At 70.7% G+C, this 47,541-nt stretch carries 39 protein-coding genes and 1 pseudogene (1 of these 40 running past the window's edge); 24 read left to right on the forward strand and 16 right to left on the reverse strand.

Translation table 11 applies throughout. From position 1 onward, the window contains the following. The 3 genes and pseudogenes from AB0N66_RS00865 to AB0N66_RS00875 all read left to right on the forward strand — a co-directional run. A protein-coding gene (locus AB0N66_RS00865) for an ALF repeat-containing protein (protein ID WP_365426499.1) crosses the window boundary here: on the forward strand, positions 1-517 show its end. The gene continues 2,753 nt to the left of window position 1, outside the view; the window shows 517 of its 3,270 coding nt (coding positions 2,754-3,270); its start codon lies beyond the left edge, outside the window; its stop codon occupies positions 515-517. A gap of 133 nt (positions 518-650) precedes the next feature. Continuing rightward, positions 651-1,247 carry a hypothetical protein gene (locus AB0N66_RS00870; RefSeq protein WP_365426502.1) on the forward strand — a complete coding sequence of 199 codons (597 nt, stop codon included), beginning with the start codon at positions 651-653 and terminating at the stop codon, positions 1,245-1,247. A gap of 30 nt (positions 1,248-1,277) precedes the next feature. Then, positions 1,278-1,661, forward strand: a pseudogene (locus AB0N66_RS00875) (hypothetical protein); the annotation flags it as partial. A gap of 291 nt (positions 1,662-1,952) precedes the next feature. Here AB0N66_RS00875 and AB0N66_RS00880 read toward each other — a convergent pair. The 9 genes from AB0N66_RS00880 to zapE form a co-directional block, all read right to left on the reverse strand. Then, positions 1,953-2,708 (reverse strand): peptidyl-tRNA hydrolase, encoded by a 756-nt coding sequence (locus tag AB0N66_RS00880; protein WP_365426504.1) that lies wholly within the window; start codon positions 2,706-2,708, stop codon positions 1,953-1,955. Positions 2,709-2,799: 91 nt separating this feature from the next. After that, positions 2,800-2,976, reverse strand: coding sequence for a hypothetical protein (locus tag AB0N66_RS00885; RefSeq protein ID WP_365426507.1), 177 nt, complete (start codon positions 2,974-2,976; stop codon positions 2,800-2,802). Positions 2,977-3,027: 51 nt separating this feature from the next. After that, on the reverse strand, positions 3,028-3,873 hold the full coding sequence (locus AB0N66_RS00890; protein WP_365426510.1) for a polysaccharide deacetylase family protein: 846 nt from the start codon (positions 3,871-3,873) through the stop codon (positions 3,028-3,030). Positions 3,874-3,954: 81 nt separating this feature from the next. After that, positions 3,955-4,797: a PPK2 family polyphosphate kinase gene (locus AB0N66_RS00895; protein ID WP_365427274.1), complete on the reverse strand. Its 843-nt coding sequence runs from the start codon at positions 4,795-4,797 to the stop codon at positions 3,955-3,957. Positions 4,798-5,111: 314 nt separating this feature from the next. Continuing rightward, positions 5,112-6,476 carry a PhoX family protein gene (locus tag AB0N66_RS00900; RefSeq protein ID WP_365426513.1) on the reverse strand — a complete coding sequence of 455 codons (1,365 nt, stop codon included), beginning with the start codon at positions 6,474-6,476 and terminating at the stop codon, positions 5,112-5,114. 88 nt (positions 6,477-6,564) lie between these two features. Beyond that, positions 6,565-7,524, reverse strand: coding sequence for a slipin family protein (locus AB0N66_RS00905; RefSeq protein ID WP_365426516.1), 960 nt, complete (start codon positions 7,522-7,524; stop codon positions 6,565-6,567). Between the two features lie 115 nt (positions 7,525-7,639). Then, complete coding sequence (locus AB0N66_RS00910) at positions 7,640-9,094, reverse strand: SulP family inorganic anion transporter (RefSeq protein ID WP_365426518.1); 1,455 nt, start codon at positions 9,092-9,094, stop codon at positions 7,640-7,642. Between the two features lie 8 nt (positions 9,095-9,102). Then, positions 9,103-9,681, reverse strand: coding sequence for a carbonic anhydrase (locus AB0N66_RS00915; RefSeq protein WP_365426521.1), 579 nt, complete (start codon positions 9,679-9,681; stop codon positions 9,103-9,105). 557 nt (positions 9,682-10,238) lie between these two features. Further along, a complete protein-coding gene (gene zapE, locus AB0N66_RS00920) occupies positions 10,239-11,378 on the reverse strand; it encodes a cell division protein ZapE (protein ID WP_365426524.1) in 1,140 nt (379 codons plus the stop codon). Between zapE and AB0N66_RS00925 the strand changes: the two genes are divergently transcribed. The 4 genes from AB0N66_RS00925 (at position 11,377) to msrB (ending at position 14,798) form a co-directional block, all read left to right on the forward strand. Further along, positions 11,377-12,171: a pyrimidine reductase family protein gene (locus AB0N66_RS00925; protein WP_365426526.1), complete on the forward strand. Its 795-nt coding sequence runs from the start codon at positions 11,377-11,379 to the stop codon at positions 12,169-12,171. The two genes, zapE and AB0N66_RS00925, sit on opposite strands and share 2 nt — an antisense overlap. A gap of 133 nt (positions 12,172-12,304) precedes the next feature. Beyond that, entirely contained in the window at positions 12,305-12,778 is a 474-nt protein-coding gene (locus AB0N66_RS00930) for an indole-3-glycerol phosphate synthase (protein WP_365426529.1), read from the forward strand. Positions 12,779-12,973: 195 nt separating this feature from the next. Further along, a complete protein-coding gene (gene murC / locus AB0N66_RS00935; protein WP_365426532.1) occupies positions 12,974-14,362 on the forward strand; it encodes a UDP-N-acetylmuramate--L-alanine ligase in 1,389 nt (462 codons plus the stop codon). A 31-nt stretch (positions 14,363-14,393) separates the two neighbouring features. Continuing rightward, positions 14,394-14,798 (forward strand): peptide-methionine (R)-S-oxide reductase MsrB, encoded by a 405-nt coding sequence (msrB, locus tag AB0N66_RS00940; RefSeq protein ID WP_365426535.1) that lies wholly within the window; start codon positions 14,394-14,396, stop codon positions 14,796-14,798. A 62-nt stretch (positions 14,799-14,860) separates the two neighbouring features. On the opposite strand, the gene AB0N66_RS00945 is transcribed toward msrB, so the two are convergent. Beyond that, entirely contained in the window at positions 14,861-15,907 is a 1,047-nt protein-coding gene (locus AB0N66_RS00945; protein WP_365426538.1) for a lysylphosphatidylglycerol synthase transmembrane domain-containing protein, read from the reverse strand. A gap of 389 nt (positions 15,908-16,296) precedes the next feature. Here AB0N66_RS00945 and AB0N66_RS00950 point away from each other — a divergent pair, with 389 nt between their 5' ends. The 3 genes from AB0N66_RS00950 (at position 16,297) to AB0N66_RS00960 (ending at position 20,271) form a co-directional block, all read left to right on the forward strand. Then, positions 16,297-17,598, forward strand: coding sequence for a DUF3533 domain-containing protein (locus AB0N66_RS00950; protein ID WP_365426541.1), 1,302 nt, complete (start codon positions 16,297-16,299; stop codon positions 17,596-17,598). A gap of 167 nt (positions 17,599-17,765) precedes the next feature. After that, entirely contained in the window at positions 17,766-18,779 is a 1,014-nt protein-coding gene (locus tag AB0N66_RS00955; protein WP_365426544.1) for an alpha/beta hydrolase, read from the forward strand. 76 nt (positions 18,780-18,855) lie between these two features. After that, the gene (locus AB0N66_RS00960) at positions 18,856-20,271 is read left to right on the forward strand and encodes a helix-turn-helix domain-containing protein (RefSeq protein ID WP_365426547.1); all 1,416 of its coding nucleotides are present in this window, start codon (positions 18,856-18,858) and stop codon (positions 20,269-20,271) included. Here AB0N66_RS00960 and AB0N66_RS00965 read toward each other — a convergent pair. Further along, the gene (locus AB0N66_RS00965) at positions 20,249-21,181 is read right to left on the reverse strand and encodes a lytic polysaccharide monooxygenase (protein WP_365426550.1); all 933 of its coding nucleotides are present in this window, start codon (positions 21,179-21,181) and stop codon (positions 20,249-20,251) included. The two genes, AB0N66_RS00960 and AB0N66_RS00965, sit on opposite strands and share 23 nt — an antisense overlap. Positions 21,182-21,520: 339 nt before the next feature. Here AB0N66_RS00965 and AB0N66_RS00970 point away from each other — a divergent pair, with 339 nt between their 5' ends. From AB0N66_RS00970 to AB0N66_RS00995, 6 genes are all read left to right on the forward strand, one after another. After that, the gene (locus tag AB0N66_RS00970) at positions 21,521-23,461 is read left to right on the forward strand and encodes a S8 family serine peptidase (protein WP_365426553.1); all 1,941 of its coding nucleotides are present in this window, start codon (positions 21,521-21,523) and stop codon (positions 23,459-23,461) included. Between the two features lie 124 nt (positions 23,462-23,585). Then, positions 23,586-24,749, forward strand: coding sequence for a damage-control phosphatase ARMT1 family protein (locus tag AB0N66_RS00975; RefSeq protein WP_365426556.1), 1,164 nt, complete (start codon positions 23,586-23,588; stop codon positions 24,747-24,749). Between the two features lie 151 nt (positions 24,750-24,900). Then, on the forward strand, positions 24,901-27,084 hold the full coding sequence (gene cyc2, locus AB0N66_RS00980; RefSeq protein ID WP_365426559.1) for a germacradienol/geosmin synthase Cyc2: 2,184 nt from the start codon (positions 24,901-24,903) through the stop codon (positions 27,082-27,084). 192 nt (positions 27,085-27,276) lie between these two features. Then, positions 27,277-27,879, forward strand: coding sequence for a PDZ domain-containing protein (locus AB0N66_RS00985; RefSeq protein ID WP_365426562.1), 603 nt, complete (start codon positions 27,277-27,279; stop codon positions 27,877-27,879). Between the two features lie 96 nt (positions 27,880-27,975). Continuing rightward, complete coding sequence (locus AB0N66_RS00990; protein ID WP_365426565.1) at positions 27,976-29,091, forward strand: aminopeptidase P family protein; 1,116 nt, start codon at positions 27,976-27,978, stop codon at positions 29,089-29,091. A 68-nt stretch (positions 29,092-29,159) separates the two neighbouring features. Continuing rightward, positions 29,160-30,089 (forward strand): aminoglycoside phosphotransferase family protein, encoded by a 930-nt coding sequence (locus AB0N66_RS00995; RefSeq protein WP_365426568.1) that lies wholly within the window; start codon positions 29,160-29,162, stop codon positions 30,087-30,089. A gap of 13 nt (positions 30,090-30,102) precedes the next feature. Here the strand turns inward: AB0N66_RS00995 and treZ are convergent, their stop codons facing one another. Further along, positions 30,103-31,848 carry a malto-oligosyltrehalose trehalohydrolase gene (gene treZ, locus AB0N66_RS01000; protein WP_365426571.1) on the reverse strand — a complete coding sequence of 582 codons (1,746 nt, stop codon included), beginning with the start codon at positions 31,846-31,848 and terminating at the stop codon, positions 30,103-30,105. Between the two features lie 212 nt (positions 31,849-32,060). On the opposite strand from treZ, the gene AB0N66_RS01005 reads away from it, so the two are divergent. From AB0N66_RS01005 to AB0N66_RS01015, 3 genes are all read left to right on the forward strand, one after another. Further along, a complete protein-coding gene (locus tag AB0N66_RS01005; protein ID WP_365426574.1) occupies positions 32,061-32,612 on the forward strand; it encodes a DUF1707 and FHA domain-containing protein in 552 nt (183 codons plus the stop codon). A gap of 231 nt (positions 32,613-32,843) precedes the next feature. Next, positions 32,844-34,211 carry a M14 family zinc carboxypeptidase gene (locus tag AB0N66_RS01010; RefSeq protein WP_365426577.1) on the forward strand — a complete coding sequence of 456 codons (1,368 nt, stop codon included), beginning with the start codon at positions 32,844-32,846 and terminating at the stop codon, positions 34,209-34,211. Next, a complete protein-coding gene (locus AB0N66_RS01015; RefSeq protein ID WP_365426580.1) occupies positions 34,208-34,678 on the forward strand; it encodes an SSI family serine proteinase inhibitor in 471 nt (156 codons plus the stop codon). The genes AB0N66_RS01010 and AB0N66_RS01015 overlap by 4 nt, the downstream gene beginning before the upstream one ends. Positions 34,679-34,682: 4 nt before the next feature. On the opposite strand, the gene AB0N66_RS01020 is transcribed toward AB0N66_RS01015, so the two are convergent. Both AB0N66_RS01020 and AB0N66_RS01025 read right to left on the reverse strand, forming a co-directional pair. Beyond that, complete coding sequence (locus tag AB0N66_RS01020) at positions 34,683-35,933, reverse strand: M14 family zinc carboxypeptidase (RefSeq protein WP_365426583.1); 1,251 nt, start codon at positions 35,931-35,933, stop codon at positions 34,683-34,685. Between the two features lie 662 nt (positions 35,934-36,595). Beyond that, positions 36,596-37,078 (reverse strand): hypothetical protein, encoded by a 483-nt coding sequence (locus tag AB0N66_RS01025; protein WP_365426586.1) that lies wholly within the window; start codon positions 37,076-37,078, stop codon positions 36,596-36,598. Positions 37,079-37,130: 52 nt separating this feature from the next. Here AB0N66_RS01025 and AB0N66_RS01030 point away from each other — a divergent pair, with 52 nt between their 5' ends. After that, a complete protein-coding gene (locus AB0N66_RS01030; protein WP_365426589.1) occupies positions 37,131-38,135 on the forward strand; it encodes a cytochrome P450 in 1,005 nt (334 codons plus the stop codon). Here AB0N66_RS01030 and treY read toward each other — a convergent pair. Together treY and glgX are read right to left on the reverse strand one after the other, a co-directional pair. Then, on the reverse strand, positions 38,095-40,512 hold the full coding sequence (gene treY, locus AB0N66_RS01035) for a malto-oligosyltrehalose synthase (RefSeq protein WP_365426592.1): 2,418 nt from the start codon (positions 40,510-40,512) through the stop codon (positions 38,095-38,097). The genes AB0N66_RS01030 and treY overlap by 41 nt on opposite strands. A gap of 122 nt (positions 40,513-40,634) precedes the next feature. After that, positions 40,635-42,743 (reverse strand): glycogen debranching protein GlgX, encoded by a 2,109-nt coding sequence (glgX, locus tag AB0N66_RS01040; RefSeq protein ID WP_365426594.1) that lies wholly within the window; start codon positions 42,741-42,743, stop codon positions 40,635-40,637. Positions 42,744-42,921: 178 nt separating this feature from the next. On the opposite strand from glgX, the gene AB0N66_RS01045 reads away from it, so the two are divergent. From AB0N66_RS01045 to AB0N66_RS01060, 4 genes are all read left to right on the forward strand, one after another. Next, positions 42,922-43,728: a Tat pathway signal sequence domain protein gene (locus AB0N66_RS01045; RefSeq protein WP_365426597.1), complete on the forward strand. Its 807-nt coding sequence runs from the start codon at positions 42,922-42,924 to the stop codon at positions 43,726-43,728. A 71-nt stretch (positions 43,729-43,799) separates the two neighbouring features. After that, positions 43,800-45,155: a copper amine oxidase gene (locus tag AB0N66_RS01050; protein WP_365426599.1), complete on the forward strand. Its 1,356-nt coding sequence runs from the start codon at positions 43,800-43,802 to the stop codon at positions 45,153-45,155. Between the two features lie 127 nt (positions 45,156-45,282). Continuing rightward, positions 45,283-46,521 (forward strand): SAV2148 family HEPN domain-containing protein, encoded by a 1,239-nt coding sequence (locus AB0N66_RS01055; protein WP_365426602.1) that lies wholly within the window; start codon positions 45,283-45,285, stop codon positions 46,519-46,521. A 121-nt stretch (positions 46,522-46,642) separates the two neighbouring features. Beyond that, positions 46,643-47,365: a 3'-5' exonuclease gene (locus AB0N66_RS01060; protein ID WP_365426605.1), complete on the forward strand. Its 723-nt coding sequence runs from the start codon at positions 46,643-46,645 to the stop codon at positions 47,363-47,365. The last annotated feature ends 176 nt before the right edge of the window (positions 47,366-47,541 follow it).

The raw sequence follows: 47,541 nt of genomic DNA on the forward strand, positions 1-47,541 counted from the left end.
CACCCAGAAGCGCGAGGCCGAGATCGCGGAGGCCGCCCGCGAGGCCGCCGAGAAGGCGAAGCAGGAGCGGGAGAGCGGGAACGATCCGGCCGACAACGAGACCAACGACGACGTCAACCAGAACGGCACCGGCCCCGAGAATGAAGACTGGTGGTCGGACGCCAACTGGTGGGCCGGTGCCTTCAACACCGTCAGCGTCGCCACGGGATTCATCAGCATCGGCCTCGGCGTCGCCAGCCTCGTCTTTCCCCCGCTGGCCCCGGTCGCCGTGTACTTCGGCGCCGTGTCGATGGGGGCCGAAGCACTGAGCAGCCTGTTCACCGGCCTCGAGTACGGGTTCACCAGCGGCCAGTTCATCGAGTCCGCCGCCTGGTCCGCCCTGAACCTGGCCACCTTGGGCAAGTCCAAGTGGGTTACCCCGGCCGCCAAGAAGGTGGCGCCGGTGGTCAACAAGGTCGCGGAGGAGGGCAAGGAACTCGTGTCCTCGATCACCGGCGGCCTGTCGTCGATGTTCTGACCGCCGTCTCAAGAGCGATCTCGGCGTCCTGGGCGGATATTCGCGGATATTCGCGGACCACTCGCCCGGAGCGCCGAGAGAGGCGCTCCGGGCGCCCATTCGCGACCGTGCACAAGAGATCAACGACGCCGCAATGACCGTACGAGTGCCTAGAAAAGTCGCTTTGTCGCGGCTTGATGCAAAAGCCCGGACGCGTCGCAGATCCGAACCGGTCGCCCACGTCAACAAGACCACCAACCCGCTGGGCCCGGCCGGTACCCGGGCGACCACGGCGCAGGCCTGCCTGGGTAAGACGCCCGGACCGGGCAGTCCTGCTGGGGGAGACATCACAGGCTGGCAGGACGCAGCGCTTTTCGCCCAAGCGAACTCGCTCGACGCCGGCCTCTCCCGGTGCCACCTGATTGCCAATGTTCTCGGCGGGAGGATCTCGAACAACCTCGTCCCCTGCCGGCAGGAGGGGATGAACACCAGTACGGACGATCTGTGGGACAGCATGTGGGACTACGAGTCCGAGGTTCGGGACGAGGTGGCAAAGCTGGGATTCGGGGAGGAAGACGCGATCCTCTATCAGGCGACGCCCGAGTACCTGGACGCCACCAGCACGATTTCCGTGCGGGTTACGACGAGCGCCGTTATCGAGCGGGAGGACGGATCGGTGGAGGAGCTGTTCACCGACGTCGACATCCCCAACACCCTGGCCGACACCGGGCGCTTCGATCTGGGTAACTGATCTGAGCCTGTTCGTGCCATCGGAGCCAGAATGAGTCGTACCACCCCACCTCGGCGGCTCGACGTCACCGCGGTCTTCCCTCAACTGGCCCCGCTGGCGCGCACGGCGACTCGGCTGCATCCTCGCCCCGGGTCTCCGTCACGGCAGGACAGTTCTGTCGGCGGGCCGCTGCTGGGGCCCGTCGATGAGCCGTGGCCGTACTGCGAAGGGCCGCACGTGAGGAGCCGCCGGGCGAAGGTGGCCCTCTCGCCGGAGGACGTACGGCTGTTGCGGCGCAACCGGGCGGCAGCCGCAAGCCGGCGGAGCCGCGATCCCCAGTCCCGGCCCACGCCCGAGGACCTGGCGACCGAGAAGCGGATCTATGCCGGCCGCCCGTGGCCCGAGGGCCCGATAGCCATGCTTCCCGTTGCCCAGGGGAACACGATGGCGATTCGGACCGGTACCGGTGGTGCCGAGGTGCTCTGTAATCGGGTAGGCGGGTAGTTGGAGTCCCGATTGAGTACAGGGGGGCGCCCCTACCTGTTGGTCAAGCCGGGTGAGGATGGTTGGCATGACAGATCGGGATCGGTTGGGACGGAAGGTGGTGGACCATGCGGCCGCGCCGGTGATGCGGATGGCCTGAGGATGGATGCTGTTGGCTGACGGCGCCGACCTGGAGGCGTTCGACGGCGCGGGGTGGACGCCGCTGTATTTTGCCGGTCACGGTCACTGCGGGCGCGGCAGGCCGATGCGCGGATCGTCGACTGCAACAGTTAGCCCGGGCGCGATCTCCGTGAAGCCGGCATCGCGCACCAACGGGATCCCGGAGGTGGTGAGTTCGCGCCAGCGGGCCGGGTCGGCGGTACGGACGGCGAGGGGGAAGCCGGCGTCGCGCCAGGCCGCGCGCTCCTCGTCGGACAGCTCCCACCAGGCGAGTTGGGCGCCGTGGCCCGCCTGGGCCATGGACTTGCCGGCCGACATCTCGAGGTCGGGGTTGAGCCACAGCACGGGCGCTGTCAGGTCGGCGTCCGCCGGCGGCTCGGGGTCGTCGAGGTCGGTGCCGGAGACCTGGAGCTTGGCGAGTTCCTTGGGCCAGCCGTCCAGTGGGATCGGCGGGAAGACCCGCACCTCGGCGGACTTCCCGGTCACCGTGATCCCCGGCAGCTCCTCGGTCCGCCGCCACTCGGCGCCACGAGCCCGCCGTACGACCTTGCGGATCCGGGCGTCCTGCCAGTCCCGGATCGCCTGAGCCCACTCGCCCGCGCTCTCGCCCTCCCCGAGCGAACGTTCGTCGCTGAGGATGGTCAGCACGGCGCGGGCCGCGGTCTCCAGCGCGTCGGTACGGGCCGGGGGTGCGGCCTTCTCGATGTGTACGACCAGGGGCAGCACGTACTGCGGTGCCTCGTCGCGCGCGGTGCGCTCGGAACGGAAGGGGCTGTCGCCCGCGGGGGCCGGATCAACTGCGGTCGGGTCGCTGCTCACGCCCTCCAGTCTGCCAGGCGGAAGATCCGTTCATCCGAGGGTGCCGGTACGCCCGAGAAGGAGCCCGAGTGCGACCTGGGGCTGCGATCGGTCAGCCCGAACAGGCCGTGCGCTGTGCCTCCTGCCACTCGCAGACGGGGCACAGGGTGATCCCCTTGTACGACTCCGGGTACTCCGTCGGTTTCCGGCACAGCACGCACTCGGCGAACGGCGGCCCCTCCTCGGCAGGGGCCGGGTCCGCACGGGTGCCGCAGTAGTCGTCACTCATGGTTCCAGCGTAGGACGTACAACCGAGCCGCCCATCGGTGGTGGGTCCCGCCTACCGGAGCGGAGCCGCCGTCCCGATCAGCTCGGACACCTTGACGAAGCGGAAACCCCGCTTCCGTAGCTCGGGCACGATCGTCCGCAGTGCCTGCTCGGTCGCCGGAGCCGCGCTCCGCGTGCAGTGCATGACGACGACGGAACCGGGCCGTACGCCGTCCAGTACCTGCTGGGCCACCGCGTCCGCGTCCGTGGCGAACGCGTCCCCGCTGACCACGTCCCACTGCACCGCGGTCACCCCGGCCGCGCTCAGCGTCCGCAGTGCCCGCTGGTCGTAGCACCCGCCCGGAAAGCGGAAGTAGGGCATCGCGCGGGGCACGCCCGCCTTCCTGAAGGAGGCGTACGCACGCTCCACATCCGCCCGCATCCTGTTCTCGGGCACGGTCGGTAGGCCGTAGCAGTCCTCCGTGAAGGCGTAGTGGCTGTACGAGTGGTTGGCCACCTCGAAGAGGGGGTCCCGTCCGATGGACCGGGCCTCCTTGGGGTATTCGTCGGCCCACCGTCCCGTCATGAACACGGTCGACGGAACCTTGAAGCGCCGCAGGGTGGCGATGAGCCGCGGGTTGTCGAAGTGCTCCCCGGCCGCCGCCCTTGGCCCTTGATCCGCGGTCATGTCCGCGTCGAAGGTCAGCGCGACGGTCTTGTCGCGCGTTCGCGGGCCGTTCTTGAAGACGGGGGTCAGGCCGGTGGGGCCCGGGGCGAGCGTCGGGGGCCGCGACGGCGCGGCGCCGGCGGGTGCGGGGCGCTCCTTACGGGGTGCGGGCGGGCTGTCGGGGGCCCCGCAGGCGGCGAGCACGGCGCCCAGGGCGCAGACCGCTGCGAATCGCGTTACTTGAATGATCACCCGATGAAGATATCGGGGCGAATATGGCTATTTACGTATCATCTGTCTGTGCCGCACGGACGCGCCCCCGAAGTCACCCGCCTAGAGCCGCGCAGGTGAGGTCAGTGTCTGTGCGAGCAGTCGTTTCCGGCTCTCCTCCACGTCGAAGTCCGCCTTCGGGTACTGCGGGTCCAGGGCTTCGAGGTGCTCCAGGAGGAGCTTGCTGATGGCCCAGTTCCGGTACCACTTGCGGTCGGCGGGGATCAGGTACCAGGGGGCCTCCGGTGTGGAACAGCGGTCGAGGGCGATCTCGTACGCCCGCTGGTACGCGGGCCACAGCGCGCGCTCCTCGATGTCGCCGACGTTGAACTTCCAGTACTTGTCGGGGTTGTCCAGGCGTTCGAGGAGACGACGGCGCTGCTGTTCGTACGAGATGTGCAGGAAGACCTTCACGACGGTGACGCCGTCATCCGCGAGTGACTTCTCGAAGCGGTTGATCTCGCTGTAGCGGTGGTTGATCTCCTTGTGCGGGGCCAGTTCGCGGACCCGGGCGATCAGGACGTCCTCGTAGTGCGAGCGGTCGAAGATGCCGATCTCGCCGACCTCGGGAAGCGCCCTCCTGATCCGCCAGAGGAAGGAGTGCTTCCGCTCCTCGGCGGTCGGTGTCTTGAACGCCCGGATGCGGCAGCCGGAGGGGTTGAAGTGCCCGATGACGTGCTTGACCGTGCCGCCCTTGCCGCTGGTGTCCATGCCCTGGAGGACCAGGAGGACGCGCCGCCGGTCGCCCGCCGTGCTCGCGGCCCAGAGGCGCTCTTGCAGGTCGGCCAGGTGTTCGCCCATTCGGGCGGTGGCGGCGAGACCGGCGGCCTTGTCCTGGGGGCCGGTGGGAGTGGCCCCGGCCTCGTAGGAGGAGAGGTCGATCTTCGCACCGCCGGGGACGCGCAGGAGTTCGCGGAGCGGGGCGGCAGCCTTGCCGTTGTCCTGCCGCCCGCTGTCCTTGCCGCCCCCCTTGCTGTCGTCCTTCTTGCGCTCCTTCTTGCCGTGCTTCTTGCCGTGCTTCTTTGCCACCGTGCGCCCCTTCCGTCCGTGTCCCTTGATGGTGCGGGGAGCGGCCGGGAGCCGCTACTCGCGGTCAGGCCTCACCTCGCGGTTCAGGCCTCACTAGGCGGGAGAGTGGCCGCACGGCGAAGCCCCGAGGCGCTCGCCCCGAGGCTTCGGACCCGGTCAGCGGTCAGCAGTCGCCAGCCAGTAGCCGGCAATCAGCGCCAGGGCCCCGTCACCGCGAACGTCGTCCCCGGCGTATAGCAGTTCACATACATCGTCTCGCCGTCGGGGGAGAAGGTGACGCCGGCGAACTCGCCCCACTCCGGGGCCTCGGGGGTGCCGATGTTCTGGGCGCCGCGGGCCAGGGCGTACACCTCGCCGCGCCGGGTCACGCCGTAGACGTGCTGTGCGCCGCTGCCGTCCTCGCAGACCATGAGGCCGCCGCTGGGGGCGAGGCAGATGTTGTCGGGAGACTCGCCGGGGAGCTGTACGTCGGTGTTCGGGCCGAACACGATCACCAGTGACAGGCGGCGCGCCGTCGGGTCGTACCGCCAGATCTGGCCGAAGTGGTCGGCGGCCGAACCCTCCGCGCTGTGTGCGAAGGAGGAGACGAAGTACACGCTGCTGCCGCCCCAGTAGCAGCCCTCCAGCTTCTGGGCGTGCGTGATGCCCTTCGGGCCGAAGTCCTGGAGGCGGATGGGGGTTTGGGCGGCGAGCGGGTCCGGGACATCCACCCACTCGATGCCGTCGAAGGTCGCGCCGGTCTCCTGGACGGAGGAGAGGTCCGGTACGCCGGGGACGCGCATCGCCTGGAGCTTTCCTCCCGCGCGCAGTGAACCGACGCCGCCCTCCGGCTTGTTGGGAAGGAAGCGGTAGAAGAGGCCGAAGGGGTCGAGGAACGCGTCCTCGGTCTCGTAGACGATGCCCCGCCTCGGGTCCACGGCGATCGCCTCGTGCTGGAAGCGGCCCATCGCGGTGAGCGGGACGGCTCCCGTGCGACGAGGGTCCACCGGGTCGACCTCGAAGATGAAGCCGTGGTCCTTGGTGTAGCCGTTGGTGCCCGCCGTGTCCTCGGTCTCCTCGCAGGTCAGCCAGGTACCCCAAGGAGTGGGCCCGCCCGCGCAGTTGACCGCGGTTCCGGCGATCGCGACGCGCTCGGAGAGTACGTGGTTGCGGCCGTCCAGGGTGAGCGCCGTACAGCCGCCCTTTCCCATCGGGTCGTACGTCAGGCCCTCGATCGTCGGGACCGGGATCCTGCCGGTGTTGCGGTTCTCGTGGTTGCGGACCAGGTGGACGCGGCCGTGTCTGCCGGCGAAGGCCGCCATGCCGTCGTGGTTGCTCGGCACCAGGCCCTCCCCGGAGCGGAGCGGGTCACCCTCGCGGGACAGCACCCGGTAGCGGAAACCTTTCGGCAGGTCGAGCAGGCCGTTCGGGTCGGGGATCAGCGGGCCGTACCCGCTGTGGCCGAGACTCTGCGCGGCCGCGGTGCCCGCGAAGAGTTCGGTGAGGTTTCCGGCGAAGGCGATCGAGGCGCCCAGCGCACCTGTGCGGGCGAGTACCTGGCGTCGTGTTGCGGGCATGGGGCAACCTTCCTGTTGGCGGACAGGCTGTGACCCAGCTGTGTGTATCACGGGGGAGCGGCTCCCGGAACCACGCGGGTAGCACGCGTCAGGCGTGGGCCTTGGGGCTGGCCTCGGGCACGGTTTCAGGCACGGTTTCGGGCACCGCTTCGGCCTCGGGCCCGGCGTCACCAGGCGGAAGGACCTCCGCCTCGGTGTCACGGGCCAGGGGTGCCGGCTCGACGTCGGCCGGGCGGGCCGCGACGCGCGGCGGCTGGGGAGACTCCGGCCGCGCCGGCCCCTGCTGTTGTGGCTGCGCCCGTTCCAGGAACCGCAGCAGTTCCACCGGGAAGGGCAGTACGAGCGTGGAGTTCTTCTCAGCCGCGACCGCCACCACCGTCTGCAGCAGGCGCAGTTGGAGCGCGGCGGGCTGCTCGGACATCACCCCGGCGGCTTCCGCCAGCTTCTTGGACGCCTGAAGTTCCGCGTCCGCGTTGATGATCCGGGCACGGCGCTCACGGTCGGCCTCCGCCTGCCTGGCCATCGACCGCTTCATAGTCTCGGGCAGGGACACGTCCTTGATCTCGACGCGGTCGATCTGCACACCCCAGCCCATCGCCGGGCTGTCGATCATCAACTCCAGGCCCTGGTTGAGCTTTTCGCGGTTGGAGAGCAGATCGTCGAGATCGCTCTTGCCGATGATCGAGCGGAGCGAAGTCTGCGCCATCTGCGAGACCGCGAAGCGGTAGTCCTCGACCTGGATGACGGCGTCGGCGGCGTCGATCACCTTGAAGTAGATGACGGCGTCCACCCTGACCGTGACGTTGTCCCGGGTGATGCCGTCCTGCGCGGGCACCGGCATCGTCACGATCTGCATATTGACCTTGCGCAGCTTGTCCACGCCCGGGACGACCATGGTGAACCCCGGGGGACGCACCTGGCCGCGGAGCCGCCCGAGCCGGAGGACCACGCCTCGCTCGTACTGCTTGATGACCCGGGCCGCCGCCCCGGCGTACACCAGCCCCGCGGAACCGACTGCCACGCCGGCGATCAGCAGCTCCTCGAGCATGACGACCCCCTTTCGAGCCGCCCGGTATAACCAATATGTCCACTGTACGTCGTAGGGCTGGGTCCGCGGGGAAGCGAGCCCAGCCCTACGACGTATCGGTACGACTCGGGACGTCTCAGGACCCCGAGGTGACCTTCACCGGCTCGGTCCCCGCTGAGCTGTGTCGGGCCGACCAGTTCTCCAGCGCGGTCCGGCAGGCATGGTCCAGGTGGTGCAGGCCGGAGAGGTTCAGCTCGATGGGCCGGTCCTGTGGCAGTGCCTCCAGGCTGTCGAGGATCTTCGGGAGCCGCAGGAAGGTGGCGTTGCCCGACAGGTGCGCCTGGATGGGTCCGGCTCCCTTGTCTATGACGTCGAGGCGTACGTGCGAGGCCTCCCATGCCGTCTTCGCGACGGCCAGCGCGAGCCCGATCAGGACGCCCTCGAACATGCTGACCGCGACGATCGACACCGCGGTGACGACGAGGATCAGTGCCTCGCCCCGGTGCTCACGCCACAGCGACGCGATCTCGCGCAGCGGGATCAGCCGCCAGCCCGCGTGCACCAGGATGCCCGCGAGGGCGGGCAGCGGAATGACGCCGAGCGCGGCGGGCAGCAGCGCCGCGAACAGCAGCAGCCACACGCCGTGCAGCACCCGGGACGCCTTCGTCCGCGCGCCCGCCTGGACGTTCGCCGCACTGCGTACGATCACCGCGGTCATCGGCAGCGCGCCGAGCAGCCCGCAGACGGTGTTGCCCGCGCCCTGCGCCATCAGCTCCTTGTCGTACTGGGTCCGCGGGCCGTCGTGCAGCCGGTCCACGGCCGCCGCGCTGAACAGCGACTCGGCGGAGGCGATCAGGGTGAACGCGAGGATCGTGCTGAGCACCCCGACGCTTCCGAGTTCGCCCAAGGCGTCGAGGGACGGCAGCTGGATGGAGCCCAGCAGTCCCTGCACCTCGACCTTCGCCACGGGGAGTCCGAAGCCCCACGAGACGAGGGTGGCCAGCGCGACCGCGCCGAGCGCCCCCGGCACCGTACGCACTCGCCGCGGCAGCAGTTTCCACAGTACGAGGACGACTATGGTCCCCACTCCGAGCGCGACCGACGCCAGTGCCTCCGGGCTGCGCACGGCGTCCACGAGCGCCGCCGGCAGTCCGCCGAGCTTGTCGAGACCGGAGGCCGGCGCCTTCAGGCCCGCCATCGAGTAGAGCTGGCCCGCGATCAGCACGAGGCCGATCCCGGCCAGCATGCCTTCGACGACGGCCACCGAGATGGCCCGGAAGTAGCGCCCCAACTTCAGTGCGCCCATGAGGAGTTGGAGTACGCCGGTGGCGAGCACGATGACACCGAGGACCGCGAGGCCGTACTCCCGCACGGCCTCGAAGACCAGCACGGTGAGCCCCGCGGCCGGCCCCGACACCTGGAGGCTGCTGCCGCGCATCAGCCCGGTGACGAGACCGCCCACGATGCCGGTGATCAGGCCGAGTTCGGCCGGGACTCCGGAGGCGACGGCGACGCCCACACACAGCGGCAGGGCGACGAGGAACACGACGACGGACGCGGCGAAGTCCTGCCGCAGGTGGGGGAGTTTCATCGCGCCGTTCACAGCGCCTCGAAGGTGCCGGTGTCCGCACGGTGCGCCTGTACGGCGCCGGTGTGGACCTCGTAGTACCAGCCGTGCAGGCGTAGTTGATCTGCCGTCAGGGCCCGTTCCACGCACGGGTACGCGCGGAGCCTGAGCAGTTGGGCCCGGACGTGGTTCTGCACCGCGTTGGCCACGGCGGGGTCGTCGTCCGGTGCGCCCGACGGGGGTTCGGCCTGCGCCAGCCAGTCGCGTACGGCGGGTACGGCGGTCAGGTCGTCGCCACGCACCAGTGCGCCGACGGCGCCGCAGTGCGAGTGGCCGCAGACCACGATTTCAGTGACACCGAGCACGTCCACCGCGTACTCGACGGTGGCGGCTTCGGCGGACGGCCGTCCGGGGACGTAGGGCGGGACGATGTTGCCCGCTGTGCGCAGCTCGAAGAGCTCGCCGGGGCGGGCGCCGGTGATCAGTGCCGGGACGACACGGGAGTCGGAGCAGGTGATGAACAGGACTTGGGGGGACTGGCCATGGGCCAGCTGGGCGAACCGCTCGGGGCGCTTTCCGTGCGCGCGGGCGTGTTCGATGAGGGGCTGCATCTGTCAGTTCCTCCTGGCGCGCCTCAAATGACGCGTCGGCTTAAAAGAACGGAGCGTGGGGGGAGATGCGCTCAGCTCAGCAGCGGAAGACCTGGAGTGTGGCTGGAGAATGGGCGGTTGAGGATCTCGACGATGTGCGAATGGAGGCCGGACGCGGCGCGGCAAGGGGATGAACGGCCGCCGGATCGCTTTCCAGCAGGGCGCGAGAGGGTCCTTCGGGAACGAGGTCCTCGTCACGGTTCCGGTCGCGGGACCGGAGTGGAGGCGCCACCTTCTGCTTCTGCTGATGCTCGGATTCGCCGCAGGAGACGACCTCGTTCTTCTGCGCGGAAGCGAACGTATGTATGGGAGCGAAGAACTGAAGGCTCATCAGGACCGTGGCGAGTGCCACAAACAGGATTCGGGCCGTCCTACCTCGCAACACAAGCCCCCTCCCGGCTGCTCACACATGTCAACAGTCAGCGTCAAGATCTACGGTAACGCGGCCAGTTGTTTGCAGGGTTAATTCTACGTTTCACCCTGAAGAGAGCCTGAAAAAGGTGGGGCGGTGGCGTAATTCAGCCCTTTACGAGCCCCTTGGCGTCCCGTGCCAGCGCGGTGAGCCGGGAAATCGCGCGGAAGTACTTCTTGCGATAGCCGCCGTTCAGCATCTCCTCGCTGAACAACTGGCCGAAAGGCATCCCGGAGGCGAGGACCGGCACCTCGCGGTCGTACAGCCGGTCCGCGAGCACCACGAGCCGCAGTGCCGTCGACTGGTCCGGTATCGGCTGGACGTCGGTGAGGCAGACGGCTTTCAGATCGTCGGTGAGAGCGCCGTAACGGCTCGGGTGGACGCGTGCGAGATGGTCGAGCAGGTGCGGGAAGTCATCGAGGGACGCGCCATCGGTGGCGTACGCCGCCTTGGTGACCTGCTCGTCGGAGAACGGCGCCGGGGCCTCGGGCAGCCCGCGGTGGCGGTAGTCCTCGCCGTCGATGCGCAGCGGGCGGAAGTGTGCGGACAGGCCCTGGATCTCGCGCAGGAAGTCGGTGGAGGCGAACCGGCCCTCACCGAGCTTGCCCGGCAGTGTGTTCGAGGTGGCCGCGAGCGCCACGCCCGCGTCGACCAGCTTGCCGAGCAGGGTGGAGACGAGGACGGTGTCACCGGGGTCGTCGAGCTCGAACTCGTCGATGCACAGCAGCCGGTGGCCGCTCAGTGTCTGCACGGTCTTCTGGAAGCCGAGCGCGCCGACCAGGTTCGTCAGCTCCACGAACGTGCCGAAGGCCTTGAGCTCGGGCTCCGCGGGGGTCGCGTGCCACAGGGAGGCCAACAGGTGGGTCTTGCCGACGCCGTAGCCGCCGTCCAGGTAGACGCCGCGGGGGCCGGCTTGGGCCTTCTTGGGCGCCTTCCCGAAGCCGAACAGCCCGCGCCTGCCCGAGCCCGTGGAGTACGGCGCGCCGAGACCGGCCGCGAAGCCGCTGAGGACGCGTACCGCCTCGGGCTGGCTCGGCTCGTTCGGGTCCGGGACGTACGTGGCGAAGCGGACCGAGTCGAAGCGCGGCGGCGGCACCATCTCGGCGACGAGCCGGTCCGCGGGGACGTGCGGCTCGCGGGCGCACAGGGACAGCGGGGTCGCTTCGGCTATCGGGCCGAACCCGGCGGAGGAGGTGGAGGTCGACACGGTTGCCCAGTCTAGGGGCCGTGCCACACTGCACGTCATGCGACGCCTGTTCCCTGTGACGTACGAAACAGCAGCCCAAGCCTCCGGTGGGGCGACGGACGCGGACGCGAGGGACCGGGAGTGGGGGCTCCAGGAGCTGGCGGAGGCGTACGCCTACCCGGACGTCCGGGAGCCCTGGCTGCGCGCCAACATGGTGTCGACGCTGGACGGGGCCGCCCAGCACGACGGGCGCTCCCAGCCCATCTCCAGCGCCACCGACATGCGGATCTTCGGTGTGCTGCGCGCCCTGGCGGACGTCGTCCTGGTGGGTGCGGAAACGGTACGCCAGGAGGGTTATCGTCCGGCACGCGCGCGCGGAGACTTCGCGGAGCAGCGGGAGGCGGCCGGACAGGGTCCGGCGCCCGCGATCGCGATCGTGACCGCCAGTCTCGACTTGGACTTCTCACTTCCGCTTTTCACCTCGCCCCTGGTGCCCACGCTGGTCCTGACCGGCGCCGGGGCTGCCCCGGACCGGGTGGCGGCCGCAGAGAAGGCGGGCGCGCAGGTCGTGATCGCGGGGGACGGCATGGGGGTGGAGCCGGCCCGGGCCGTACGCGCGCTGGGTGACCTCGGCATGACCCGGCTGCTGACCGAGGGCGGCCCGCGTCTGCTGGGCCAGCTGGTCGCGGCCGGGGTTCTCGACGAGCTCTGCCTGGCCGTCTCCCCGATGCTCACGGTCGGGGACGCGCAGCGGATCGCCGGAGGGCCTACGATCGCTGTTCCGAAACGGTTCGAACTGATGTCCTTGCTGGAGGAGGCCGGGTTCCTCTATGCCCGATACCGTCGGCCCTGACAAGTCAGCGGAATACCCCGTTCCGTTTTTCTTCGGCTGGGCACACTAAATCTCGCAGACCCCGTGCGGTTACGGGGCAGGATGGTTTCCGCAGGGGCCTGGGAACGGCCCACGGAGGAGAAGGGCGCCTGTCGTGTTCACAAGCGTATTGATGATCGAGAAGGCCCTGACGTCCGCTGACGTGGAGTTCGTCACCACCTTGCACGGTGACGAGGCGGTCGGCTTCCACGTGCTGCTCCAGCCCCGGGGCGATCAGGCGGACCGGCTGCTGAGGGCCATCGACGACGTCGCGCTCGGCGAGCTGGACGAGGCGGCTCACGAGGACGAGACCCCCGAGGGCGACGAGGCGGCCGGGCAGGGGCAGCAGGCCCTGGACGTGTCGCTGGTGGCGCTGCGCTCGACCGGCAACCAGGCCGAGGGGCGGCTCATCGAGGCCCATCCGCTGGACGCCCTGAAGGCCCTGGTCGAGGAGATCGACGCCGACGAAGTCATCGTGCTGACGGACCCCCACTACGTGGAGGAGTTCTTCCACCGTGACTGGGCCTCTCGGGCCCGCCACAAGGTGGGCGTACCGGTGCTGAAGCTGTTCTCGCACAGCAAGGTGTGACGGCCCGCTGCCGCTGGGTTTGGCCGTGGGCGCCGTGGGGGTGAGGTGCTTTTCGGGGTGCGGGTGCTTCGTGGCTGGTCGCGCAGTTCCCCGCGCCCCTTGCCGGGTGCAGTCCCCGGCACGGCATAGGCTGGGGGCGCGTTCCGTCGCGTGGACGCCGCTCATCGTCGTACCGCATCTTGGGGAGACACACGCATGGCACCCGGCCTTCCTACCGCCATGGACCGACCGCACTTCATCGGCATCGGCGGCGCCGGGATGTCAGGGATCGCGAAGATCCTCGCGCAGCGCGGGGCGACGGTGGCGGGCAGTGACGCGAAGGAGTCCGCGACCGCCGAGGCCCTGCGCGCGCTGGGCGCGACGGTGCACATCGGACACGCGGCCGATCACCTGGCCGCCGATGCCACCTGTGTCGTCGTCTCCTCCGCGATCCGCGCGGACAACCCGGAGCTGGCCCGCGCCGCGGAACTCGGCATCCCGGTGGTCCACCGCTCGGACGCTCTCGCCCGCCTGATGGACGGCCTGCGTCCGATCGCGGTCGCGGGCACCCACGGCAAGACGACGACGACCTCGATGCTGGCAGTGTCGCTCTCGACGCTGGGTCTGAGGCCCTCGTACGCGATCGGCGGCGACCTCGACGCCCCCGGCTCGAACGCCCTGCACGGCGAGGGCGACATCTTCGTCGCCGAGGCCGACGAGTCGGACCGCAGCTTCCACAAGTACGCGCCCGAGGTGGCGATCATCCTCAACGCGGAACTGGACCACCACGCCAACTACGCGTCCCTGGAGGAGATCTACGAGTCCTTCGTGACGTTCGTGGACCGTGTCACCGAGGGCGGCACGCTGGTGATCTCGGCGGACAACGAGGGCACGCGTGAGCTGACCCGGCGCGTGACGGCCTGCGACGTCCAGGTGGTGACGTACGGGGAGTCGGCAGACGCGGACGTCCGGGTGCTCTCCGTCGTCCCGCAGGGGCTGAAGAGCGAGGTGACGGTGCTCCTTGACGGCGCCGAACTGACCTTCGCGGTCTCGGTCCCCGGCCGCCACTACGCGCACAACGCGGTCGCCGCGCTGGCCGCGGGCGTCGCGCTCGGCATCCCGGCCGCCGAGCTGGCCCCCGCGCTCGCCTCCTACACGGGCGTGAAGCGCCGCCTCCAGCTGAAGGGCGAGGAGGCCGGCGTCCAGGTCGTCGACTCGTACGCGCACCACCCGACCGAGATGACGGCGGACCTGGAGGCGATGCGCGCGGGTGCCTCCGGGCGCATCCTGGTGGTGTTCCAGCCGCACCTGTTCTCCCGCACCCAGGAGCTGGGCAAGGAGATGGGCCAGGCCCTGTCCCTGGCGGACGCCTCGCTCGTCCTGGACATCTACCCGGCCCGCGAGGACCCGATTCCCGGCGTCACGAGCGAGCTGATCATCGAGGCGGCGCGTGCGGCGGGCGCGGATGTGACGCCGGTCCACGACAAGGCGGACGTGCCCTCGGTGATTGCGGGAATGACGAAGCCCGGTGATCTCGTTCTCACCATGGGCGCGGGCGACGTCACGGACCTCGGTCCCGAGATCCTGGCGCGTCTGCCGAAGTAGTCATCACCGTTTGTGCGAGGGGTTGAGCATCATGTCGTACGACATCGAGAAGCCGGACGAGCAGTGGCGCGCGGAGCTGACCCCGGCCGAGTACAAGGTGCTGCGCAAGGCGGGCACCGAGCCGGCGTTCACCGGTGAGTACACCGACACCAAGACGACGGGCGTCTACTCCTGTCGTGCCTGCGGTGCCGAACTCTTCACCTCCGGCGAGAAATTCGAGTCGCACTGCGGATGGCCGTCCTTCTTCGATCCGAAGGACACCGACGCGGTCGAGCTGATCTCGGACCGCTCGCTCGGGATGGTGCGGACCGAGGTGCGGTGTGCGCGGTGCGGGTCGCACCTCGGGCATGTGTTCGAGGGTGAGGGGTATGCGACTCCGACCGATCAGCGGTACTGCATCAACTCCATCTCGCTGCGGCTGACGTCTGAGGACTGACGTCTGAGGACTGGAGTCTGAGGACTGGCGTACGGAGATTGGTGTACGAGGGCCGGTGGCTCTTACAGCACCTTTCGCCGTATCAGCGCCGAGAGCACGATCGCGCCCGGGAGCAGGGGCAGCCAGACGGTCAGGACGCGGTAGCCGATGACACTCGCGGTGGCGATTGTCATCGGTGCGCCGAACACGACGAGGGCGATCACCAGCGCCGCGTCCACCGGACCTATGCCGCCCGGGGCGGGTACGGCCCCGGCCACCGCGCTGGCCGCGAGGTACGCGAAGACCACATGCGGCCAGGGCAGCGGCAGGCCGAGCGAGGCACCGACCGAGACGAGCACGCCCGCCTGGAACAGGGGGAAGACGGTCGCCCCGCCCCACAGAGCGAGTACCCGGCTGGGCCGGGTGTGCAGGAGTCGCGCGTCCGTGAGAGCGGTGCGGACGAACCCGAACAGCGGGCGACGCAACCGGCGTACGACCGTCAGAACCAGGGCCGTCGCGGCGAGGCCGACGAACGCGCTCGCGGCGACCAGCAGCAACGTCTCTTCGTCCGGGACGAGTTGGCCGATACGCAGTGTGCCTGGGAAGGCGACGAGGAACGCGAGGATCAGTGCCATCTTCGCGATCGGTTTGACCAGCGAGTACAGGGCGAGCGAGGCGGTGGCCCGGGCGAGGGAGATGCCCCGGCCCTGGAGGAAGCGCAGGGTGACGGCGTGAGCGCCGATCCCGGCCGGCAGCACCTGGTTGGCGGCGCCGGCGGCGAACTGCGAGGCGAATAGCTGCCCCAGCGGAAGCCTCTCTGGGATGGCCCCCTGCCGGGTCACGGAGGCGCCCACCCAGCACAGGCAGGTGAACGCCACCCCGGCCAGTAGCCACCAGGGGTCGGCGGCGGCCAGCCGTGTGGCGCCGTCGTGCACCACACGCCAGTCGACCGCGGCCCACCCGCCGATCAGCAGCAGCGGGACCAGGCTGAGCGCCAGGCGGAGATGGCGGGTGGAGGAGGAAGGGGAAGGGCTAGGGCACGGGGAGGAAGGGGAGGGGCTGGGGCACGGGGAGGGTGAGAGCGTCAGGGTGAGCGGCCCTGGCAACTCGTCGATCCGGATCTGGGACACGGCGCACGTCGTCCTTCCGCGTCGCGTCCCGCGCGATCGCGGGTCGGACGGATACAAGGCGAGGCAAGAGGGGACGCGGGGAGCGTTCCCCTTCCGCGTGACCACAGGGTGTCCGGGAACCGAAGCGCCGTCGGAGGATGGGCGACGCGGGCACCCTGACCTGCTCGGTCGGATCGGTTCTGGACCCGGCGTCCAGTGGTCGGTATCTGGCTATTTATTCGCCGTGCGGTCATTTTCTCCGCCGTACGGTGGCGCGATCGCGATCGCGACCGTCATGGCGTCACGGGCCGTGATCGCGTACCGCTCGCCGCGCGGCATTGTCACCCTGGGTAGAAGAATGGTCACGATTACGGCTGGTCGTATCAACCCAGGTCCACCCAGGGAGAGCCATGGCCGACGACAGCGAGCACCGCGAGGACCGTACACAGACGTCGGCCCCCGCGTTGGCGCGGGCCGTGAAGCTGCTGCGTCGTCCCAAGCTGTGGCTGATGCCCACCGTTCTGACCGGGCTGCTCGCCCTGCTGCTGTCTCTGCTCTACATGGGCGGGATCGTCAATCCCAACCGTGCCCTGCACGACCTGCCCATCGGCATCGTCAACGCGGACCGGGGCGAGCCGCTGCCCGGTCAGCAGGAGAACCTGGGGACGCAGATCACCCGGTCCGTCACCTCCGGCGCCTCCGACACGGTCGACTGGCGCCGGCTCACCGCCGCGCAGGCGCGGGACCAGCTGGCCTCCGCGAAGATCTATGGCGCCCTGGTCATCCCCGCCGACTTCACCGGCTCGGTCGCCGCGCTCACCACCACGAACGCAAAGGCCCGACCGGCGATCACCGTGCTGACCAATCCCGGCATGGGCAGCTTCGGGTCCTCGCTGGCCAGCAAGATCACCCAACAGGCCGCCCAGCAGACCTCCTTGACCATCGGCAGACAGCTGACGGCAGCCCCCGCCGCCGCGAAGGCCGGCTCCACCGAGCGTCTGCTGCTTGCCGACCCGGTCACCGTCACCACCGAGGTCGGCCACCCCATCGGCGCGAACAGCGGCCTCGGCCTGACCGCGTTCTACTACACCCTGCTGCTCGTGCTGGCCGGCTTCATGGGCGCCAACATCATCGGCACCGGCGTCGACAGCGCCCTCGGCTACGCCGACACCGAGATCGGCCCCTGGCACACCCGTCGCCCGACCGTGCCCATCAGCCGTACCCAGACGCTGCTGCTGAAGATGGCCATGACCGCCGGGATCACCGTGCTCACCACGACCTTGATCATGGTCGCCACCGTCGCGATCCTCGGCATGGACGCCTCCCACCTGCCCCTGCTGTGGATCTACTCCTACTGCGCCAGTTTCGCGGTCGGGCTCGGCGTCCAGGCCATCAACGCCGCGTTCGGCGGGATCGGCCAGCTCGTGGCCATGTTCGTGTTCATCGTCCTGGGCCTGCCGTCCTCCGGAGCCACCGTGCCGCTGCAGGCCGTTCCGGGCTTCTACCGCTTTCTGTCCATCTTCGAGCCCATGCGCCAACTCAGCGAAGGCGTCCGCGCCATCCTCTTCTTCGACGCGCGCGCCGACGCCGGCCTCACCCGCGCCTGGCTGTGGATCGTGATCGGTGTCGCCCTCGCGCTGCTCTTCGGCTTCGCGATGACCCGCTACTACGACCGCAAGGGCCTGCAACGCCTGACTCCGCAGCCGGCCTGAAGCCGCGGCCGGGTGGTTGCCACGGCTTGCGGGCGGGGGAAACCACGGGACGGCGCCCCGCCGTTCGGCGGGGGATTCCAGCCGAACGGCGCGTACATGGGTGTGCGCCCGCGGGGCACCATGAACGCACTGGTCACACCGTGCTGACCAGAACGCGAGGAGCCGCCATGACCGTCGAGCCGACGCCCGCCACTCCACCGGCACACACCGGTCCTGTTCGTCCGCCGCCGCCCTTCGACCCGGAGCTGGCCGCCGCTCTGGAACTGGTCGCGGAGTTCCTGCCGACCACCTTCACACTGGAGGCGATTCCTCAGCTGCGGGAGGGCGCGAGCCCCATGCGGCCCTCGGACGAGGACCTGCGGCGCGGCGGCGCCTTCGAGGTCGAGGAGCGGTCGGTGCCGGGGCCCGAGGGAGACCCGGACATCTCGCTGCTGATCTGCCGGCCGGCCGGGGTGAGCGCGCCGTTGCCTGCCGTGTACTACATCCACGGCGGCGGCATGGTCGTCGGTGACAACCGGATGGGCGTGCCCGAAGCGCTCGGCTGGGCCGCGGAGCTGGGGCTCGTGGTGGTGTCGGTGGAGTACCGGCTCGCGCCCGAGCACCCGCACCCGGCACCGGTCGAGGACTGCTACGCGGGCCTGGTGTGGACGGCCAAGAACGCCGACCAGCTGGGGATCGACCCCGAGCGCGTCATCGTCGCCGGAGGCAGCGCGGGCGGCGGTCTCGCCGCAGCCCTCGCCCTGCTGGCCCGGGACCGCGGCGGGCCGGAACTGATCGGCCAGGTGCTGATGTGCCCGATGCTGGACGACCGCAACGAGTCGGTGTCCGCCCACCAGATGGCCGGGCTCGGCCTCTGGGACCGTACGGCCAACGCGATGGGGTGGGGTGCGCTGCTCGGGGAGGCGAGCGGCGGGCCCGACGTCTCGCCGTACGCGGCCCCGGCCCGGGCCACCGACCTGTCCGGGCTGCCCCCGGCCTATATCGATGTCGGCTCGGCGGAGACCTTCCGCGAGGAGGACGTCGCGTACGCCACGCGCCTGTGGGAGGCCGGCGGTCGCGCTGAGCTCCATGTGTGGCCCGGCGGCTTCCACGGCTTCGAGGCGTTCGCCCCGCAGGCTCAGTTGTCCCAGGACAGCCGGGCCGCCAAACTGCGCTGGCTGCGCCGGCTCCTCGGCGCCTGAGCGGTCGGTCATTGCCCTGCGTTCCCTGCGCTCCCAGCGCTTGGCAGGGCGGGCCGGCGGTCGCAGGATGGTGAGCGTGAGAGAGCTGGCAGGGCGGCTCGCGGAGCTCGACCCAGATGCGGGCGCCGCGCTACAGGTCATCGCCTACTTCGACCGTCTGATGGAGGGCCGGGTCGGTCTGGAGGCGCTGGTACGCGGCGCCGCCGTACTGTCCGGCTATCCCGCCCGACTGGTCGACGAGCGGCGCGGCGTCCGGATCCGGGTCGAACCGGACGGACGGCGCGAGGACTCCGGAGGGCCGGTGGATCCGGCGTGGCCGTGGGCGCCGCTCGACGCCTCCGAGGTGGGCGGTCGGCTGCGGGGGCGAATGGGTACGCCGGGGGCCGCTTCGGGCTCGGTGCCGCCGGGGATACCGGAGGCCGCGTCGGGCTCGGTGTCGCTGGGCACCGCGGGCGTGGTCGGGCAAGGGGTCCCGCCTGACCAGCCCGACGCCGTCCCTGCGCAGGTGCCGCTCGACGCCTCCGACGTGGCCCGGCCGCGGGAGCGCGTGGGCACTCGGGACGCCGCCCCGGACTCGGCATCGCTTGACACCCCCCACGCCGCCCCGCTCCGGGCGCAGCTCGACACTTCCGGCGCCGCCCGGCAGTCGGCCCCGCCGGTCACCGTCGGCTCCCCGGCGACGGTCACCCACGTGGATGTGGCGGTTCCGGACATCGCAGCCGCCCTGTGGCTGGAGCTTCCCGGTCCGCCTGACGGCGTACGCGCGATGATCCTGGAGCGGGCTGCGGGTGCTGTACGGGCGGTCCTGGAGCGGACGCGTGGGTGGGCGCCGCCAGCCGCGCCCGCCCCCGATCCCGCGCTGGTCGAGGTGGTCCTCGACGCTTCCGCACCGGATGCCACGCGTACGCATGCCGCAGCCCAACTGGGGCTGAAGCGGGGGCAGTCGGTGCGCGCGGTGGCGCTGCAAGGGGGCGGCGCGGAGATCGTGCCGGCCGGGCGGCACGGGATCGAGGCGCGGCGGGCCGGTGTCGGGCCGGCCGTGGAACCGGCCGAGCTTCCGCGGTCGTGGGCCGGCGCGCGGACCGCACTCCGGCTCACCGCCGAGGGCACGGTGCACGACCCCGGGCCCCGCACGGTGTACGCCGACGAGCTCGGCGGTCTGGCACTGCTCGCGGCGGCGGTGGGCCCGGACACCCCGCCGATCCCCGACGAACTCGCCGTGGACCGCGCCCTCGCGGAGGTCTCCTGGGCGGCCGCGACACTTCACGCGGTGGCCTCCGCGCCGAGCCTGCGCGCGGCGGCCACCGAGCTGACGGTGCATCACTCGACGCTCCAGGAACGCCTCGTACAGGTCGAGCACATCCTCGGCTGGGACGTGCACTCCCCGCAGGGCCGCCTGCGGCTGCAACTGGCGCTCGCGGTACGGAAGTTGCGGCGAACGGGAACGGCAGGTCCAGCCGTCGAGGGGCTCAGCGGCGACGCCAGACAGTGAAGCCGATGCCCGCGGCGAGGAGGAGCGCCGCCGCTCCGCCCGCGACCAGGGGGAGCCCGCTGTTGCCTCCGGAATTGCTGTCGGCGACGGGGGTGAGGTCGTCGGGAGCTGTCTCCTGGGCCGGTGAAGGGCTCGTCTGCGTGGGGGTGGGCGTCTGCTCGGCCGGAGAAGTCGTCTTCGGTGGTGCCGACGTCTTCGGCGTGGTGGGCGAAGGTGTCTGCCGGGCAGGAGCGGAGGCCGCCGGTGTGGCAGCCCCGGCTCCTCCGGCCTTCTTTGCCGGGAAGACCACGTCCGAGCACGAGTAATACGTGTCCGAGGTACTGGAGTTCTGCCAGATCGTGTAGAGCATCTGGCGGCCGGTCCGGTTGGACGGCAGCGTGGCCTTGATGCGGTAGGCGCCGTTGACGAGAGCCGGGTCGGTGGCGGTGGCGAACGGCTGCGTGGGCAGGTCGGACCACTTCAGGGGCTGCTTCGGGTCGTAACCCGGCTTGGTCAGATACAGCTTGAAGGTCCCGGTGTGCGGGATCGTCGAGCTGTACATGAGGGTGAAGGACGCGCCGGGAGTCAGGGATGTCGAGGGCCAGTCGGCGCGGGCGAGGTCGAGGCCCTTGTATTCGGGGAGGCCTCCGCTGCAGAGCTGCCCGTCGGGGATCACCTCGCGGTCGTGGCCGTTGACGCCGGCGACCCGGAGGTTGTCCCAGGCCGTGAAGGGCGCGCCGTTCGCGGCGATCGCCGCCGCGCAGGCCGCCGTACGTGTGTTGCCCCCGCCCATGGGCGAGCACGCCGCCACCCTGCTGACCGGATCCGTCGGCGCGCCGTGTGCCTGGGCGGGTCCCGCGGCCAGGGCGGTGAGCAGCAGGGGCAGCCCCACGGCGACGGCGGCCGCGGTGGCGGTGCGGTGTGCGGTCATCGGTGGGTCTCCTCGGCGGGTCGGGAAAGCGGGTGAAGCGGTAGAGCGGTTGAAGCGGTCGAGAGAGTCAAGCGAGTGACGCGGGGAAGCAGGGGGAAAGCCGGTGCGGCCGCACCGCATCACTTGAGCGGCCGCACCGCACGGTGAAGTACGGGAAGCAGGCGCCCCGTGTTCAGATGCCCAACTCGGGTGAACCAGGGTGTTCCGGCCTAACTGCCCGCACCTGAGGGTTGGTTACCAGCCAGATCGAGGGTTTCCCCTGTATCCCTCTCACCTGCGGTTTGCCTATTGTTCGACCACAGCCACCCCACAGGAAACCCCTGATCAGGTCGCTTGCGCATGGCCGGCCACCGCGCCGCTTTCTGGTTCCGCACCCCCCGCCGCTTCGACGACGAAGCGAATCGACCGCTGCTCCGCCTCGCATCGCGCTGCCCGGAGCCGGCCCCGAAAGGCAAGCCCTTGCGTTCCTCGACCTTGACCTCGCCCTCGCGCTCCCGCGGAGTCAGACGGAAGCTGATATCCGTCGCCGCGATATCCGCCGCGCTGCTGGCCGGTACGACCACCTCGGTCGCCGTCGCGCAGACCCCCGCGGCCACCGTTGAGGCCACCCCCGCCGCGCAGGCCGTCGCCGCCCCCGCCGAGCGCCTGATCGTCGGCTACAAGTCCGGCGCCGCCGAGGCCAGGTCCAACACGGCCGCCGACGCCGATGCCCGGGCCAAGGGCGAGGAGGCGGGCGAGGACCTCGACTTCCAGCGCCGCCTCGGCACCGGCGCGGCCCTGGTCGACCTGGGCGCCGAGCTCAAGAAGGCGGACGTCGCCGACGTCATCGCGCGGTACCAGGCGGACCCGCAGGTCGCGTACGTCGTACCGGACCGTCTCAACAAGCCGCAGGCGGACCCGAACGACACCGAGTACAGCAAGCAGTGGGACCTGTTCGAGTCCACGGCGGGCATGAACGTCCCGGGGGCCTGGGCCACCTCCACCGGCAGCGGTGTGACGGTCGCCGTCATCGACACGGGTTACGTCACGCACTCCGACGTCGCCGGGAACATCGTCGCCGGCTACGACTTCATCTCCGACACCGCGGTCTCGGTCGACGGCGACGGGCGCGACAGCAACCCGGCCGACCCGGGCGACTGGTACGCGACCGACGAGTGCGGTACCGGCACCGGTTCAAGCAACTCCTCCTGGCACGGCACGCATGTCGCGGGCACCATCGCCGCCGTCACCAACAACGGCAAGGGCGTCGCGGGCATCGCCTACAACGCGAAGATCTCCCCGCTGCGCGTCCTCGGCAAGTGCGGCGGCTACGACTCCGACATCATCGACGCGATCACCTGGGCGTCCGGCGGCAGCGTCTCCGGCGTCCCCGCCAACGCCAACGTCGCCAAGGTCATCAACATGAGCCTCGGCGGCTCCGGTGCCTGCACCTCCGCCACCCAGACCGCCATCACCGCCGCCGTGAACCGCGGTACGACGGTCGTCGTGGCCGCCGGCAACGAGAACTCCAACACCTCGGGCTACTCCCCGTCGAGCTGCAGCAACGTCATCAACGTCGCCGCGACGAACCGCACCGGCGCCCGCGCCTCGTACTCCAACTACGGCACCCTCGTGGACATCGCGGCCCCCGGCGGCCAGACCAGCACCGGCACCGCGAACGGCATCCTCTCCACACTGAACTCCGGTACGAAGACGCCGTCCACGGAGTCGTACGCGTACTACCAGGGCACCAGCATGGCCACCCCGCACATCGCGGGTCTGGTCGCGCTGATGAAGTCGGCGAACTCCTCGCTGACCCCGGCCCAGATCGAGTCGGCCATCAAGACCAACGCCCGTGCCCTGCCCGGGGCTTGCACCGGAGGCTGCGGCGCCGGTCTGGCGGACGCGACCAAGACGGTGCAGGCGGTGAGCGGGTCCGGCGGCTCCACGGGGGGCACCACCTTCACCAGCACCTCGGCCGTCCCCATCCCGGACGCCGGGTCCGCCGTCGACTCGCCGATCACCGTCAGCGGCCGCACCGGCAACGCGCCCACCGCCCTTCAGGTCGGCGTCGACATCACCCACACCTACCGCGGTGACCTGGTGATCGACCTGGTCGCCCCGGACGGTTCGACCTACCGCCTGAAGGCCGCCAGCTCCTCGGACTCCGCGGACAACGTCAGCGCCACATACACGGTCAACGCCTCCACCGAGACCGCGAACGGCACCTGGAAACTCCGCGTCCAGGACACGGCGGCGCAGGACACGGGCACGATCAACAGCTGGAAGCTGACCTTCTGACGCCCACAGGGGTCATGCCGTACGGTGCCTCGCGGCACCCCGGGTTCCGGGGGGCCGCGAGGCCGTGGCACGCCGGATAGTGTGCCTGCCGAGGCCCTGCCCAGCCCCGGAGGAACGCACCGCCATGTCTGAAGCCCCCGCAACACCCGTGGTCCTGAGCAACGTGCCGGGTTCGCTCCCCTGGAGTGTGCTGGCCGAGCGGCATCCGGCGCTCGTCCGGAAGGTGCGGGACGCCTTTCCCTACGGGCCCGAGCAGCGTCGGGGGCTCGACGACCTGCTGAAGAACTGCACCGAGGGCGTCATCGAGCCGCTCGGTGCGGGGGCGGCGGACCGTGAGCGGTGGGAGACGTGGGGGCGGGAGTACTTCGGCCGGTCCTGGTTCGACGTGCCCTTCCTGTGGTCCGAGAGCTACTTCTACCGCCAACTCCTCGAAGCCGTCGGGTACTTCGCCGCCGGGCCTTGGAAGGGCATCGACCCCTTCCGCCCTTTCAAGCTCGCCGAGCTCGACACCTCGGAGGCGGACGAGGAACTCGCCGCGCTCGACGAACGCGCGCACCAGCCGGTCGAGGAGCAGGAGTTGGCGCTGCTGCACGGCTCGCTGTGGGGGAACCGCGCGGACCTCGGCTTCCGCCTGGCCTCCGCCGACGGTGAAACGGCCGGCGACTCACAACTCGTAGCTGATGACAGCGAGTCGCTGCGGTCGCTGTTCGCCGGCGGCACCCTCTGCGTGGTCGCGGACAACGCGGGCCGCGAACTCATCCCGGACCTGCTTCTCATCGACCACCTCCTGCTGCACCGCCGCGCCGGGCGGGCCGTCCTGCACGTGAAGCCGTACCCGTACTACGTCTCCGACGCCACGACCGCGGACGTGGTCGACGCGCTGCGCCACCTCACCGCGGCGAAGGGCGCGGCCGGTGAGTCCGGTCACCGCCTCTGGTCGGCGATGGCCGACGGCCGCCTCACGGTCCGGGCCCATCCCTTCTCCTGCGCACCCCTGCCGTACGCCGATATGCCGGATGACCTGCGCGAGGAGTTTGCCGGGGCGGACGTGACGATCATGAAGGGTGACCTGAACTACCGCCGCCTCATCGGCGACAGGCGCTGGCCCGCCACGACGCCCTTCGCGACCACCACCGCGTACTTCCCCGGCCCGGTCGCCGCCCTGCGCACGCTCAAGTCCGACGTGACCGTCGGCCTCGACGCCCGCACCGAGGCAGCACTCGACGCCGCCGAGGAACAGCGCTGGCGCACGAGCGGCACACACACGCTGATTCAGGTCAGGCGGTGAGACCGCCGAGCCTTCGGTCGAACGGGCGGTGGCGCGGGCTCCGCGCACGGCCTTCGCCGGTGTGGCGTACGTTCGCACGGTGATTCACGCGATGGTGTGATCATGTCCTGGCCCGTGGATGCCCCCGGAGGGCCATGGGTAGGGCCCGGCCATGACGCAGCCGTTCGAACTCCCGCACTTCTACATGCCGTATCCCGCGCGGCTGAACCCGCATCTCGACGAGGCACGGGCCCACTCGGTCGAGTGGGCCCGCGGAATGGGCATGCTGGAGGGCTCCGGCATCTGGGAGCAGTCCGACCTCGACGCGCACGACTACGGACTGCTCTGCGCGTACACGCACCCCGACTGCGACGGCCCGGCACTCTCGCTCATCACCGACTGGTACGTGTGGGTGTTCTTCTTCGACGACCACTTCCTGGAGATCTTCAAACGCAGTCAGGACCGCGACGGCGGCAAGGCCTACCTCGACCGGCTGCCGCTCTTCATGCCGCTGGATCTCTCAACTCCCGTACCGGAGCCGGAAAATCCCGTCGAAGCGGGGCTCGCCGACCTCTGGGCGCGCACGGTGCCCGCGATGTCCGTCGAGTGGCGCAGGCGGTTCGCGGTCTCCACCGAGCATCTGCTGAACGAGTCGCTGTGGGAGCTCTCCAACATCAACGAAGGGCGGGTCTCCAACCCCGTCGAGTACATCGAGATGCGCCGCAAGGTGGGCGGCGCCCCCTGGTCCGCGGGGCTCGTCGAGTACGCGACCCGTGAAGTGCCCACCGCGGTCGCCGAGGCGAGGCCGCTGCGGGTGCTGATGGAGACGTTCTCCGACGGGGTGCATCTGCGCAACGACCTCTTCTCGTACCAGCGGGAGGTCGAGGACGAGGGCGAGCTCAGCAACGGCGTCCTCGTCCTGGAGACCTTCTTCGGCTGCACGACCCAGGAGGCCGCCGAGATCGTCAACGACGTGCTCACCTCCCGGCTCCACCAGTTCGAGCACACGGCGTTCACCGAAGTGCCCGCGCTGGCCGTGGAGAACGGACTCACTCCGGACGAGGTCGTGGCGGTCGCCGCGTACACACAAGGGCTCCAGGACTGGCAGTCCGGCGGCCACGAGTGGCACATGCGGTCCAGCCGCTACATGAACGAGGGGGCCCTGTCGCAGGGCGAGCCCTTCGGCGCCGCCGGGTTCGGGACGTCCGCCGTCGACATCGGCGTGCTGCTCTCCGCGGCCGGGGCGGAGCGGCTGCGCTCGTACACCCATGTCCCGTTCCAGAAGGTCGGGCCCTCTCAACTCCCCGACTTCTACATGCCGTTCGAGCTGACGCTCAGCCCGCACCTGGAGGGGGCCAGGGACCGGCTCACCGGCTGGATGCACGACATGGGCATGCTCCAGGAGGGCGTCTGGGACGAGGACAAACTCCTCGCCTACGACCTGCCGTTGTGCGCGGCGGGCATCCACCCGGACGCGACGCCTCAGGCCCTCGACGTCAGCTCCCAGTGGCTGGCCTGGGGCACCTACGGCGACGACTACTACCCGCTCGTCTTCGGCAACCGCCGCGACCTGGCCACCGCCAAGCTGGTCACCGCGCGACTGTCGGCCTGCATGCCCATCGACGGCGAAGAGGTCCCCGTCCCGGTCAACGGGATGGAGCGCGGCCTCATCGACCTCTGGCAGCGCACCGCCGCGGACATGACCCCGGACGAGCGTCGCCAGTTCCGGGCCGCGGTCGACGTGATGACGGAGAGCTGGCTGTGGGAGCTGTCCAACCAGATCCAGCACCGCATCCCCGACCCGGTCGACTACCTGGAAATGCGCCGCGCCACCTTCGGCTCCGAACTCACCATGAGCCTGTGCCGCATCGGCCACGGCCGGAAGGTACCGCCGGAGGTCTACCGCAGCGGCCCCGTCCGGTCGCTGGAGAACGCCGCCATGGACTACGCGATGCTCCTGAACGACGTCTTCTCCTACCAGAAGGAGATCGAGTACGAGGGCGAGGTGCACAACGGCATCCTCGTCGTGCAGAACTTCTTCGGCTGCGACTACCCGACCGCGCTGAACGTCATCCACGACCTGATGACCCAGCGCATGCAGCAGTTCCAGTACGTCGCCACCCATGAACTGCCCATCCTGTACGAGGACTTCAAGCTCTCGGAGGAGGTGCGCGGGATCATGCAGAGCTATGTCGTGGAGCTGCAGAACTGGCTCGCCGGCATCCTGAAGTGGCACCAGGACTGCCACCGCTACGGCGCCGCGGACCTGGCCCGCCGCGCCCACGGCTTCCTTCCGGACCAGGCGTCCGCGCTCCCGTTCAACTGGTCGGGGACCCCGGTAGCCGCGTCGGTCTGACGCTCACCCGTGCCGCCTCGGAGAGCTCCGCGAATTCCGCGCGCATCTCCGGGGCGGTTTCGGTTGTCTCGGCGAGACCGCCCTCCTCTCGAACGCGCTTGGCAGTCTCACTCGTTCGTGGATCGTCGGGTGCCTGGGCGCCGGGTAGCAACACCCGGGGGCGATCCACAGAGCAGCTGCCGGAGGCGATCCATGGAACAGACCGCGTTGCGTCCCAAGCCGATGCCCGGTCAGGAGCCGGGCGGTGGCCGTCCGGCCGGCGGCAACCGGCGTCCGCACGCCGCGCGGCGACGCGGCAAGCGGCTGATGACTCTCCTCTTCGGCCTCTTCGTGGGGACCGTCCTGGTGCTGTCGGGCGTCGGACTCGGCACGGTGGGCGCCACCGTGATCGGGATGAGCAAGCTGGCGGATCTGCAGAAGCAGGCGGCCGCGGCCCCACCTCCGACCGGGTCCAAGGCGGCTCCGGGCGGCGTGAGCTCAGCCCCGGCCAAGGAACCGGAGGAACAACCGGAGAAGAAGGAGTCCGTGCGGGCGACGCTCGCCGTCGAGGCCGTCGACGTCCCCGAGGGCACGGGCGCACTCGTCGTCGGTGTCCATGTCCCCGGGCCGGGTTACACGGCGGGCCTGGTCCGCGGTGACGTACTGCTCGCCTTCGGCGAGACCCGTATCGACCGGGCCGCCGACCTGGCACGGGCGGTCGCCGCCGCGAAGCCCGGAACCTCCGTCACCCTCACCGTGCGGCACGCCAACGGCAACGAACAGCAGCTGTCCACGACCCCAGGGGTGGTGACCTGATCGGGAAACCCGGTCGCCCGGCTCGCGCCCGTCCCGTCGGAGGGGCAGGATGCTGCCCGTAGCCCCCTGGGGAACCCGGGACAGACGGAGGCATGGATGACCGGCACGCCCGCGCCCTTCACCAGCGGTGACTACGAGGCCCGTATGCGACGCGCGGCCGAGGCGGCAGCGGACGCGGGGCTGGACGGCGTACTGGTCGCGCCGGGGCCCGATCTGGTGTGGCTGACCGGGTACCGGCCCGTGGAGACCGAGCGGCTCACCGTGCTGGTGCTCAGGCCCGGTCAGGACCCCGTCCTGGTCGTGCCCACCCTGGAGGCCCCGGACGCGGCGGCGGCGGCCCCCACGCTGGCCCTCCGCGACTGGACCGACGGCAAGGACCCGTACGAGGCGACCGGCGCCCTTCTCACCGGCTACGGCCGCTATGGCATCAGCGACAACACCTGGGCCCTGCACCTGCTGGGCCTCCAGAAACGGCTGCCGGACACGCGATACCTGGCCCTCACCGAGACCCTGCCGATGCTGCGGGGTGTCAAGGACGCGGCGGAACTGGACCGGCTGGCGGCGGCCGGCGCCGCCGCGGACGCGACGTACGAGGAGATCCGGAAGGTTCCCTTCGCCGGCCGGCGGGAGACGGACGTGGCCGCCGATGTCGCCGCCCTGCTGCGGCAGTTCGGGCACTCCCAGGTCGACTTCACCATCGTCGCCTCGGGCCCGAACGGAGCGAACCCGCACCACGAGGCGGGCGACCGCGTCATCGAACGCGGCGACATGGTCGTCCTCGACTTCGGTGGCCTCAAGTACGGCTACGGCTCCGACACCTCCCGCACGGTCCACGTCGGCGAACCGGACGACGAGGAGCGCGCGGTGCACGACATCGTGCGCGAGGCGCAGGAGGCGGGTTTCCGGGCGGTGCGGCCCGGCGCCGCCTGCCAGGACGTCGACCGGGCGGCCCGCGCGGTCATCACCGAGGCCGGGTACGGCGAGTACTTCATCCACCGCACCGGGCACGGCATCGGCGTCACCACCCACGAACCGCCGTACATGATCGAGGGCGAGGAACTGCCCCTCGTCCCCGGAATGTGCTTCTCCGTGGAGCCCGGCATCTATCTGCCCGGCCGCTTCGGAGTGCGCATCGAGGACATCGTGACGGTGACCGCGGACGGCGGACGCCGCCTCAACACCACCTCCCGCGAGCTGGTGACCGTCGACTGACCGCCCTTCCCTCTACGAACGTCTGTCCCCTCTCGTACCCCACGTCCCCGAACGACAGCGGCGCGCCCATGACCCAGGTACCGACACCGACCGTGGACACTGTCCGCCGGCTGGTCCGTTCCCTGCTCACCGACGCCCCCACGGCGGGCCCGGGCCCCGAGGTCCGGCCCGTCGCCGAGGCCGGCGGACACTCCACCTGGTGGGTCGGTACGCGCCATGTGCTGAGGCTCGCCCCGGACCGCGAGGCCTCCGCGCGTCGGCGCCGCGAGCTGCGACTGCGTGACCTGGTCCGCCCACACGTCGGGGTCGCGGTCCCGGTGAGCGTCGCGCACGGCGAGTGGGCCGCCGGGCTGGGCTACACCCTCGACACCAAGCTGGCCGGCGTCACCAGCGAGGAACAGGACGTCTCCGCCATCGGCGAGGCGGACCTCGCCGCGCTGCTCACCGGGCTGCGCGAGGTGCCCGTACGCCAGGCCGAGGCACTCGGCGTTCCGCGCGCCGCACCGCGCTCCCTGGAGGAGCTGCGGACGTCCGCAGAACGGGCCGCCGAACAGCTCGCCGCCGCCGACGAGTTCGACCCCGCCCGGTTCGCCCAGCTCACCGCGGCCGCCGCCGCTCAGCTCGCCGCCCAGCCCGGGGTCGCCGTCCTCGTGCACGACGGCCTCAAGGGCGAACACCTCGTCGTCAGCGCCGACGGCCGGCTGCGCGGCGTCCTCGACTGGACAGACGCGGTGCTCGGCGACCCCACCGAGGACATCGCGGGGCTCGCCATCGCGGTCGGCGCCCCGGCGGCCGTGCGCGCCGCCACCCTCGCCGGGTACGGCGCCCGTCCCTGCCTGCGCGGCCTGTGGCTGTCCCGCTGCGACACCGTGATCCGTCTCGCCGACAGCCTCCAGGGTCGCGGCGACAGTCCCGTAACCCTCCTGCGGACCCAGCTGCGCCGAGCCTGGGAACCGATCCTGCTGGAACGGGTCACGGAACTGACGGGCGACGACTGAGCCACCACAGGCCCTACGCCTGCCTCAGCACCACACACGATTCGCCCGGCACACTCAGCACCCCGTCCTCGCCCGGCGCCCTGACCGGCTCCCAGGCGGCCAGCACGTGCGCGTTGCGAACGCCGAGGGGGATGGTCGCGGTCTCCTTGCCGAGGTTCACGGCCACCCGGACGTCACCGCGCCGCAGGGCGAGCCAGCGGGCCTCCTGGTCGTAGGCGACCTTCACCGCGGCGAGGTCGGGGTCCGACAGGTCGGCCTGGCGTTGGCGCAGGGTGATCAGATCGCGGTACCAGGCCAGTACGCGCGCGTGGAGTGCCTTTTCGGGCTCCGACCAGTCCAGACAGGACCGGTCCCGGGTGGCCGGGTCCTGCGGGTCCGGGACGTCCTCCTCGGCCCAGCCGTGTGCCGCGAACTCCCGGCGCCTGCCCCGCCGTACGGCCTCGGCGAGATCCGGATCGGTGTGGTCGGTGAAGAACTGCCAGGGCGTGCCCGCCGCCCACTCCTCGCCCATGAACAGCATCGGCGTGAAGGGCCCGGTGAGCGTCAGCGCGGCGGCGCAGGCCAGCAGACCGGGGGAGAGGGAGGCCGACAGCCGGTCGCCCTGGGCGCGGTTGCCGATCTGGTCGTGGGTCTGCGTGTAGCCGACCAGGCGGTGCGCCGAGACGCGCGTACGGTCGAGCGGGCGGCCATGGGAGCGCCCGCGGAAACTGGAGTACGTGCCGTCGTGGAAGAAGCCGGACGTCAGCGTTTTCGCGAGTGCCGGGAGCGGGGCGCGCGCGAAGTCCCCGTAGTAGCCCTGCGACTCACCGGTCAGCGCGGTGTGCAGCGCGTGGTGGAAGTCGTCGTTCCACTGTGCCTGTAGTCCGAGGCCGCCCTCCTCGCGGGGGGTGATGAACCGGGGGTCGTTCAGATCCGATTCGGCGATCAGGAAGAGCTGCCGGCCCAGATCGGCGGCGAGGCTGTCCACCGACGTCGACAGCTCCTCCAGGAAGTGCAGCGCGCGCGTGTCCCGCAGCGCGTGCACCGCGTCAAGCCGCAGTCCGTCCAGCCGGTAGTCGCGCAGCCACGCCAGCGCGCTGCCGATGAGATACGCACGCACCTCGTCCGAGCCGGGCGCGTCCAGGTTGACCGCCGATCCCCAGGGCGTCTGATGAGTGTCCGTGAAGTACGGCCCGAACGCGGGCAGGTAGTTGCCGGACGGGCCGAGGTGATTGTGCACGACGTCGAGGACGACACCCAGGCCGAGCTCGTGCGCCCGGTCGACAAAGCGCTTCAGCGCCTGCGGGCCGCCGTACGGCTCGTGCACGGCCCACAGCGACACACCCTCGTACCCCCATCCGTGCCGCCCCGGGAACGGGCACAGCGGCATCAACTCGACGTGGGTGACGCCCAGTTCCTGGAGATGGCCGAGCCGCTCGGCGGCCGCGTCCAGCGTGCCCTCGCGGGTGTACGTCCCCACGTGCAACTCGTACAGGACCGCGCCCGGCAGCGGACGACCCGCCCAGTCCGCGCGCCAGCCGTAGAGTTCCGGGTCGACCACCGCGCTCAGCCCGTCGGGGCCGTCCGGCTGTCGCCGTGAGCGGGGATCGGGCAGCACGGGGCCGCCATCCAGCGCGAAGCCGTACCGCGTCCCGTCCCGCGCCTCCGCGTCACCCGTCCACCAACCCGCACGCTCCGGATCGCGCTCCAACGCGCGCGTGGTGCCCTCGCAGTGGAGTGTCACCCGGTCGGCCTGCGGTGCCCACACCTCGAACCGCACAGACGGTTCCCCCTTGTCTGCTCACCGTTTGTCTGCTCACCGTTGTCTGCATTTCTGTGACGTAGCTCGTACATGGTGCGTGACGCGAGATCAATTCGCTTTCGAATCTCCCCTTTTGCCGCGTGTCCGCCACCTCGAACGGTCCGGTCGGCCGCGGCGGCTGTTTCTGTGTGTTCTGGACACCCCGCCCGCGCTGCCCGACAATCACCAACGTGACGTCGTCCTTCGAGTTCCACACGTACCCCGCGCGGCTGTCCGACGCGGAGCGCGACCGGGCGCTGAAGGCGCTCCGTGACGGCGTCGCCCTCGGGCGGCTCTCGCACGACACGTTCATCCGGCGCATGGAGCTGGCGCTCACCGCCCGAAGGTCCGATGAACTGGCCGTGCTCACCGCCGATCTGCCCACCGAGAGCCGCTGGTCGAAGGCGGTGTTCGGCACTGTCGAGGCGATCTCCGGCTTTTCCGTACGGATGCGCAGGGCCTGGCAGGCCGAGAAGCTCCCGAAGCTGCTGCTGCCCCACCCCGCGGGCATGTATCCCCTGCGGATCGGCCGCGACCCCGCCAGCGGTCTGCGGCTCAACCACGAGACGGTGTCCCGGGTGCACGCCGAACTGAGCCGACAGGGCGGCCTGTGGGTCCTGCGCGACCTTGGCTCGACCAACGGCACGACCGTCAACGGGCGGCGCGTCATCGGCGCCGCCGTCGTCAGGGACGGCGACCAGATCGGCTTCGGACGGATGACGTTCCGGCTCGCGTCGGACTGAGGGTTGCACGATGTTCCGGCGTAGGTCGGGCTGAGGGTTCGGATGGCGTTCCGGCGCGTGTCGGACTGATCGCCCGGGCGGCCATCGCATGCGTGGCCGACTGACCTCTGGCCTGGGATTCGCGCACCGTTTTCCTCGACTCTCCTTACCTTCCACGGTGTTGACGTACCCCCAGAGGCGTGACTGACTGTGCGTACACCATGCACATCAGGTGAACCGACGGCACCACATATGTGGAGGTGTGCCCTGCCGCCGCTCTCCCGCTACCCGACCGTGGACGAGCTGGGAGCCCGTGCGGCCGCGCTCGTCGCCCGCCGTCCTCGCGACGCTCGGCTGCGCCGCGTGGGCACGTCACGGGCGGGCTCGCCCCTGTGGCTCCTCTCCGTCGGGCACGGCAGCCGCCAGGCCCTCGTCGTCGCCGGACCGCACGCCAACGAACCCGTGGGCGGCGCCACGGTCCTGCGGGTGGCCGAACGGGCGCTCGCCGACCCCCGGTTGTGCGCGGGTGCGGACGCCACCTGGAACCTGCTGCTCTGCCTCGACCCCGACGGCGCCCGTCGCAACGAGGCCTGGCTGTCGGGCCCGTACACCCTCGGCAACTACTTCAGGCACTTCTTCCGGCCCGGCTTCCTGGAACAGCCCGAATGGCTGCCCGAGGGCGCGGACGGGGCCACCCTGCCCGAGACCCGTGCCCTCCTCGACCTCCAGGACGAACTGCGGCCCTTTCTGCAGTGCTCCCTGCACGGGGTCGACGTGGGTGGCGCCTTCCTGGAGCTCACCCGCGAGCTGCCCGGCATCGCCCAGCGCGTCGCGCACACCGCGACCCGCCTCGGCATCCCGCGCGAACTCGGCCCGTACGACACCCTGTACTGGCCGTCGCTGGGCCCCGCCGTCTACCGCATCCCACCGCCGCGCCGTGGAGACCTGGCGGCCGCCATCACCGAGGCCGCGGTCGAGTCCACCTGGTTCCACCCGCACCCGTACGGCACCGTGACAGCGGTCGTCGAAGCCCCCATGTGGGGCGTGGCCGCAGTGGAGGACCCCGCACCGCCCGCCGACGCCGACGCGGTGCTGCGCGCCGTCAGCCACACGCTGCGCCGCGACACCGGGCTGCTGGAAGAGATCCTCGCGCGCGTGCGCCCCGTTCTCGGCGGCTCCCCGGACGTCGCCCGCCTCCTCGCCCCCGTGGACGACTATTTACTGGTCGGCCCCGGTCTCGCCGACTCGTGGGACCCCGACCTGCGTGACGGTGGAGCGCGCCCTCTGCCGCCGCTCAACATCGCGCGCCTCACCGCCCTGCGCCTCGCGGGACGCCGCGTCGCCCTGCGCACCGCCGGGCTGCTGCACCAGCTCGTGACCGGCTCGGGACACGACCCGTGCGGAGTGCTGCCGGAGCTCGACCGGCTGATCGACGAGTGGTGCGCCGACTACCGCGACGGCTGCGGGGCGCGCTGGATCCCGGTCGCGCGGCAGGTCGAGTACCAGGCACGCGTGGTGCTCGCCGTGTTCGATCTCGCCGGGCGCCGCGCGCGCGTGCGCTCCCGTTCGGGTGAGACAGGGTGGGGTTCGCAGGCCGCGGTGCCGATGCATCGGGAATGACGAAAACCATTCAAGCGGTACGGGGCGGCCTGCTCGCGGCGGTCACGCTCCTCACCGTGGGCGCGGCCCCGGCGGCCCCGGCCCCGGCCCCGACCCCGGCTCAGGCGATGCCGCGGCAGGCGGTCCCGGGCAACTGGCTGTACATCACGGTCACCGCCGGCGACGCCCGCTCCAGCGACACACGCGGCACGCTGCTGCTCTGCGATCCGCCTCAGGGGCACGCCCACGCGGCACAGGCCTGCGAGGAACTCCGCACCGCCGAAGGGGACATCACCCGGATCCCGGTCAGGGCCGACGCCCTCTGCCCCATGCTCTACGCACCGGTCACCGCCTCCGCGCGCGGCGAGTGGAACGGCCACCGGGCCGAGTACACCCGCACCTTCTCGAACACCTGCATGATGGGAGTCGAGACTGGCTCGGTGTTCGCCCTCGGGGGCCCTGGGGGCTTCGAAGGCTTTGGGGGCTGATTCTTCAGGCCGGGGCGTCGCGCGCGTGGCGGGCCGCCGCGATCACCGTACGGGCCTGGTGCTCGACCTGGTGGTTCAGGGGAACCCAGCGGGCACGGAAGCGGTCGGCGAAGGCGTCGCTCCAGGCGGCGACGAGCCGTTCGAGGTGTGGCACCTCGCGGTCGCCCGTCTCCCTGAGGACCCGCAGCAGCATCGCGGCGGCCCGCAGCGGAAGCCGGCGGCCGAACGCGTCGACACTGCCGACGTACGCCATCGTCGTGTTCGTCGGTGGTGTCCGGGCCCAGTCGTCGGCCAGGCCCGGCACCAGTTCCAGCGCCCACTTGGCGGCGCGCAGGAGCGGCCCGTCGGGGCCCTGGAGCCGCGGCAGCGCCTCCGCGAGTACCGCCTCCACCTGGAGCGTGTCCCGCAGGAGCCTGCGCGCCAGCCGTCGCATCGCCGCCCCGGGGGCCGGGTGCGGCGTCGGGTCGTCCACCAGGTCGCTGGCCCACATCGGCACCTCGACGACGGCGGTGAGACCGCCGTACCGGTGGGCGTGGTACCAGGTGCTGTGCCGCGCGTCGTCGGGCATGCTCGGGTAGGCCGTGTCCAGGCCGGGAGCCGGCATCACATGCACCCCGGGCCCGGAGGCGGGCCAGCCCGCGGCGTCCGACGCGGCCGTCTCCACCGGGATGTGCAGTTCCGCCGCGGACTTGGCGAACGGCTCGGCGAGCCCGGGGATGTCCTTGGTCAACTGCACCCAGCTGCCGCCCAGATCGGTGCCGTGCAGGCTGACCTGGAGGTAGGGCCGTACTTCGTCGATCACTTGGATCAGGGCGAGGGTCTCGGGCGGCAGCCGGTCGGGCGGCAGCACGGACGGGGACCACTCCGGCTGCTCGGGCCCGGCCGGGCGGAAGAAGCCGAGGTGGTAGTCGAACAGGGTGCGCGGCGCGGGCGTCACATGGAGGCTCGCCCCGTCCGGGTCCGCGCAGAGCAGGAAGTGCCAGGAGGTGTCGACCCGTAACTCCCGCTCGTGCATGACCCGTTCGGCCACCGACAGCACGGTCGAGCCGCCGGTCGGCTCGTTCGCGTGGGCGCCCGCCACGACGAGGACCGCGCGCCGTGCGTGTCCCATGGACAGCAGATGGATGGGTCTGCCCGCGCGCGAGACGCCGACTTGTCTGAGCGCGCACAGGCCGGGCCGGTGAGCCGCCAACGCCCGCGCGGACGAGACGATTTCGGTCACAGTGGGGTAGCGCAACTCCGGCAGGAGACTCACCCCCGACTTGTCTGCCCTGCGTCGCTTTCCGCAGTACTCCACGGACTGAGTGAACTGTCAAGGAGATGAAGGGGCGGCTCCAGGGGGCGCCAAAAGGCATTTACCGTTGGCAGGGGGGTGTGCGCCGACGGATGGCGAATCCAGCGCTGATGCAGGTTGCGCTCAGCAAGTGTCAGTAACCTCGCGCGGACCGAGTCGGAGGGAGCCGGGTCACCGGCTTCACTCGCATGGGTGTACGAGGCCTGCGGTCCGGGCGTTGCGATGGTCGGCTGGGACCAATCGCGCGGGTCCAGCGCGCAGACCCGAGGCGGGAGGCCGGCGGTGCTTTGTCCCCACGGGCTTCCCGGTCTTCTCGGGCATTACAGTCATCCCGGTCCTCTCGATCATCCCGATCATCCCGACCATCCCGACCATCCTGGTCTTCCCGGTGAAGGCGCACCGGTGTCCACCCCGACGGGACCGCCGTCGGCGGCTCCCGGTGCCGGGCCTGCGCGTCGGAGCCCGTGGACAGGGGGCTCGTCCGCGCTGCTGAGCCTGTGGCCGGAGAGCGTGTCCGCGTCGCCGAGTCACTGTCCCGCGCTCCGGTCCGAGGCGGAGAGTCCGCGGTCGGGGCACGGGCCGGTGCCTGAGGAGGCGTGGAGGGAGCGCGCCTCCGCGCCGGCTCAGACGCCGAGCCTGCCGCCTCCCATTGGCCCGGTGTCTGACACCGGCCTGCTGCCTTTCACCGGCTCGGCGCCCGGCAGCAGCCCGCCGCCTCTCACCGGCCCGGCGGCGAGGACGGAATCGCCGACGAGGACGGCCGAACCGACGAGGTCGGGCTTGGCAACGAGGTCGGGCGAACCGACGAGGTCGGGCTTGGCAACGAGGTCGGGCGAACCGACGAGGTCGGGCTTGGCAACGAGGTCGGGCGAACCGACGAGGACGCGCTCGGCGACGAGGTCGGCCGAACCGGCAAGCACGGGCCCGGCCACTACTACGGGCTCGGCCACGACTACGTGCCCGGCGACGATTACGGGCTCGGCGACGATTACGGGCCCCGCGACGACTACGTGCCCGGCGACGCCTTCGGGCTCACCGACAGGGACCGGATCGCCGTCGGAGAACCGTCCCGCGCCCCCGCCCCCGAGCCTCCTCGCCGCCCACACCGAGCGCGACCCCTACCCGCTGTATCGCATCCTTCGTGAACGCCATCCCCTCGTGTACGACGAGCCGTTCGGCGCCTGGCTGGTCAGCCGGTACGCCGATGTGCGCGCCGCGCTCGCGGACCCGCGGCTCGTCGCGGTGCCGCCCGGACGCACCCTGGCCCACCTGGAGGGCGGCACGCACAGCGCGCACCGGGCCGTCGTCTCCCCGGCGTTCCGCGGGGCCGCGCTGGCCGCTCTGAGCGCCGGTGTCGCGCGCACGGCGTTCGTCCTCGCCCGCCGTCTCGCCGCGCGCCAGGAGGCCGATCTCGTCACCGAGTTCTGCCAGTGGCTGCCCACCGCGGCGGCCGTTGCCGCGCTCGGGCTGCCGTACGAGGACACCGCGCGCGTGCACGCCTGGTGCCGGACGGGCCTCGACCATCTCGGCGGCCGGCACCCCGAACTCGACGCCTTCCTGCGCCCGTACATCGCCCGCCGCCGCGCTCACCCGGGTACCGATCTGCTGTCGGCGCTGTGCACTGCGCGGGCCGACGGGCGCCCCTTGTCGGACGAGACCGTGGCGGGTCTGGCGGGGTCTCTCCTGGGCGCGGGCGGCGAGGCGACCGCAGGGGGCCTTGCGTCGTTTTTCGCCAACCTCCTGGATCACCCGGGCCAGTTGGGTGTCGTGCGCGCCCGTCCCGCGCTCGCGGCCGGTGCCTGGGCCGAGTCGCTGCGCCGCGATCCGCCGCTGCATGTGGTGCTGCGGCGGGCCGTCGAGCCGGTCGGCGCGATACCCGTGGGCGCCACCGTCGCGTGTCTGGTGGGCTCCGCGGGCCGGGACCCCGCACGGTTCGCCGACCCGGACCGCTACGACGCCTTCCGCACCGACCCCGGGCAGCTCGCCCATGGCTCCGGACGGCACTTCTGCCCCGGCGCCCTGCTTGCCCGGCTCACCGCGGAACATGGCCTGCGCGCCCTGCTCACGGTCCTGCCGGACCTCCGGTGGGTCCCGGGCTTCCGGCCCACCCCGGAGGGCCTGATCAGTCGCTCACCGCGGAGCCTTCCGGTGCGTCTGCGCTGACCCGCTCCAGCAGCACGACGGGCAACTGCTCGAAAAGTTCCGCCACGCGCGCGTGCCCCGTGAACTCCCGCGCGGGGGAGAGCACATCGGTCCACCGCCCCTCGGGGAGCGGGAGCACGGTGTCGCGCCAGCCGCCCGCTTCCGCCAGCCGCAGCGACAGCCGGGTGACGGCCGTGACCACCTCCCCGGAGCGTACGAACGCCACACAGTGCGCGGCGCCGGGACCCTGCGCCGTCAGCGGTGCGTACGTCGCCGAGTCGCCGAAGACGGCGGAGCGCCGCCCGCGCAGCCGCAGTGCCCCCGCGGTCAGCGCGGCCTTCGCCGACGGCTGCTCCTGAGGTGCGAACGGCCGCCGGTTGTCCGGGTCCACCAGCGCCAGATATTCGCCCTCGGTGCCTTGGTAGACGTCCGGCACCCCGGGCATCGTCAGATGGACCAGAGCGGCCCCCAGGACGTTCGCCCGCACATGCGGCGCCAGGGCGGCCCGGAAGTCGGTCACGCGCCGCCCGGGCGCCCCGCAGGGCCCCTCCGCGACGAACGCCGCCACCGCTTCCTCGTACGCGGCATCCTGCTCGGTCCAGGCGGTGTGCAGCCCGGCCTCCCGGATGTGCTTCAACAGGGCCCCCTGAACCCGCTCCGCGTCGGCCGGGCCGAGCCCGAACACCGTCTGCCACGCGGCCCACGCCACCTGCGGGTCGGGCACGCCCGCGCCGTCGCGGGTCACCTCGGTCAGGACGTCGGCCCACTGTCCGGGGCACTCGGTGAGCACGGAGAGGGCGGCTCGTACGTCGGCGCTGCGTTTCGTGTCGTGCGTCGACAGGGCGGTCCCGGTGGCGGGCCAGTCGCGCTGCACGCGCGCGCAGTAGGCGTGGAAGTCCTCCGGGGACACGGCCGGGCTCCCGGGGTTCCCGCCCACCTCGTTCGCCGACATCTGGGGGACATAGCGGTAGAACGCGGTGTCCTCCATGGACTTGGCCCGCAGCGCGGACGAGGTCTGCGCGAACCGGGCCCGGAACTCGGCGTGCCCGGGCCCGTCACCGGCCCGCCCGAGCACCAGGTCCCGTACGACGTCCACGGCGTGCGCCTCCTCGGGCACCGTGAAGACCGCCCGGGCCTCGGCGGCGGCCTCCTCGGTGACCACCAGGGCGGCGTCCGAGGAGGGGTAGGGCCGGTACACCTCAAGGCGGACGAGGAGTTCCCGCAGTGCGGTGCCCAGCGCCCAGGGGGCGTGGTCGCGCAGCGCCGGGTCCGGGGAGTCCGTGCACAGCCGGTTCGCCACGCGCGTGAGACGTTCGACCTCGGTGGCCAGTTCGTGCGTGACCACCTTGTACGCCGCCCGGCGCACCGTCGGCTCCCAGTGGCCGCCCCGGTCGCTCTGAGGGGCCGCGAAACGCCGGTACTGGCCGAGGAGTTCACCCGCGCCCGCCGGGTCCGTGAAGAGGCCGTCGATGTGCCTCAGCGCGTCGTAGCCGGTGGTGCCCGCGACGGGCCACGCGGCGGGAAGCGGCTCGCCGTCCGCGAGGATCTTCTCGACCACCGTCCAGCGCCCGCCGGTCGCCTCGTGCAGTTGGCGCAGATACGTGTCCGGGTCCGCGAGTCCGTCCGGGTGGTCGATGCGCAGCCCGTCCACCACGCCGTCGTCGAGCAGCTCAAGGATCTTCGCGTGGGTCGCCGCGAACACCTCCGGGTCCTCGACGCGCACCCCGATGAGCTCCGAAATGCTGAAGAACCGGCGGTAGTTGAGCTCGGTACGGGCCAGCCGCCACCACGCCGGGCGGTACCACTGCGCGTCGAGCAGCTGCGGCAGGGGCAGGTGCGCGGTGCCCTCGCGCAGCGGGAACGCGTGGTCGTAGTAGCGCAGGACGTCGCCGTCCACCTTCAGATGGCCGATCTCCGTGCCGAGCCGGCCCCCGAGCACCGGCAGCAGCAGCTGCCCGCCCTGGGCGTCCCAGTCGATGTCGAACCAGCGCGCGTAGGGCGACCGGGGCCCCTCACGCAGCACCTCCCACAGGGGGTGGTTGTGGCGCGGAGACATCGCCATGTGGTTCGGCACGATGTCCACGACCAGACCAAGACCGTGTTCCCGCGCGGTGCGCGCCAAGGAGCGCAGCCCGTCCTCCCCGCCCAGTTCGTCCCGTACGCGCGCGTGGTCCACCACGTCGTAGCCGTGCGTCGAGCCCGGGACCGCTTCCAGCACGGGGGACAGGTGCAGATGGGAGACGCCGAGCGAGGCCAGATACGGCACGGCGGCCTCGGCGGCCCCGAAGGGGAACTCCGGCTGGAGCTGCAACCGGTACGTGGCGGTCGGCACGACGGGAACCACGGGCTCGGCAACCACGGGCCCGGGAGTCACCGGTTCTGGACGCTCAGGTGTCATGGAGACCTACGTACCCGCCCTGCCGCCTTTCGTGTCATCGACGCACGCAAACGGGCACGCGCGCGTGTCCCAAAAGAACCCTCTACGCGCGCGTGCCCCGGAGAACGACCACGTCACCGCCTCTAGGCGGGCCGATGCAACACCGTCATGCTCCGGTCGACCAGTGTCAGCCGGTCCCCGGCCTCGATCTTCGCGCCCGTTCCCGGTGCCACTCCCTCCGGGCGTGCCGTGTCGACGATCACCTGCCACTGACGGCCGTGATTCACCGGCACCACGAACTCCAGGGACTGCGACGAGGCGTTGAACATCAGCAGGAAGGAGTCGTCGGCGATGCGCTCCCCGCGCGGGCCGGGTTCGGAGATCGCGTTGCCGTTCAGGAACACGGACAGGGCGCGCGCCGTCGCGGAGCCCCAGTCGCGCTCGGTCATCTCCTCGCCCTCCGGGGTGAACCACGCGATGTCGGACAGTTCGTCGTGCGTGCCCTGGACGGGGCGCCCGTGGAAGAACCTGCGGCGCCGGAAGACCGGGTGGTCGCGCCGCAGCCACACCATCGCGCGCGTGAACTCCAGCAGCTCGCCGCCTTCCTCCGGCCACGGCACCCAGGACACCTCGCTGTCCAGGCAGTATCCGTTGTTGTTGCCGCCCTGGGTGCGCGCGAACTCGTCGCCGTGGCTGAGCATCGGCACACCCTGGGAGAGCATCAGCGTGGCGATGTAGTTGCGCCTCTGGCGTGCCCGCAGGGCCAGGATCGACTCGTCGTCGGTCTCGCCCTCGACACCGCAGTTCCAGGACCGGTTGTGGCTCTCGCCGTCGCGGTTGTCCTCGCCGTTGGCGTGGTTGTGCTTGTTGTTGTAGGAGACGAGGTCGTTCAGCGTGAAGCCGTCGTGACACGTCACGAAGTTGATGGACGCGAGGGGGCGGCGGCCGTCGTCCTGGTAGAGGTCTGAGGAGCCGGTCAGACGGGACGCGAACTCGGCCAGCGTGCGGGGCTCGCCGCGCCACATGTCCCGTACGGTGTCGCGGTACTTGCCGTTCCACTCGGTCCACAGGGGCGGAAAGTTGCCCACCTGGTAGCCGCCCTCGCCGACGTCCCAGGGCTCGGCGATCAGCTTCACCTGGGACACCACCGGGTCCTGCTGCACCAGGTCGAAGAACGACGACAGCCGGTCCACCTCGTGGAACTGCCTGGCCAGCGTGGCCGCGAGGTCGAAGCGGAACCCGTCGACGTGCATTTCGGTGACCCAGTAGCGCAGCGAGTCCATGATCAGCTGGAGCACGTGCGGGGAGCGCATCAGCAGGGAGTTGCCGGTCCCCGTGGTGTCCGTGTAGTAGCGCTGGTCCTCCGCGAGGCGGTAGTACGAGGCGTTGTCGAGGCCCCTGAAGGACAGCGTCGGGCCCAGGTGGTTGCCCTCGGCCGTGTGGTTGTAGACGACGTCCAGGATGACTTCGATCCCGGCCTCGTGCAGGGCCCGGACCGCCGACTTGAACTCCAGGACCTGCTGGCCGCGGTCGCCCCAGGAGGCGTACGCGTTGTGCGGGGCGAAGAAACCGATCGTGTTGTAGCCCCAGTAGTTGTTCAGGCCCATGTCCACCAGACGGTGGTCGTTCACGAACTGGTGCACGGGCATCAGTTCCAGCGCGGTGACACCCAGCTTGGTCAGGTGTTCGATGATCGCCGGGTGGGCGAGCGCCGCGTAGGTGCCGCGCAGTTCCTCGGGCAGCTCCGGGTGCTGCATCGTGAGGCCCTTCACATGGGCCTCGTAGAGCACCGTGTGGTGGTACTCCGTGCGCGGCGGTCGGTCGTCGCCCCAGTCGAAGTACGGGTTGACCACCACGGACGTCATCGTGTGCGGCGCCGAGTCCAGGTCGTTGCGCTTGTCGGGCTCCCCGAAGTGGTAGCCGTACACCTCCTCGCCCCACTCGATCGCACCGCTGATGGCGCGCGCGTACGGATCGAGCAGCAGCTTCGCGGAGTTGACGCGCTGCCCGTGCCCGGGGTCGTACCGCCCGTGCGCACGGAAGCCATAGCGCTGTCCGGGCATGATGCCGGGCAGATATGCGTGCCGCACGAACGCGTCGCTCTCGCGCAGCTCCACCGCGGTCTCCGAGCCGTCGTCGTGCAGCAGACACAGTTCTATACGGTCGGCGGCCTCCGAGAAGACCGCGAAATTGGTACCGGCACCGTCGTACGTGGCACCGAGTGGATATGCCTCTCCAGGCCAGACCTGCATGGATATGACTCTTCCAGTAGTGCCGTGCCCCGGGGGGCTGCTCCGACCCGAGTCTCCCCGAAAGTGGGGGAACCTCCTATGACTTACGTCCCTCTTACCCAATGACCAGGCATACGTCGTGTGCCGAACCAGTGGGGCTCGAAACACTCCTGGACGGACCAGGGGAGCAGGGGGAAATGTGCGCAGGACAGTGCACCGCCATCTGGGCAAGGTGGTGGCGGGTACGGCCATCGCGGTGGCCGGGACAGCGGTGATGATCGGTATCACGCTGCCGGGCTCGGCGGGGGCCGACGACTCGGGCGGAAGCCAGGCGAGCGGTCGGACCGCGCAGGGGACGGGGCAGGAGCAGGCGGCCGTGCAGCCCGGCGTCGTCGAGCAGGTGCCGGACGAGGGTGACAAGGGCATTGGCCGTGACCCGCTGACCGACGACGAGACCGAGCGGGTCGAGCGCCTCGCCCTGAACCAGCAGTTGCTCAGGTCCGCCGAGGATGTCGAAGGGGACCGCGGCCCGCAGCGGATCGGCGTCGACCTCGCCGAGCCCGCGGCGAGCGAGCTGGGCGACCCGAACGCGCCGCGCCGTGCCGAGGTCCGGTTCTACGACTACAAGGACGACGCGCTCGTCACCAAGACCGTCAACCTCGACACCGGGAAGATCGAGCGGACCGACACCCAGCACGGTGTCCAGCCGCCCATCAGCCGCGACGAGATGACCGAAGCCGCGCAGCTGCTGATCGCCGACCCGCTCGGCGCGGGCCTGAAGGCCGACTACAAGGACGCCACGGGGAAGGCACTCACCTCCCCCGACCTGCTGATCCTCAACAGCATGGTCTACCGCGCGGCCCCGGGCGTCCGGCCCGCCGCGCTCGCGGACTGCGGCACGCACCGCTGTGTGCGGCTCTTCCCGAAGGTCAGGAACGGTCCCTGGATCGACAGCCGTGACCTGGTGATCGACCTGAGCGCCCGCAAGGTCGTCAAGCTCGCCTAGCCGGCGCCACCGCCATCAGCTCTCCTTTCCCACTCACCTCCTTCTCTGCTTTCGCAAGGAGTCTCTTCGTCATGCGCGTAAAGGGTTTGCTCAGCGGCGTCCGACCGCGGGGAATCAACGTCCGACCGCGAGGAATCAGCCGTGTCCACAGCCGGACGGCGGTGCGCCTCTCGGTGGCCGCACTGGTCGTCGGTGCGGCCACGACCGTGGGACCCGCGGTCGCCCAGCCCAAGGCCGCTCCCGCGGCAGCCGCCGAATGCAGTGCGGCGTACCGGATCGAGCAGAAGCTCTCCACCGGCACCACCTGGCGGATGTGCTGGCACTACGAGAGCGAGGCCGGGCTCGTCCTGGAGAACATCTCGTACCAGCCCAAGGGCGAGGCCCGCCCGATCAAGGTCCTCACCAGCGCCAAGCTCGGCCAGATCCACGTCCCCTACGACGACGGCAAGGCGGAGTACGACGATCTCACCGGCGCCGGTTTCGGGCAGGGCCTGATGAATCTGGCCCCGGGCGAGTGTCCCGGCGGCACCATCAAGACGGTCAAGATCCCCAACGCCTGGGACCCGGAGCACCCCACCGCCAACGGCCTGTGCACCACGACCCGTACGCGCGGCCACGCCTATCGCATGCAGGGTGACACGGCGAGCAAGGTCTACCAGACCCAGGGCAAGGACCTGCTGATCTACACCGTCAACCAGGTCGGCTGGTACGAGTACATCACCGAGTGGCGCTTCCAGGACGACGGCACCGTCAACATGAACGTCGGCGCCACCGGCAGTCTCTCGCCCGGCGACTACAACGCGGGCGACGGCCGCGGCTGGCCGATCGGCAAGGGAGCCAGGTCGTACGCCACCAGCCACAGCCACAACGTCTTCTGGCGGCTCCAGTTCGCCCTGGACGGCTCCACCAAGAACAAGGTCGAGCAGTACGACTCCGTGGTCAGCCCGCCCGCGAACGGCAACGAGGGGCCGACCAACAAGACCACCCTCACCAAGGTCACCAAGGAACTCGCCGGCGACGCCAAGAACATGCGCTGGTGGCGCGTCGTCAGCGACATCGGCAAGAACAAGGACTGGCACGCGCGCTCGTACGAGATCGTCCCCGGCGCCACCACCAAGTACCCGGGGCGCAGCTTCACCAAGCACGACATCTACTTCACCGAGTACAACCAGTGCGAACAGTTCGCCAGCAACAACCCGGGCAACTGCGGTACCGGAGCCGGTAATTCCGTCGACAAGTGGGTCAACGGACAGACGCTCACCCACCCCGTCGCCTGGGTCAACGTGGGCTTCCACCATGTCGCGCGCGACGAGGACCAGCAGCCCATGCCGGTTCACTGGCAGGGTTTCTCCATCGCCCCGCGCGATGTCACGGCTATGAATCCGCTCACGCCGCCGGCGCTCGCCAACCAGAACGGGCAAGGCTAAAACGGTAGTTGAGAAATGACCTGTCCATCGGGCTGCACCGCTGACCGCTCCCGGAGTACCCTTCCTTGATCGTTGAGTGGGGGCTTGCTCCACGCGAGAGCTCGGGGGAGCGGAAGGCGGTGCGCGGGTGGGCTCGGGAGGGCTGGAGTTGCCTCCTGGTGACGAGGGTCACGAGGGGAACTCCACAGATGTCCCACCCGGTGCGGTGTCCCTGGCACGGCCGATGGAAATGGGATCTATTGGACCGGAACTGGACTGGGGCGCCGACGCCTGGAGCGAGGTGCGTACGCGCGCCCAGCGGGCCGGGCGCGCCTACATCTGGCTGAACCTGGTCGAACAGCGGCTGCGCGCGGTCGTGGCCGCTGTTCTCCGGCCCATCTACGAACCCGTCCACGGCGACGAATGGGTGGTCGCCGCCGCCGGACCCGCAGGGCAGGAGTGGGTCCAGCGCGCGGTCGCCGTACGCGAAGTCAGCCGCCGCAAGGGGTACTTGCTCGACCCCGCCGACGACAACGTGCTCAGCTTCCTGACCCTGCCGCAGCTGCGCGAGCTGATGGTGCAGCACTGGCCGTGCTTCGAGCCGTACTTCGACGAGCGCCGCGACGTCGAACTCGCCCTGGACGAACTGGAAGTCACCCGGAACGTCGTCTCGCGCAACCGTGCCCTGTCCGAGGCCGTCCTCGCACAGGCCGAGCGGGCCGCGTCGAAACTCCTGGAGATACTCGGCGCCGGCAGCGACGTGCCCTCCGCACGCAGGCTGCCCGTCGACGCCGTGGAGAACCTGGTCGGCGACCGGTACGCGGACGTGGTCGGTGTGCACTCGGACCGGGTGCGGCTGCTGCGCCAGTTCCCCGCCGAGGACCTCTTCGGCGGCGCCCGCCGCCTCGACGTCATCGGCATCGGCCTGAACCTGCTCGTGCAGAACTTCTCCGGACGACGGCTCGTGCGGCTCGCCGAGTCGGGCTGCCGGGTCCGGCTGCTTTTCCTGAACCCCGCGTCCAGCGCGGTGAAGCGGCGCGAGCGTGAACTCGGAATCAAGCGCGGCGAGTTGAGTCGCGCCGTCGAGATGAACATTCTGCACATGCGCCGGGTGCGGTCCAAGCTGCGCGACCCGGGTGCCTTCGAGATCCAGGTCTACGACGAGACGCCCCGCTTCACCGCGTACCTCGTGGACGGGGACGGCTCGGACGGCATCGCGGTCGTGCAGTCCTATCTGCGCCGGACGCGGGGCATGGAGGCGCCGGTGCTGGTACTGCGCGGCGGGGGCCGGCTGGTCAAACCGGACGAGCTTGATGAAGAAGGGCTTTTCTCGACATACCGCGAGGAGTTCGAGCTGGCCTGGGCGGATTCACGGCCGGTCTCCTGATACTCCGGCGCGCTCTGACGCCCTCGCGGCCGGGAAGGGGAATGCGGCCCTCGGATTGTCAGTGGTGCATGGGATCGTGGAGACCACTGGGGGAAAGCACCACGAAGAAGGGGGGCCGCCCATGGGCTGGCACCAGGAGCTGCTGACCGGCTTCGACCTGGAGACGACCGGTACGGATCCGCGCGAGGCGCGCATCGTCACGGGGGCTGTGGTCGAGGTCAAGGCCGGAAGTCTGCAAGGGCACCGCGAGTGGCTGGCCGATCCGGGGGTGGAGATTCCGGCGGACGCGGTGGCGGTGCACGGGATCACTAACGAACGGGCGGTGGCGGAGGGCAGGCCGGCCGATCAGGTCGCCGACGCGATCGCAGGCGTCCTCGTCTCGTCCTGGCAGTCGGGCGTCCCGGTCGTCGCCTACAACGCGGCCTTCGATCTGACCCTGCTCTCCGCCGAGCTGCGGCGGCACGGTCTGCCGTCCCTGCGCGACCGTCTGGGCGGCGTTGATCCGGCGCCCGTCATCGACCCGTACACGATCGACCGCTCGGTGGACCGCTACCGCCGCGGCAAGCGCAACCTCGAAGCGGTCTGCACGGAGTACGGGGTATCGCTGGACACCGCCCACGACGCCTCCGCCGACGCCCTCGCCGCGGCCCGGCTGGCCTGCGCGATAGCCGACCGGCACCCAAAGGTCGCGGCCCTCGGCCCGGCGGACCTGCACCGCCGCCAGATCCAGTGGTACGCCGAGTGGGCGGCCGACTTCCAGAGCTTCCTACGCCGCAAGGGCGACACGGACGCGGTGGTGGACGGCGTGTGGCCGCTGCGGGACCTGGCGGACGAGCGGGTCTGAGCGCCCGTGGGTTCGAGGCTTGGTCGTCGAGCGGGTCTGAGCCTGCCTGGTTTCGGGGCCTGGCAGATGAGCGGGTCTGAGCGCCTCTGGGTTCGGGACTCGGCGGTCGAGGGGGTCTGAGGCCGCCTGGCTGCGGGGGCTGGCGGTCGAGTGGGCCTGAGCCTGCCTGGCTGCGG

Source organism: Streptomyces sp. NPDC093544, assembly GCF_040683495.1.
Lineage (GTDB): Bacteria > Actinomycetota > Actinomycetes > Streptomycetales > Streptomycetaceae > Streptomyces.

Excerpts from the sequence above, each read along its gene's own strand:
- AB0N66_RS00870 (WP_365426502.1), top strand. The coding sequence starts at position 651 with ATGACCGTACGAGTGCCTAGAAAAGTCGCTTTGTCGCGGCTTGATGCA.
- AB0N66_RS00885 (WP_365426507.1), bottom strand. The coding sequence starts at position 2,976 with ATGAGTGACGACTACTGCGGCACCCGTGCGGACCCGGCCCCTGCCGAG.
- AB0N66_RS00900 (WP_365426513.1), bottom strand. The coding sequence starts at position 6,476 with ATGCCCGCAACACGACGCCAGGTACTCGCCCGCACAGGTGCGCTGGGC.
- AB0N66_RS00905 (WP_365426516.1), bottom strand. The coding sequence starts at position 7,524 with ATGCTCGAGGAGCTGCTGATCGCCGGCGTGGCAGTCGGTTCCGCGGGG.
- AB0N66_RS00910 (WP_365426518.1), bottom strand. The coding sequence starts at position 9,094 with ATGAAACTCCCCCACCTGCGGCAGGACTTCGCCGCGTCCGTCGTCGTG.
- AB0N66_RS00915 (WP_365426521.1), bottom strand. The coding sequence starts at position 9,681 with ATGCAGCCCCTCATCGAACACGCCCGCGCGCACGGAAAGCGCCCCGAG.
- AB0N66_RS00925 (WP_365426526.1), top strand. The coding sequence starts at position 11,377 with ATGCGACGCCTGTTCCCTGTGACGTACGAAACAGCAGCCCAAGCCTCC.
- zapE (WP_365426524.1), bottom strand. The coding sequence starts at position 11,378 with ATGACGTGCAGTGTGGCACGGCCCCTAGACTGGGCAACCGTGTCGACC.
- murC (WP_365426532.1), top strand. The coding sequence starts at position 12,974 with ATGGCACCCGGCCTTCCTACCGCCATGGACCGACCGCACTTCATCGGC.
- msrB (WP_365426535.1), top strand. The coding sequence starts at position 14,394 with ATGTCGTACGACATCGAGAAGCCGGACGAGCAGTGGCGCGCGGAGCTG.
- AB0N66_RS00950 (WP_365426541.1), top strand. The coding sequence starts at position 16,297 with ATGGCCGACGACAGCGAGCACCGCGAGGACCGTACACAGACGTCGGCC.
- AB0N66_RS00955 (WP_365426544.1), top strand. The coding sequence starts at position 17,766 with ATGACCGTCGAGCCGACGCCCGCCACTCCACCGGCACACACCGGTCCT.
- AB0N66_RS00965 (WP_365426550.1), bottom strand. The coding sequence starts at position 21,181 with ATGACCGCACACCGCACCGCCACCGCGGCCGCCGTCGCCGTGGGGCTG.
- AB0N66_RS00970 (WP_365426553.1), top strand. The coding sequence starts at position 21,521 with ATGGCCGGCCACCGCGCCGCTTTCTGGTTCCGCACCCCCCGCCGCTTC.
- AB0N66_RS00975 (WP_365426556.1), top strand. The coding sequence starts at position 23,586 with ATGTCTGAAGCCCCCGCAACACCCGTGGTCCTGAGCAACGTGCCGGGT.
- cyc2 (WP_365426559.1), top strand. The coding sequence starts at position 24,901 with ATGACGCAGCCGTTCGAACTCCCGCACTTCTACATGCCGTATCCCGCG.
- AB0N66_RS00985 (WP_365426562.1), top strand. The coding sequence starts at position 27,277 with ATGGAACAGACCGCGTTGCGTCCCAAGCCGATGCCCGGTCAGGAGCCG.
- AB0N66_RS00990 (WP_365426565.1), top strand. The coding sequence starts at position 27,976 with ATGACCGGCACGCCCGCGCCCTTCACCAGCGGTGACTACGAGGCCCGT.
- AB0N66_RS00995 (WP_365426568.1), top strand. The coding sequence starts at position 29,160 with ATGACCCAGGTACCGACACCGACCGTGGACACTGTCCGCCGGCTGGTC.
- AB0N66_RS01010 (WP_365426577.1), top strand. The coding sequence starts at position 32,844 with ATGTGGAGGTGTGCCCTGCCGCCGCTCTCCCGCTACCCGACCGTGGAC.
- AB0N66_RS01015 (WP_365426580.1), top strand. The coding sequence starts at position 34,208 with ATGACGAAAACCATTCAAGCGGTACGGGGCGGCCTGCTCGCGGCGGTC.
- treY (WP_365426592.1), bottom strand. The coding sequence starts at position 40,512 with ATGACACCTGAGCGTCCAGAACCGGTGACTCCCGGGCCCGTGGTTGCC.
- glgX (WP_365426594.1), bottom strand. The coding sequence starts at position 42,743 with ATGCAGGTCTGGCCTGGAGAGGCATATCCACTCGGTGCCACGTACGAC.
- AB0N66_RS01050 (WP_365426599.1), top strand. The coding sequence starts at position 43,800 with ATGCGCGTAAAGGGTTTGCTCAGCGGCGTCCGACCGCGGGGAATCAAC.
- AB0N66_RS01060 (WP_365426605.1), top strand. The coding sequence starts at position 46,643 with ATGGGCTGGCACCAGGAGCTGCTGACCGGCTTCGACCTGGAGACGACC.